Here is a 56,951-nt window from a genome sequence, read left to right as displayed (position 1 = left end):
AACTCGCGCCGCTCGTCGATTCGATCAACCAGTACATCGGCCGTACGCAGCGGATGCAGGTGGCGCGGCGCCGCTTCTTCGCCGATGCGGCTCATCAGTTGAAGACGCCGCTCGCGGCGGTGCAGGCGGGTGTCGAACTTGCGCTGCGGCCCGACGAGCAGCCGCGCGCGAACGTGCACCTGCGGCGCGCGAACGGCGCGGTGCGGCAGGCCGCGAAGATCGTCCAGCAATTGTTGTCGCTGTCGCGGCTCGATTCGGACAGCGGTCACGCGGTCGCGCACAAGCCGGTCGCGCTGCACCGGCTCGCACGCAGCGTGACGCTCGACTGGTCGCCCGTCGCGCGCGCGCGCGACATCGATCTCGGCTTCGAGCACGAGGCCGACGTCGACGTGCTCGGGCAGCCGGACTTGCTCGGGGAGATGATCGGCAACCTGATCGACAACGCGATCCGTTATGCGGGCGACCATGCGGTGATCACGGTGCGCGTGTCGCGCGACGGCGAGCAGGCGCGGCTCGACGTGATCGACAACGGGCCGGGCATTCCGGCCGACGAACGCGACGCGGTGTTCGAGCGTTTCCATCGCGGCAGCAGGACACAGACGGTCGAAGGCACCGGGCTCGGGCTGTCGATCGTGCGGGAGATTGCGCGGGTGCACCAGGGCAGCGTGACGCTCGCCGATGCGGCCGGCGGCGGCTTGATCGTGACGGTGGTGCTGCCGGCGGTGGCGCAGTAGCGGGGCCGCTTCGATCGGGCGCGGAAACTGCTCTGAACGGTGGTAGGGCGGCGACGCAAACGACGCGCCGCCCGCCGTCATGCTCAGTCGCCGAAGCCGATTTCCGCTTCGACGGACTGCCCGACCTCGAGCCACGCCCCCGCGCCTTCGACGACGATCGCGTTGATGCCGAACGTCAGCGCATTGTCGTAGTTCGGGTTCGCGCGATAGGTCTGCATCGTGTCGGTCGGCTCGTGCGGCCATTCGGGATTCGGCGCGCCGGTGGCCTGATCGATCGTCGGCACCGGACAGCGCGTGCACAGCTTCACGAGACGCAGCCGCACGGGCGTCGCGCCTTCGGCGTCGAGATGTTCGACGAAATCCTCTTCATACGCGTCCAGATCCGACACGACGATGTTCGGACGGAAGCGGTTCATCGGAATCGCCGGCGCGCCCTTCGCGGCGAGCCTCGCGTTCAGGTCGTCGAGCGACGCCTGGCCGATCACCAGCAGCGGGTAGCCATCCGCGAACTGCGTATGCGTATCGATGTCGCCGGTCCATTTGCGGTTGCAGCCGCGGCGCGCGTCGGCACCGAAGCGCACGAGCTTCAACGGCGTGCCGACGAATTCGGTGAGCCACGCGGCCGTCTCGGCGCCCGTGTCGATCGCGTCGACGGTGTCGCGCCACACGGTCGCGGCCATCTTCGGCGTGGCAGCGCTTGCGTCGCCGTCGAGCGGCGTGCGTATCTCCGGCATGCCCGGCGCGTTCAGCACGAGCGCATCGCTGTCGAGCGTGGGGCGGATCAGCGCGAGCCGCGGGTGCGTGCGCTGCGTGATCATCATCCCGTCCGGGGTCGTGATCAGCCAGTGGCGGTCGTACGCGAGGCCGGTTTCGAGCAGTTGCGCGCGCGACAGCGCGATGCCGGCGCAGGATTTGATCGGGTAGACGAAGAGTTCGGAGATGGCTGGCATGACGCTGGCTGACAAAGGCGGGATGATCGAATCGCGATTGTGCCAGATCACGCGAGCGCCGTTCGGGCGGTTGCGCGCCGCGGGCCGGCGCAGGCGTGCCGTGTGGCCGGCTGCGCGTCACGCGAGCGGAAAGCCCGGGTCGAACGTCGTGCGCACGTCGAGCGGCTGGCGCAGCAGGCCGGCCTTCAGGTAGAAGTCGGCCGTGCGCTGCTGCTGGGCGATCACCGTCGCGTCGATCGGCTGCCAGCGCGTGCCGCGTCGCTCGAACTGCAGCTTCGCGGCGGCCGGCGGAATGCCGATGATGCGCGCGAGCGCCGCCGAATACGCGTCGACGTGCCGGTACGACCAGACCTGCGCGCGCACGATGCGCCGCAGGAAATCGTGCAGCACGTCGCGCTTCGAGGCGATCGCCGCGTCGGTCGCCGCGAGATAGCTGAGGCCCGACCACAGTCCACGGCCGTTCACGAGCACGCGCGCGCGGCCGCTCGTTTCGGCGAGTGCGGTATAGGGCTCCCAGGTCGCCCACGCGTCGATCGAACCGGTGGCGAGCGCCAGCATCGTGTCGGCCGGCGGCAGGAAGCGGAACGACACGGCATCGGGCGGCAGGCCGGCCGCATCGAGGGCCTTCAGCGTGACGAAATGGCCGATCGAGCCGCGCGTGGTGCCGATGCGCTTGCCCTTCAGGTCGGCCGCGCCTTTCAGCGCGGCGTCGGGTTGCACGAGCACGGCCGTGCCGTACGGATCGGAACGGTTCGCGCCGATCACCTTGATGCGGGCGCCCGAGGCGAGCGCGAAGATCACCGGCGCGTCGCCGATCGGCCCGCAGTCGACGGCCGCCGCGTTCAGCGCTTCGGCGAGCGGCGCGGCGGCCGGGAATTCGGTCCACGCGATGTCGTACGGGAGGCCGTGCAGCTCGCCGGCCGCTTCGAGCAGCGCGCGCAGCCCGCCTTTCTGGTCGCCGGCGCGCAGCAGCGGGCGTGTGCCCGATTGCGCGCGCACGGCGGCCGGGGCGGCGGCGATCGTGGCAAGGGCGCTCGCCTGGGCGAGGAAGTGGCGTCGGGTCGGATTCATCGTGAAGTTCGGTCGAAGGAAGGATTCGTGGGTTCAATGCGGGAGCCCGGCCTGTACGTCGCGCACGGGTTCCTGGTCGACGCGCAGCAGCAGGGCGGTCAGTGCATCGCCGCGGGCGGCCGGCGTGGACGGCCGGACAGCCGCCGCATCCGAGCGGCACAGCAGGTCGGCATTCGACCAGCCGGCGCTGCCCGGCAACGCGCGCGCCCGCAGCCAGCCGCGCCGATCGGCGAGCAGTTGCGTGCCGCCGAGCGCATCGGGCGCGACGCCGGCAATCGTCGCGAACGCGCGCCACGCATCGGCGGTCGTCGCGACGCAGTTCGCACGCGTACCGGCCGACGGCGGCACCGGCGCGCCGCGTTCGGTGACGAGCAAGGTCTGCCAGCGCGCATCTTCCTGCGGTGGCGTCGCGCCCGGCGCAAGCGCGACGACGCGCACGCGCTGGCCTTCGCGCCAGCGCTCGAGCGCCTGGGGCGCGGCGTCACCGCAGCGCACGTCGAGCGCCGGCAGCGGGACGGGCACCGGCCACGCGCCTTCCGCCTGTGCGCCGCTACCGGCGGCGAGCGCCTTCAGGTAGTCGAGCATGGCCCATGTGTCCTGCGGGCCGAGCGTCGCGGCGAAGCCGGGCATCGTCGATGCGCCGTGCTCGTCGCGCGTGCCGTGACGCACGCGCCAGAACAGTTCGCCGTCGAGGCGACGCGCGAGCAATGCGCCGGCGAAGGTCGGCGGCCAGTGCGCGAGCGTGGCCGCGAGCGGGCCTTCGCCGCGGCCGTCCGCGCCGTGGCAGGCCGCGCAATGTTGCGTATAGAGGTGCGCGCCGCGCATCACGCTCGACACGGAAAACGGCGCGGGACCGCGCTGGAAGCTCGTCGGCACGGCGGGCGCGAGCCACAGCGAAGCGGGCGGCCACGGCGCGAACCACGCGACGGCCAGCGCGGCGATGGCCGTCGCGATACGCCGCTTGCGTGAAACCAGCGCGATGCAGGCGAGCACGACGGCCAGCGCCGTCACGCCACAGGCGAACGCGAGCTGCCGCGTGAGCCCGGCGTCGATGCGCAGCGTTTCGAGCGCGATGCGGTGTGCCCACGGCCACGCGGCCTGGCCGTCGGCGTCGCCGGTCAGACCGATCGCGTGCAGCCCGCGCGCCAGCGCGATTTGCGCGCCGTACAGCAGTTGCAGGAACGCGATGGCCCAGTCGGCGAACGGCGGCGCGTTCATCGCGCGCGTCTCCGGCGTACCGCAGTCAAACGTCGAACGGCACTCGGCATCTACCAGCTCGCATCGAGCCCGAGATGCCGCAGCGCATCGTGGCGCAATTCGGCGAGGCGCGGGTCGCCGCGATGGCGCGGGTAGGGCAGGTCGACGCGCAGTTCGGCGACGATCCGTGCCGGGCGCGGCCCGAACACGATCACGCGCTGCGCGAGAAACAGCGCTTCTTCCACGTCGTGCGTGACGAGCAGCGCGGAGAAACCGTCGCGTTGCCACAGCGCGGTCAACTCGGCCTGCATCGTGAGCCGCGTCAGCGAATCGAGCTTGCCGAGCGGCTCGTCGAGGATCAGCAGGCGCGGATCGTTGACGAGCGCTCGCGCGAGCGCGACGCGCTGCGCCATCCCGCCGGACAACTGGTGCGGAAACACGTTCGCGAATTCCTGCAGCCCGACGCGCGCGAGCGCATCGTCGACGCGATGCTGCGCGGTGCGCGCCACGCCGCGCGCTTCGAGGCCGAGCGCGACGTTCGCGCGCACGCGCCGCCACGGGTACAGCGTCGGATCCTGGAACACGACGATGCGCGACGGATCGGGGCGCTCGATCGGCACGCCGTCTTGCGCGATGGTGCCTTGCCGCGCGGCGTCGAGCCCCGCGACGAGCCGCAGCAGCGTCGATTTCCCGCAGCCGCTGGGGCCGAGCAGCGCGACGAATTCGCCGGCCGCGACCGACAGCGACACGTCGTCGAGCACCGGCAGCGCGCCGCCGGGGCTGTCGAATGCATGGCTCACGCGGCGGATGTCGATGCGCGCGCCGCGCGCCGGCGTGACAGCCGGCGCCGCGACAGTTGCGACGGACGATTCGAGTACGGCGGCGCTTACCATTTGACGGTTCCTTTCTGCCAGGCGAGCACACGGTCGCGCACCGTGAACAGCAGCGCGATCAACCCGGAAAACAGCAGCGCCATCACGATCAGCGCCGCATACATGTTCACGTACGACGCCCAGCCCTGCGCCCAGCTCAAATACCAGCCGAGCCCCGACTTGACGCCCATCATCTCGGCGACGACCAGCACCGTGAACGACGCGCTCAGCCCCATGAAGATGCCGACGAACACGTGCGGCAGCGCGGCCGGAATCGCGACGCGCAGCACGAGGAAGCGCGCATTCGCGCCGAGCGTGCGCGCGACGTCGTAGTACTGCTTGTTCACGCTCGCGACGCCCGACCACGTGAGCACCGCGACCGGGAACCCGGTGGCGAGCGCGATCAGGAATGCGGCCGCCGAATAGCTCGACGGAAAGAAGTAGAACGTGAGCGGCAGCAGCGCGGTGGCCGGCACGGGCCCCAGCACGCGCAGCACCGGATGGACCCAGTAGCCGATCCGGCGCGACCAGCCGATCGACACGCCGACCGCGAAGCCCACCGTGACGCCGTACGCGAAGCCGAGCGCGAGCAGCTTCAGCGTGTTGCCGGCGCTGCCGGCGAGGCGCGGCCAGTCGTCGACGTAGACCTCGATCAGCGCCTGCGGCGGCGCGAAGAACGGCGTCGGCAGCCAGCCGGTTTTCGCGGTGACGATTTCCCACGCGGCGAGCACGAGCGGCAGCGCGACGAGCCACGGGCCGGCCGGTCGCACGCGGGCGAGCCGCGTGCGGGTTGCGGGAACGCGATGGCCGAGCGTCGCGGCGACGAGCAGCAGCGCGGCGATCGTCCACGCGGCCGTGCCGAACGTGTCGGTGTACGCCCAGTCGCTGAAGCCGACGATCCGGTTCGGCCACAGCTGCGTGAGCGCGCCGAGCGCGGCCCATGCGAGCGCGGCGGTGATCCCGGTCGGCCAGGCGCGCGCGCGCGTGGCGTCGGCGGCCAGCGTGGCTTCGCAGGCCGTGCAGGCTGCGCGCGCGGTGGCGGTAGCGTGCGCGGCGTCGCCGGCCGGGGCCGATGCGGTGCGTGCGACGGAAGCGTGTTCGATCGTCGACATCGCGTTACCCCAGTACGTTCGCATAGACCTGCTGCGCGAAGCGCTGCGGGTCCGTGCTCTTCTTCAGCACGCTGATGCGGCGGAAATCGTCCGCATAGAACGCGATTTCCTGCTGCAGGTCGACGCTGGTCGGGTGATGCGTGTAGGTGAGCGTCGCGTACAGCTTGCGCAGATCCTCGGGGCTGATCTTCGGCGAATACTTCGCGAACACCTTCGCGGCTTCGTTCGGGTTGTCGTGCGTGTACTCGGTGGCCTGCACGATCGAGCGCGCGAGCGCGGCGGCCGACGGCCGGTCGTTGCGCACGAGGTCGCCGCGCGCGCCGATCACGCAGCACACCTTGCGCGCGTATTCGCCGGACAGGTTGGTCGCGAGTTCGGTGTACGCGCCGTTGCTGCGCTTTTCGAGCAGGTAGAGGTTCGGGTCGCCGTCGGCGATCGCGTGGATCTCGCCCTTGTCGACCGCGACGCCGAGCAGGTCGGCCGGATACTGCCGCCACGTGATGTCGCGCTCGGGATCGATGCCGTTTTTCGCGAGCAGGATCGAGAAGAAGTGCTTGCCGGGCGCGGCCAGATCGCTGACGCCGACCGTCTTGCCCTTCAGCGCCTGCAGCGTCGTGACGCCGGCCGCCTTCGCGCCCAGCAGGCGCACGCAGCCGCCGTGCGAGCTGCCGATGATCTTCACGTCGAAGCCGGCTTCGAGCGGCTTCAGCCAGCGGTGGATCATTCCGACTGCCGCATCGGCCTTGCCGGTCGCGATCGATTCGAGCAGTTGATCGGTCGAGCCGCTGTAGTTGATCAGCTCGACCTGCAGCCCGTTTTTCTCGAAGAAGCCGCGCTCCTGCGCGACGACGATCGGCGTCAGGCAGAACGCGTTCTGGTTCCACGCGAACGTGAGCTTCTTCAGCGGCGGCGCGGACCGCGCGTTGCGGCCGAGCGTGATCGCCGGCACGGCGAGCGCGGCGGCACCGGCCGCGCGCAGCAGCCGGCGGCGTTGGCCGTCGTGCGCGTCGGCGGGCGTGGGTGCGGTGGTTTGGGTCATGGTCCGGTCTCCGGTGTAGCGCTCAGTCGAGCAGATCGGGTTCGTCGGCGACGACGCGCGCGAACAGGCTGTCGAACGCATGCAGCGCGCCGTCGGGGCCGCCGATCTGGCCGTGCGTATGGCGCGCGGTCGCGCGATCGATCGGCTGCGGCGTGCCGGCCGCTTCGGCCAGCAACTGCGTGTGCGCGGCGTTGTCGAGCGCGATGTACCACCACGCGGCGGCCTCGACCGTCGGGCCGGCCGTCAGGATCCCGTGGTTCTTCAGGATCACGCCCTTGTGCGTGGTGCCGTCGGGCTTCGCGAGCGCATCGGCGATCCGCGCGCCTTCGCTGGTGTCGACGACCATCCCCGTGAAGTCGTCGAACAGCGCATGATCCTCGTAGAACACGCACGCGTCCTGCGTGAGCGGATCGAGCGGGCGGCCGAGCGTCGACCAGGCCTTGCCGTAGGTCGAATGCGTGTGCGCGGCGGCGACCACGTGCGGATGGGCTTCGTGGATCGCCGCATGGATCGCGAACGCGGCCTTGTTCAGCGGCCGCTGGCCGATCGCGGTTTCGCCGCGCGCGTTGACGAGCAGCAGGTCGGAGACCTTGATCTGCGAGAAATGCACGCCGAGCGGGTTCACCCAGAAATGGTCGGGCAGCTCCGGATCGCGTGCGGTGATGTGGCCGGCGAGGCCCGCCGCGAAGCCGAAGCGTGCGAACAGGCGGAACGCGGCCGCGAGCCGCTCCTGCCGGTGGCGGCGCTCGGCGGCGACGTCGATGCGCGGCGCGGGCGGATCGAACCAGAAGTGCTGGCGCGGCGTATCGGCGAGCACGAGGCCCGATGCGGTACGGTGGGGCGAGGACAGGACGGCGGACATGATCGCGTATGGCTCCAGTGGGCTCCGTTGACGCCGTCAGGCTCAGGCGGCGCGGCGTGCCGCGTCGCGGGCGGCGACGGCGCTGCGCACGCGCGGAATCAGTTCGCGGCCGTAGTCGATCGCGTCTTCGAGCGGGTCGAAGCCGCGGATCAGGAACGTCGTCACGCCGAGGTCGTAGTAGTCGAGCAGCGCGTCGGCGACCTGTTCGGGCGTGCCGACGAGCGCCGTCGAATTCGAGCGCGCGCCGGTGAGCTTCGCGATCTCGGTCCACAGCCGCTTGTCGACGCGCGAGCCGCGCTCGGCCGCGGCGAGCAGGCGGCGCGCGCCTTCGCTCTGCTGCGGGCCGCCGGCGCCGAGCCCGGCCGCTTCGCGCAGCCGGCGCGTTTCGTCGAGGATGCGGTGCGCACGCGCCCACGCTTCGCCCTCGGTCGCCGCGAGGATCGGGCGGAACGACACGGAGAAGCGCACCTGGCGGCCGTGCTCCGCGGCTTCGGCGCGCACGCGCGTCGTCAGGTCGCGCACCTGGTCGAGCGATTCGCCCCACAGCGCGTAGACGTCCGCGTGCTTGCCGGCCACCGCGAGCGCGGCTTCCGACGCACCGCCGAAGTAGATCGGCACGTGCGGCTGCTGGAACGGCTTCACTTCCGAGAAACCCTGCTTGAAGCGGTAATGCGCGCCGTCGTGATCGAACGGCTGCGCTTCGGTCCAGATGCGCCGCAGGATGCCGAGGTATTCGTCGGTGCGTGCATAGCGCGCGTCGTGATCGAGGAAATCGCCGTCGCGCTGCTGCTCGCTGTCCGAGCCGCCGGAGATGAAGTGCACGGCGAGCCGGCCGCGGCTGAACTGGTCGAGCGTCGCGATCTGGCGCGCGGCGAGCGTCGGCGCGGTGAAGCCCGGACGATGCGCGAGCATGAAATGGATGCGCTCGGTCGCGGCCGCCGCGAATGCGATCGTCAGCGTCGCCGACGGGCCGGTCGAGTGATGCGGTACGAGAATCCGGTCGAAACCGGCGGTTTCGTGGGCGCGGGCAAAGTCGCGGACATAGTCGGGATCGACCGCGGGGCCGGACGCCGGGTGGATTTCCGACTGCTTCTGGCTCTGGATCATGCCGATGAATTCGACGCTCATCTGGGTCTCCGGTGCAGGGATGTCCCGGCGCACGGCCGGGCAGGAATGGAGCGCAGGTTAACGCCGGGATCATGCGGAATGGAAATAATCAATCCCGATTTGAATATCAGATTTGCATGGTTTGGGGCCGTATGCGTTGCGCATACGCTGTGGGCTCGCGAATGATCGGGCGCGCGTTGGCGCCGTATTTGCCGCCGCTGACGCGTTCGCCGCCGTGTTCGAGCTACCCAGGGAATCCGTTTCGATGTCCGCCAGCCTTGCCGTTTCCTCGCCGCCACCGCCATCTTCGCTGCGCCTGCTGCCTGCGCACGCCGCTCAACCCGCCGACGCCGCCGACGAGACGGACGACGACGCGCGCCTTGCCGCGCTGCTCGAGCGTCTCGCGCCCGAACTCGCCGCCGATGCGGCCCGCAACGACGTCGACGGCCGCTTTCCGCACGAGCACTTCGCGCGGCTGCATCGTGCCGGGCTGATCGCGCAGGTCGTGCCGCGCGGGCATGGCGGCGCAGGGGCGACGCTGGCGCGGGCGAGCCGGATCGTCGCGGCCGTCGCGCGGGCCGATCCCGCGACGGCGCTCGTGTTGACGATGACGTATCTGCAGCACCGCGCGCTCGGCCGCGCGGACAACCGCTGGCCCGCGCAGGTGCGTCGCGCGGTGTTCGACAGCGCGGTCGCGCACGGCGCGCTGATCAACGCGCTGCGCGTCGAGCCGGCGCTCGGTTCGCCGTCGCGCGGCGGGCTGCCGGACACCATCGCGCGCCGCGATGGCGACGGCTGGCGGTTGTCGGGCCACAAGCTCTACAGCACCGGGATTCCGGCGTTGCGCTGGCTGGCCGTGTGGGCGCGCACCGACGAAGCGGCGCCCCGGGTCGGCGTGTTTCTCGTGCCGCGCGACCCCGAGGCGGACGGCGATCGCATCCGCGTGATCGAAAGCTGGAATCATCTCGGCCTGCGCGCATCGGGCAGCCACGAAGTCGTGTTCGACGAGGTGCCGCTGCCGGCCGAATATGCGGTCGACGTGCGCGCGCCGGACGCGTGGGCCGTATCGGCCGCCACGCATGCGGATGCCGACGCGCAGGCGGACCAACAGGCATGGATGGTCGTGCTGCTCGGCAGCCTGTACGACGCGGTGGCGCGAGCGTCGCGCGACTGGCTCGTCGAATTCGCGACGACGCGTGCGCCGAGCGGGCTTGGCGCGCCGCTCGCGACGCTGCCGCGCGTGCAGGAGGCGGTCGGCGAAATCGAGGGCTGGCTGCACGCGAACCGTGTGCTGCTCGACGATCACATCGCGCGTACCGACGCCGGCAATGCGCCGTCGCTGACGACCAGCGGCCTCGTCAAGCGCACCGTGACCGAGCAGGCGATCCGGACGGTCGAGCAGGCGCTGAAGCTGTCGGGCAATCACGGGCTGAGCCGCGGCAATCCGCTCGAACGCCATTATCGCGATGTGCTGTGCAGCCGCGTGCATACGCCGCAGGACGATGCGATCGCGGTGGCGGCGGGGCGCGCGGTGCTCGACGCGGCGACGCGCGGCCAGACGAGCGCGGGAGCGGACGCCACGTCACGTACCGGGATCGAACGCGATCGACACGATGCGTGAGCCGGGCCGGGTTGCCGCGCACGGCAACGGCGCGGCGCGACGCAGGCATCGCGCGACCGCCGCGGCCATCGAGGCAACGTCAAGCAGCCTTGTCGTGCGATTGCTCGGGCAGCGCGAACGCCGTGCGCGCATGCACGGCGACGGCCGCGAGCGGCGCGTCGAGGCGCGCCGTATCGTGCCGGCGCAGCAGCCACAGATCGATCTGCGGCTTGAAATCGGCGAGCGGCACGATGTCGAGTGCATCGCGCAGCGGGCTGCCTTCGACGAGCGGCAGCGGCATCAGCCCGAGGCCGAAGCCGTTGGCAACGCTTTGCAGTTGCAGGTCGCGGCCGTACGCATCGAGCGTGACCGGCATCGGCAGGCCCTGTGCGTCGAGCGCGCGCCGCAGGCCCGCCCGAAAGCCGCAGCCGTCCGGGTTCAGCACCCAGCCGCGAGCGTGGCAATCGGCGAGCCGGTAGCTGCGCCGCGGCCAGTCGCCCTTGCGGCCGACCGCGACGAGCCGCGTGGCCAGCAGCCGTTCGCCCTCGACCTGCGCCGGCAGCACCGTTTCGCGGGCGAGGAAGAGGAGCGCCGCATCGAGTTCGCGGCGGGCGATGCGTTCGACGAGCAGGCCGCCCCATGCGGTCGTGACCTGCGTCGCGAGCGCGGGCCACTGCGCGGAGAGGTCCGCGATGAGGCCCGGCAGCATCAGTTCGCCGAGCCCTTGCGTGAGACCGATCCGGAATTCGCCGGCGGGCGGCTGCTCGCCGGCCGTCAGTTCGCGCAGCGCGTCGACCTCGCGCAGGATCGCGCGACACTGCTCGAACACCTGCCGGCCGATGTCGGTCGGCCGTGGCGGCTTCGTGTTGCGGTCGAGCAGCGTCACGCCGAGCGCCTCCTCGAGATTCTGGACGCGCCGCGTGATCGCGGGCTGCGTCATCCCGAGCTCGGCCGCGGCCTGGCTCAGGGTCTGGCAGCGGACGACCGCTGCAAAAGCGTCGATATCGCTAATTTTCATGTTTGTTCTGCATGGTCTTTCGGGTGCATCATGACGATCCATCATATTCGGCATCATATTCGAGGAGACGGCCGATGAGTACGCTTTCGCTGCAACAGACGCCGCTACGTTTGGTCGTCGACGGTCTGGATGCGCTGCTCGCGTCCGGCGCGAACGAGGCGCGCATTCTCGACGAGGGCGGCGCGCTGCTCGCCGCGCTCGTCGAACACGACGACTGGTTGCCCGACGCGTTCGCGCAGCCCGATCCCGAGCGCTATCGGCAGTACTTGCTGCATCTCGACCCGGACGAGCGCTTCTCGATCGTCAGCTTCGTGTGGGGGCCCGGCCAGGCGACGCCGATCCACGACCACACGGTGTGGGGGCTGATCGGAATGCTGCGCGGCGGCGAGTTCTCGCAGCCGTACCGGTTCGATGGGGCCGGCAAGCCGGTGCCCGCGGGCGACGCCGTGCGGCTGCAGCCGGGCGAGATCGAGGCCGTGTCGCCGCGCATCGGCGACGTGCATCGCGTGACCAACGCGTTCGCCGACCAGGTATCGATCAGCATCCACGTGTACGGCGCGAACATCGGCAAGGTCGAGCGCGCGGTGTACCTGGACGACGGTACGGTGAAGCCGTTCGTGTCCGGCTATTCGAATGCCTGACGCAAAGCCCCCTTTCGCGGCCCGTTGCGGGTGTGTACGGGCAGGGCACGCTTGCTCCGTTCCGCTTTCTTCACCGACTTCAACGTATTCAACATAGAGCCATCGTGACGCAATCCGCCGATTCCACTTCTGCTCTCCGCTTCCCCGTCGCGTCATACCAGGACGTACGCGCACGCCTGCTTGCCCGCGACGAGATCGCGCTGATCGACGTACGCGAGGAAGATCCGTACGCACAGGGCCATCCGCTGTGGGCCGCCAACTTTCCTTTGTCGAAGCTCGAACTCGATGCGTGGACGCGGATTCCGCGCCGCGACACGCCGATCGTCGTGTTCGGCGAAGCAGGCGGCGAGGATCTCGCGCCGCGCGCGGCCGCGACGCTCGCGCGGCTGGGCTACACCGACGTGCGGCTGCTCGACGGCGGCCTCGCGGGCTGGGTCGCCGCGGGCGGCGAACTGTTCATCGACGTGAACGTGCCGAGCAAGTCGTTCGGCGAATGGGTCGAGGCCGAGCGCCATACGCCGTCGCTGTCCGCGCAGGAGGTGCAGGCGCTGATCGATGCGAAAGCCGATGTCGTGATCGTCGACGCGCGCCGCTTCGACGAATACCAGACGATGAACATCCCGACGTCGACCAGCGTGCCGGGCGCGGAGCTCGTGCTGCGCGTGCGGGCGCTCGCGCCGGATCCGAAGACGCAGGTGATCGTCAACTGCGCGGGCCGCACGCGCAGCATCATCGGCACGCAATCGCTCGTCAACGCGGGGCTGCCGAACCCGGTCGCCGCGCTGCGCAACGGCACGATCGGCTGGACGCTCGCCGGCCAGGCGCTCGAACGCGGCGCCGCACGGCGCTTTCCGGACGAGATCGACGCGACGCAACGCGCCGACGCGCGTCGGGCCGCCCGCGCGGTGGCCGAGCGCGCCGGGGTGCCGCGCATCGCGCTGGCCGACGTCGCCGCGCTCGACGAGCCGGGCCGCACGCTGTACCGCTTCGACGTGCGCACACCGGAGGAATACGAAGCCGGCCATCTGCCGGGCTTCCTGAGCACGCCGGGCGGCCAGCTCGTGCAGGAAACCGACCATCACGCGGCCGTGCGCGGGGCGCGGATCGTGCTGGCCGACGACGACGGCGTGCGCGCGGACATGACCGCATCGTGGCTCGCGCAGATGGGCTGGGACGTGCGCGTGGTCGAACCGGCCGGCGCCGCAGCGTTCGTCGAGCGCGGGCAGCCGCCGCGCGACGTGCCGGCGACGCCGCCCGCGACCGACGTGTCGCCCGCGACGCTCGCCGGCTGGCTGAAGGAAGCCGCGGCCGGCGAACTCGCGATCGTCGACGTGACGGCCAGCGCGAACTACGTGAAGCGTCATATTCCGGGCGCGTGGTTTGCCGTGCGCGCGCAGTTGCGCGGCGCGCTGGCGGCGATTCCGCCCGCGAAGCGCTACGTGTTCACGTGTGGATCGAGCCTGCTCGCGCGGTTCGCGGCGGACGACGCCCGCGCGCTGCTGCCGGCATCGGCCGACATCCGGGTGCTGACCGGCGGCACGGCCGCATGGATCGACGCCGGATTGCCGCTGGAGAGCGGCGAGACCCGTCTCGCGTCGCCGCGCATCGACCGTTATCGGCGCCCGTACGAAGGCACCGACAATGCGGCCGCCGCGATGCAGGCGTATCTCGACTGGGAATACGGTCTCGTCGACCAGTTGAAGCGTGACGGCACGCATCACTTCAACGTGATCTGACCGATGCGATGCAGTCGGGCGCGGCACGCCGTGCGCGGCGCCCGGTCGCGATGCGGGTCGGCGCTTCGTATCAGCGCTTGAACGTATCGACGGCCGTGCGGCCGACGGCCGGATCGTCGGTGAAGAAGCCGTCGATGCCCGCGCGCAGGTAAGCCTGGATCTCGCGCACCGAGCCGGCCGCGTTGCGTGTGGCCGGCGTGCCGCCGTCCTTCAGCGACGCGGGCAGGAAATTGTTCTCCGGGCGGAACGTGTACGGATGCACGACGAGGCCGGCCTCGTGCGCGTAGCGCACGTACGGTGTCGGCTGCTGCAGCGTGCCGTCCGCGGCGACCGCGACGATCGACGTCTTGTACGGGCCGACGCCGTTCGCATAGGTCGCGATCTCGCGCATCCCGTCGCGCGTCGACAGGTCGCCGTAGGTGCGCGTGTCGTTCGCCTTCACGAAGTCGTACGGGCGCTGGCCGGCTTCGTCCATCAGCTGCACGAGCTTCCAGTTCGGCTGGCTCGACTTGATCCGGTTTCGGATCGCCTTCAGGTTCGCGACCTCGAACGACTGGATGTAGACGGTCGCCGTGCGCGACGTGTACGCGTCCTTCAGCAGTGTGTCGACGAGGCGGTCCTCGAGCGGCAGGCCGATCGACTGGAAGTAGGTCGGATGCTTGGTTTCCGGATACAGGTGGATCGTGCGGCCGGTCTGCGCGGACATCTGCTTCGCGAGCGCGACGATCTCGTCGAACGTCGGAATCTCGAACTGGTCGTTGTACGCGGTGTTGGCGGGGCGCACCTGCGGAATGCGCTCGCGCGCCCGCAGCGTCTTCAGCTCGGCAAGCGTGAAATCCTCGGTGAACCAGCCGGTCAACTGCGTGCCGTCTATCGTCTTGGTCGCCTTGCGGTTCGCGAACTGCGGCAGCGTCGACACGTTCGTCGTGCCCGAGATCTCGTTCTCGTGGCGCGCGACGAGCATGCCGTCGCGGGTCGACACGAGGTCGGGCTCGATCACGTCGGCGCCGTCCTCGATCGCCTTGCGGTACGACGCGAGCGTGTGTTCCGGGCGCAGCGCGCTCGCGCCGCGATGGCCGACCACCTGGACCTTCGCGGAAATCGGCTGCGTGGGATCGCGCGTCAGATCGTCGCCGCCGCACGCGGCGAGCAGGAATGCGCCGGCGCAGGCGAACGGGACGTAACGCAGGGAGGTCGGGCGCTGGAGGAGCATGTCGATGAACCTTCGAAACGGAGTCGGAAAGGAGCCGGAAAAGGGCGCTCGCGCCGGCGGCCCGGCAGGGGCGCCGGCTATGGTGTCGAACGGTGCGCGATCGTCGCATCGAATAGTTACATATGTATTACGTTGGCCTTTCTGTTTCGTTTTGATGGGGCGACATACACGGCGGCGCGCGTGACGGCAGGCGGGCGCGCCTCGCATTCCGGCCGTCGCAGCGAACCCGCGCGCCGGATGCACTAAACTTGCGGGAATTTTGCATCGCCGCACCGGGGCCGCCGCCCGCCTGGCGCGACGATGCGGCGACTCGCGGGCCGGCGCGGGCGCCCGGCGCCCGTGTGCGTCCGGGGCCCGCGCCGGCCGATTTTTCCCGACCCATGACGACCCATACCGATCCCGCCTATCTGCTCGGCGAGCTGCTGAAGAACGTTTCCCGCTCCTTCTACCTGACGCTGCGCGTGCTGCCCGACGGCATGCGCGACCCGGTCGGCCTCGCGTATTTGCTTGCGCGCGCGGCCGACACGATCGCCGACACGGCGCTCGTCGCGGCCGACCGCCGCGCGGCGCTGCTGACCGACCTGCGCGACGACATCGAGCGGCTCGGCGACGGCGCGGCGCTGTCGCGTTCGCTCGACGACGTGACGCGGATGCAGACCGACTCGCACGAACACCTGCTGCTCGGTTCGATGGAGCCGATGCTCGCGTTGCTGCGCGCGCAGCCGGAGGCCGATCGCGCGTCGATCCGCAAGGTCGTCGCGACGCTCACGGCGGGGATGGAATTCGACTTGCGCACGTTTCCGGACGAGCAGTCGGGGCAGGTCGCGTCGCTGCCGACGCGCGACATGCTCGACCGCTACACGTACCTCGTCGCCGGCTGCGTAGGCGAGTTCTGGACCGACATGACGGGGATGCACACGCGCGCCGCGCGCGGCTGGGATCTGCCGGCCATGCGCGAGAAGGGCATCCGTTTCGGCAAGGCGCTGCAGATGACCAATATCCTGCGCGACTGCGCGAAGGACCTGCGCATCGGCCGCTGCTACCTGCCCGACGACGTGCTGGCCGCGCACGGGCTCGTCGTGGCCGACCTGCTCCAGCCCGAGGCTTCGGCACGCGCGCGGGGCGTGCTGGTCGACCTGCTGCGCGTCGCGCTCGACCAGTATCGCGACGCATGCCTGTATACGCTCGCGATCCCGCGCCGTTTCATGCGGCTGCGGCTCGCGTGCCTCTGGCCGATCATGATCGGGCTCGAAACGCTCGAGCTGCTGGCCGGCCACGCGGGGTGGCTCGATCCGGCGACGCCGGCCAAGGTGCCGAGAAAGCGCGTCTACCGGATCATGGCGGCGTCGCTCGCGCTGGTCGGTTCGAACACGGCGATCCGCGCGCGCCTGACCGCGCTCGCCGATGCGGTGTCCGCGCGGCTCGCGCGCCCCGCCACGCAATAGCGAAGATTGCCGGCGCGATACGCGCCGGCATCGCCTCCCGGTCCGCGTTCGCCGGACCGTATCCGTCCGGTTTCCGGCACGCCGACTAAAAACGTTTTCATGATTTCGTGTCTCGAAATGCGGGTGTCATGAACGTCGGCGATCCTGCGCGGCGGCGTGAATCGCAGCGTCAGCTTCGATCCCGCATTTGTAAGACATTTTGTCGCCGAAGGCGTCTGACGACATCGGGCGGTCGCGTTGCACCTGTAAAAATGTAAAGCTAGGGTTTTCACCGGCAAATGCCGGAGGCGCCCGCCGCACAAGCGTTTCGAGGTGTCATGTAACCGTTTGGTGAACCCGCGCGTTGCGTCGATCATACGATGACCGACCGCACATGTTGGGAAACAATCGGTAATCCGTCAGAATCGCGTCGGCATGTACTCGCACATGTGTCGGTCATAAAACCACACCAGAAAAGAAACATTCTTTGAGGACGGAGAATCAATGAAAAAGCGCGTCGCTTTTGCCATGACGGCAGTCGGTCTCGCAGCCGCTACCGCCGCCCACGCCCAGAGCAGCGTGACCCTGTACGGTATCGTCGACAACGGTATCGCCTGGCAGAACAACTCGTCGGCAGTCGGTGCGACCTCGGGTGGTCACTCGAAGGTGCAGATGTCCACCGGCGTGTGGGCAGGCAGCCGCTTCGGCCTGAAGGGCAGCGAAGATCTCGGCGGCGGCACGAAGGCGATTTTCCAGTTGGAAGCCGGCGTCAACACGGCTAACGGCTCGTCGCAGTGGACGGGCGGCATCTTCACGCGTCAGGCATGGGTCGGTATGACGAACCCGACGTACGGTACGCTGACGGCCGGCCGCCAGTACACCGCGTACTACACGCTGCTGTCGCCGTACAGCCCGACGACCTGGCTGACGGGTTACTACGGCGCGCACCCGGGCGATATCGATTCGCTGGATACCAGCTACCGCGCGAACAACTCGCTCGTCTACATGTCGCCGAAGTTCTACGGCTTCACGGTCGGCGGTTCGTACTCGTTCGGCGGCGTCGCAGGCGCGACGAACCGCGGTTCGACGTGGAGCGCGGCGATCCAGTACCTGAACGGCCCGGCAGGCATCGCGGTCGGCTATCAGCGTGTCAACAACTCGACGCTCGGCGGCGGTGTGTGGGGCGCGAACTCGACCGCGCAGAACGGTCTGGACACGAGCGGCAACGGTGCGGAACAGGCCGTCTCGTCGATCAACAACGGCTACAAGTCGGCACAGTCGCAACAACGCGTCGCGGTGACGGCTGGGTACCAGTTCACGCCGTCGTGGGACATTTCGGCGTCGTACTCGAACGTCCAGTACATCCCGGGCGTGGGCTCGTCGTTCCGCAACACGGCGATCTTCAACACGGCTGGCGCCGTGCTGCACTGGAAGGCATCGGCTCAGTGGGACTTCGCCGCAGGCTACTCGTACACGCGTGCGACCGAGTCGAACGGCATCTCGAGCTCGGCCAAGTACCACCAGGTCACGCTGTCGCAGTACTACAGCCTGTCGAAGCGCACGGGCCTGTACGCGGTTGAAGCGTACCAGCACGCGAGCGGCAACACGCTGAACGGCGCGGCGGTCATCGCTGCAACGACGTCCATCGGCGACGGCGTGGGCGCAGGTTCGAAGCAGAACCAGATCGGCGTCGGCGTCGGCCTGATCCACCGCTTCTGATGTCGCGCGGCGCGCGAGCGCCGCTCACGGCATGCGGTATGAAAAACCGGCCTTCGGGCCGGTTTTTTCGTTTACGTCGCGAGCCGATGCACGATGCGTCGCGTCGAATCACGGATCGATCGGCGACTTCAGCGGCTGATGCTCGCCCGTCAACCCGAACACGACGAGTTGCGCGGGTTCGGTCGCGCTCGCGTTGCGCGACACCTGATGGCGCGAGCCGGGCGGCTCGTACCAGCCTTCGCCGGCGCGATAGCGGCGCAGCGGGCCGCCGTTCACCTGCGACAGCACTTCGCCTTTCGACACGACGGCGAACACCGAACCGAGATGCCGATGCGCTTCGGACGCCTGACCGGGCGCATAGTCGACCGTCGCGACGACGACGCGCTTGGCCGGCGCTTCGGGCACGGCCTGCTGCATGATCGCGTGCACGCTGTCGCCGGCGTCGTGCGCGTGGGCGGCGGCCGGCAGCGCCGCGGCGAGCGCGAGCCCGACGCACAGCGCGACGCGATGGAGTGTGGAGCGGATCATCGTCGCCGCCTTACTCGGGCATCTTGCGGAACGCGATCGCGAGGCGGTTCCACGCGTTGATCGTCGCGATCAGCATCGACAGGTCGACCAGCTCCTCGTCGGTGAAGTGCGGCTTCACGGCTTCCCAGACGGCGTCGGGCACATGGTTGCTGGCCACCAGCGTCAACGCCTCGGTCCATTCCAGCGCCGCGCGTTCGCGCTCGGTGAAGAACGGCGTTTCGCGCCACGTGACGACCGTCGCGAGACGGCGGTCGGTTTCGCCGCCTTTGCGCGCGTCGGTCGTGTGCATGTCGACGCAGAACGCGCAGCCGTTGATTTGCGACGCGCGCAGGCGGACGAGTTCGGCGAGCGGCTTCTCGATCGAACTCTTCGCGAGGAATTCCTCGGCGTTGCGCATCACCTTGATCGCATTCGGGCTGGCGGCATAGAAGTTCAGGCGCGGTTGCATGGCGGGTCCTTTTCGGTTGGGTAGCGCCGGGGTGGCGCGACAGGACCCACTTTAAGCGTCGTAATGGCCTGCTTGAATAACCAATTTCATGGAAATTCAGGTAGCCAGTGGCGGCCCGCCCGCGATGCCGGCATCCAGCAAGCCGGCCAGCTTCGCGAGCGCGGTGTCGATGCGCAGCGCGTCGATCCCGCCATAGCCGAACAGCAGGCCCGCGCGCACCGGCACGCCCACGTGGAACGCGGAAATCCCGTACAGGCCGATGTCCCGCGCGTGCGCCGCGCGGACCAGCGCCGCTTCGTCGAGCCCCGGTTTCAGGTGCGCGGCCAGATGGATGCCGGCGCTCGGCACGATCGCGTCGAACCACGGCGCGAGTTCGCCGCGCAGGTGCGCGATCAGCATCTTGCGACGCGCGTCGTAGTGCTTCTGCACGCGCTTGAGGTGCCGCGCGAAATCGCCTTCGAGCATGAAGCGCGCGAGCGCCGCCTGCGTCAGCGTGCACGTGTGCCAGTCGACGATCTGCTTCGCCTTGGCCAGCGCGCCGCGCAGCGCGCGCGGCGCAATCGCGTAGCCGATCCGCAGCTCGGGAAAGATCGTCTTCGAGAACGTGCCGACGTACGCGACGAGGCCCGTGCGGTCGAGGCTCTTCAGTGATTCGACCGGCCGGCCCTCGAAGCGGAATTCGCCGTCGTAGTCGTCCTCGATGATCACCGCGCGGCGGCGCTGCGCCCATTCGAGCAGCGCGACGCGGCGATCGAGCGTCATCGGCATGCCGAGCGGGAACTGGTGCGACGGCGTCACGTAGACGAGCCGCACGTCGTCGGGCAGCCGTTCCGTGACGAGGCCCTGCGCGTCGACCGGCACGCCGATCACCGTCGCGCCGAGCGACGTGAATGCGGCGCGCGCGGGCGGATAGCCGGGATCCTCGACCGCGACGACGTCGCCCGGTCGGACGACGACGCGCGCGAGCAGGTCGAGCGCCTGTTGCGCGCCTTGCGTGACGAGCACGTCGTCCCAGCTGCATGCGACCGCACGGCTGAATCCGACGTAGCGCGCGATCGCGCCGCGCAATTGTGGATCGCCGGCCGGGTCGTGGTATTGGCCGGGGCCGCGCGCCTGCTGGCGCAGCGCGTGATGCAGGCAGCGCCGCCACGCGTCGAACGGGAACAGCGTCTTGTCGGTCACGCCGCCGCGAAAGTCGAAGCCGGGCGAGTCCTGCGGCGCGGGCATCGCGAGCGCGTCGGGCAGGTCGTTCCACACCGCACGCGCATCGACCGCGTCGATGCGCGGCATCTCGTCGACGATCGACGGCGCCGACGCGGCCGCGGCATGCGGCACGCGCGCCAGGCCGCCGGCGACGAACGTGCCGTCGCCCGCGCGCGTCGTCAGGTAGCCCTCGGCGACGAGGCGCTCGAACGCGTCGAGCGTCGTCTTGCGCGACACGCCGAGCTGTTTCGCGAGGTCGCGCGTCGACGGCAGCCGCGCGCCGCCTTCGAGACGCCCGTCGACGATCGCCGTGCGCAGTTGCCGGAAGATTTGCCCCGTCAGGTCGTGACGGCCTTCGATGCGGATCGCGATGTCCATCGCAGTGGTTACCTCGATTCCCTGGGATTTTGCGTCGATCAGCATACCGGAAGTCGACCGTGCCGGCGGCGGTTCGGGGCTCGCAGCCGCCATCACGCGATTGGACCGCTGTGCGCGGCTGCCTTACGATCCACGACAAACCTCACCGTGGAGCGACCTCATGCTGTCCGAAGACGAACTGGCGCTGCTCGACGCGATCCGCGCCACCGGCAGCCTGTCGCGTGCCGCCGCGCGGCTCGGCAAGGCGCCGTCGACGGTGTCGCACGCGGCGCGCCAGCTCGAAACGCGCTTCGACGCGTTGCTGTTCGACCGCCGCGGCTACCGGCTGCAGCTCACGCCGGCCGGGCAATTGCTGGCCGACGAGGCGGCGCGGCTGGCGCTCGACGTCGCCCGGCTGACGCAGCGCGTGCGGCAGGTCGCGAGCGGCTGGGAGGACCGGCTGTGGATCGTCAGCGACGAGGTGCTGGAGTTCGATACGCTCCTGCCGGTCGTCCGCGCGTTCGATGCGCTCGATTCGGGCGTATCGCTGCGCTTCACGCACGAGGTGCTCGGCGGGACCTGGGAAGCGTTGCGCGACGGCCGCGCGGATCTCGTCGTCGGCGCGACCAACGAGCCGCCGGCGATTCCGGGCCTCAAGTGGTTCGAACTCGGCGCGATGGAATGGGTGTTCGCGGTATCGCCGCGCCATCCGCTGGCGGCCGCGAGCGGGGCGCTGACGCGCGACGCGATCGGTGCGCACCGATCGGTCGTCGTCGCCGATTCGTCGCGGCGCGCGGCCGGTCGCGCGTATGGGCTGCTCGGCGGCCAGGCCGTGCTCGCGGTGCCGTCGATGCGCGCGAAGATCCTCGCGCAGCGCGATGCGCTCGGCGTCGGCTGGGTGCCGCGCCGGCGGGTCGCGTCGCTGCTGGCGCGCGGCGAACTGGTCGAGAAACCGACGGCCGACCCGCGCGAGCCGAATCTGCTGTACGTCGCGTGGCACGACGACCGAGACGGTCGCGCGCTGCAATGGTGGCTGGAGCAATTGCGCGAGCCGCGGCTCGCACGGCGGCTGCTCGACGGGATCGACGTGCTCGGCTGAACGCGCCCGCACCAACATGTTCGACGTTTTCGAACATGTTCGTCGCGTCGGTCGTATGGCAACGCCGCGCGCCGCGCGCATCCTGTGTTCACGGTCAACTCACCGGTTCACAGGAGAACATCATGCAACGCTTCGAAGGAAAGACGGTCCTCGTCACGGGCGGCAGCAGCGGCATCGGCCTGGCGGCCGCCCACGCATTCGCGGCCGAAGGCGCGCGGGTCATCATCACCGGCCGCGACGCCGAAACGCTGGAAGCCGCCCGTCAAACGCTCGGCGAAAGCGCGCTCGCGATTCGCAACGAAGCCGGCAGCGTCGCGTCGGCCCGCGCGCGGGCCGACGCGATCGCCGCAGCCGGCGCGCGGCTCGACGCCGTGTTCGTCAACGCGGGCGTCGCGAAACTCGCGCCGTTCGCCGACAGCGACGAAGCGATGTGGGATCTCGTGTTCAACACCAACGTGAAGGGCGCGTATTTCCAGATCCAGTCGCTCGTACCGCTGCTGAATCGCGGCGCATCGATCGTGATCAACGGCTCGATCAATGCGCACATCGGGATGCCCGGCTCGTCGGTGTACGCGGCGAGCAAGGCGGCCGTCAATTCGTTCGCGAAGACGCTGTCGACGGAACTGCTGCCGCACGGCGTGCGCGTGAACGTGGTGAGCCCGGGGCCCGTGCAGACGCCGCTGTACGGCAAGCTCGGGCTCGATGCGGCGACGTTCGACGAAACGGCCGACAAGATCAAGGGTCTCGTGCCGATCGGCCGGTTCGGCACGCCGGACGAAATCGCGTCGACGGTGCTGCACCTCAGTGCGCCGGAATCCGCGTTCATCGTCGGCGCGGAAATCATCGCGTCGGGCGGGATGGGGTTGCTCTACGGGGCGAGGCGGGCGGGGTGCGTAACCGGCCCGTGCGCTGCCGGGCGAGCGGCCCTCGTCACCCGCACCTACCGGGGCGTACACGCGCCACGCGTATCGTCGCCGGTTCCCAGCTGCGTCACGGTCAGTCCCGAAAACGTCGCACGGCCCTGCTCGGCAAACACGGCCACGCGATCGGCTTCGAGCGGCGGAAAGATCAGGTCCGTGAGCGCGACGCGGCCGCCGTTCGCGAACACTTCGACCGAGCCGCGATCGACGACGATTTCGAGCCGCAGTTTTCCCTGTTCGAGCGGCAGATCGACGATGTGTTCGCGGCTGAACGTGCCGGCGAAATTCGCGTCGCCGGATCGCGAGCGGTCGAGCGTCAGCGTGCGTTTCGCGGTGTCGTACACGATCCGGGTGCCGATCGACCCGTCGGCCGAACGCCGCACGATCAGCCCGGCGCGCGCGGCACGCCGCGGCGAGAGCGTCACTGTGATGCGCTGGACGATGCCGCGTGTGGCGGCCGACAGCGGGCGGGTAGCGGAATCCACCGTGACGTCGCCTTCATGCACGGCCGGCCGGCCGTCGGCCCAGGCGTCGAACGCGGCGGCGGGCGCGACGATGAGCGTCGGCTCGCCGTCGATCGCCTTCAGCGACAATTCGCGCGGCAGCGTGGTCGCGCCGCGCCACGGGGCGGTCGGCACCTTTGCCGCGTAATCCCAGTTGCTCATCCAGGCGATCGCGACCGGGCGGGCGCCGGGTGCATCGGAGAACGTGCCGGCCGCATAGAAGTCGGCACCGTGATCGACCCACCGGAATTGCGCGGGATCGGAGCCGGCGGGCGCGACGCGGTCGGGCGTAAACGTGCGGCCGTCGAAATCGCCGACGAAATACATCGCGCCGGAGCCGCCGGCGATCGACCACGGATTCACGTTGACGATCATGACCCACTTGATTCGCTTCGGATCGCCGTCGAGCGGCAGCGGTATGAGGTCCGGCATTTCCCACAGCGCGCCCGCATGCGGCACGTGGGGCAGCGTGAAGTCGCTCAGGAACGACCAGTGGATCAGGTCGTCGGAACGATAGAGCTTCACGACGTGCGCATCGGCGACGACCGTCGTCATCAACCAGTAGCCTCCCGCCGCATACCACGACACTTTCGGGTCGCGAAATTGCTTCGATTCCGGATCGAGCGTCAGCACCGGGTTGTGCGCATACGGCTGCCAGGTCGTGCCCTGATCGAGGCTGTACGCGAGCGACTGCGCCTGTACGCCGGGCGCGTGCCCCGAGCCGGGCTTGTAGACGCTCGTATAGAGCGCGACGAGCGGCGTGTGGCCCGGTGTGCCGAGGCCGGACGTATTCAGCGTATCGGCGACGATCGAGCCGGAGAAGATTTCCTCGGTGGCGTTCGCGCGCATCGCGACCGGCTGCTCGCGCCAGTGGACGAGATCGGTGCTGGTCGCATGGCCCCACGACATGTTGCCCCAGTCGTTGCCGAGCGGGTTGTATTGATAGAACAGGTGATAGCGGCCGTTCGCGTAGACGAGCCCGTTCGGATCGTTCATCCAGTTGCGCTGCGGCGTGTAATGGAGGGCCGGCCGCCATTGCGGCGTGCCGTGTTCGGCGGGCGTCGGGCAGGGCGCGGCGGCGGCCTGCGTGCAGGCCATGCAAACGAGCAGCAGCCGGACGATGCGGGCGGAAAAACGGAAAGACGTCGATTTCATGCGGTGCCGGAGGCGCTTCGTCGGACGAAGCGGGAAAGGAGGGCGCCGGCCGCCTGCAGCGACGGCATGCGCGCCGGTCGAAAGAAACGTCGAAAGAAAAAAGCGGAGGCGTGCACGCGGCACGCGCGATACGCGCCTCCTGAACCTCGTGCCTTTACCGACGATCGTTAGTGTTGGTTATTGCCCTGACCGTTGCCGTCGTTGTGGCCGGCCCCCGTCGCAGGCAGGTTCGCCGGGATGTCGCCGTAGCCGCCGAGGCCGCCGCGTCCATACGCGCGGTCGACCGTCGTCGACGTGCCGTTGATGTTCACCTTCACCGTCGGCGCGAGCGTGCCGCCGCGGCGCGGGCCGATCGCATCGATGAACGACTCGACGAGCCCGCCCGGCATCACGTAGTGCGAATACGACTGGAATTCGCGCGGGTTCTGGTTCGGGTCCTGCGCATACGGCGCGCCGGCCGGCGCGGAGAAGTCGGTCGGGTTGCCGAGCACGAGGCCGCTGCCGCCGTTCAGCGGCAGGTAATCGCTGCGGATGCCGTTGCCGACGAAGCCGTACACGCCGTCCGGGCCGTCGACGCCGGCCGCCATCGTCGTGCGGTGGCTGATCGTGAACAGGTAGTACTTGCCGTCCTTCAGGTAGATCTGCGGGCGCTCGGTCTGGTCGTCGACGCAGTTCGCCGACAGGATCGGCGGCAGGAACTTCCACGCGGTCAGTTGCGGGTTCGTTGCGACCGCCAAGCCGACGTTGGCCTTTTGATACACTGCGCCCGAATTCATCACCGCGTTGAGATCTTCGCGGTTCGGATCGTTCGGCGCATAGCCGAGATCGGCCTCGGTGCAGGTGCGTGCGCCGCGCGGGCCGCCGGTGTTGCCTTCGAACACCATGTAGGTCTTGCCCGGATGCGCGGGGTCGGTGAACACGAACGGATCGCGGAACGAGAAGTAGGTGTTCTGCTGGCCGGTCTGGTAGTAGTTGCCGTCCGGCTGCAGCAGCGCCTTGTGATCGTCGAAGCCGGTGAACCACACGTGCTTGTCGTCGGCGTGGATGTGGCCGTCGGCGCGCGTGATGATCGCCTGCGGCGGCGTGATGTCGGCGCCGCCCGGGGCCGAGCGGTTGAACGACGTCGCGGTGTAGTAGAGGCTGACGTTGCTGCCGTTCGTGAGGCGCGCGGAGCCCGACCATTCGGCGTTGTTGGTCATCGGCGCGGTGCCGAACACCCGGGCGCTCGCGCCGTCCGGGAACAGGTGGCCGCCCCAGGTCCAGCCGCCGTTCGCGGGGCGCTGCGACGCGGGGACGCCGGCGCGGCGATAGAAGAAGCCGATGCGGGCGTGAACGTGACGGTCGTCGAACGTGTAGCCCGCGTGCGGATCGGCGGTGAGCGAGAAGATCACCTCCCAGCCCTTGTAGCTGAGCTGGTTCGCGCGCAGGTCGGCCAGCGACCACGTGTCCCACACCCACACGTTCGAGTTGATCAGCGGGAAATCCTGCGGGATGTCCGGCATCGTCAGCGCTTGCGGCAGCGAGTTCTTGTCGGCGCCGGCGGTGTGCGATTGCGCGACGATCTGGCGGATGTCCGCGCGCGTCCAGCGCATCGTGAAGTTGCCTTCGGGGTCGTAGGCTTGCTGCGTATGAGGCGTGGGCACGGGCGCGCCCGTGCCGCCGGACTGCGCGTGCGCGACGGACGCGAAGGCGGCGAGTGCGCCGCCAGCGAGCAGCAGACGTTTGGTCGCGACCGGGCGGAAAAGGGGAAAGTATGTCATCTCGTCGTTGTTTCCTGGCAAGGTGAAAGTGAACGGCTGAGTGGGCATCGATGTCCAAACCGGTTTGGATGCTATTTCAAACCGGTTTGGAACGCAAAAGATATTTATTTGACGGTAATCGTTACCAACTGGAAACAATTACCCGGTCGGCGCGTCCCGGACGTCGGACGGCCGGGCGGATCGGCGAATGCGAGGAATGACGGTGAAGGTGAATCTGAAGGCGCTGTCGGATGCGCTGGGTCTGTCGCGGACGACGGTCAGCCGCGCGTTGAACGGTTACGACGACGTCAGCGAGGCGACGCGCGAGCGCGTGGCGAAGGCCGCGCGGGAAATGGGCTACGTGGCCGATCCGACCGCGCGCCGGCTGGCGACCGGCCGGGCCGACATGATCGGCATCGTCTATCCGTTCGGCGCCGGCGATCTCGGCGATCCGCGGTTCGGCGAGGTCGTCGCGGGCATCACCGAGCGGCTCGCCGAGCGCAATCTCGACTTCATCATCGCGTCGGCGCGACCGAACGCGGAACTGGACACCTATCGGCGGATCGTCGACGGCAAGCTCGTCGACGGGCTGATCGTCGCGCGCACGCAGGTCGACGATCCGCGTATCGCGTATCTTCATGCGAGCGCGTTTCCGTATGTCGCGTACGGTCGCACGCAGGCGGCCGGCTCGTATGCGTGGTTCGATTTCGACAACGAGGCGGGCGCGCGCGATGCTGTGCGCCGGCTGATCGGCTTCGGGCATCGGCGCATCGCGATGATCAGCGCGCCGCTGACGCTGACTTTCGCCGCGCAGCGGCGCGCCGGTTATCTGGAGGCATTGCGCGAAGCCGGTATCGAGGCCGATCCGGCGCTGCTCGTCGAATGTCCGTTTACGCACGACGGCGGCCAGCAGGCGGCGCGGGCGTTGCTCGCGCGGGCCGAGCCGCCGACCGCGCTGCTGGTCGACAACAACCTCGCGGGCGGCGGCGCGTTTCGCGCGCTGGTCGACAGCGGCCTGCGCCTGGGGGCCGATATGTCGTTGATCGTCTATGACGGTGTGCCGCCCGATATCGCGCACCCGTATCGTGTCACGGCGGTCGTGCAGCCGACCGGGCACGCATCGGGCCGCGTGCTGGCGGAACTGATGCTGCGTCTGCTCGACGACGGCGTGCGCGAGCACCGGCTCGAAGCGCCTGCAATCGACGCGGGTGACACGGACGGGCCGTTGCGCGGGTAGCGGGCGGTAGCCGGCGCGGCGGCGGAGGCACGCCGGCCGGCAAAGTGACGACGCCCGTTACCGAACTGTGCCTCCGTCGCAAAGGCCATGACACCGGCAAGGGCGAATACGCGTTCCTCTAGACGACCGGTCTAATCGAGGATATGATCCATCCTTCTGAATGCGGCGACGTCTCCGGCAGCTTCATGTAGCGGGACGCCGTCGTTTTATTTCGGCCGCTTCTAGACGACTGGTCTAATAGGCATATATCGCATGGGGATGAATGAATCGCACGTTGTCGCGCGTGGGCGGACTAACCGACAGGCGCGCCGCGTCGACGTGCGGCCCCGTTCCCCCGTTCATTTTCGAAGGAGTGTCCGATCATGAAGATTCTGGTTGTCCTGACCTCGCACGACACGCTCGGCGACACCGGCAAGAAAACCGGCTTCTGGCTCGAGGAACTGGCCGCGCCGTACTACACGTTCAAGGATGCGGGCATCGAGCTGACGCTCGCGTCGCCGAAGGGCGGCCAGCCGCCGCTCGACCCGAAGAGCAGTGACCCGACGGCCCAGACCGACGCGACGCGCCGCTTCGACGCGGATGCGGCGGCCAAGGCCGAACTCGCGTCGACGCGCAAGCTGGCCGACGTGTCGGCGGAGGACTACGACGCGGTGTTCTACCCGGGCGGCCACGGCCCGCTGTGGGATCTCGCCGAGGATCTGCATTCGATCGCCCTGATCGAGCGCACGCTGGCGGCCGGCAAGCCGGTCGCGGCGGTCTGTCACGCGCCGGGCGTGCTGCGCCACGTGAAGAACCCGCAGACCGGCGAGTCGGTCGTGCGCGGCAAGCGCGCGACGGGCTTCACCAACAGCGAGGAAGCGGCGGTCGAGTTGACCGAGGTCGTGCCGTTCCTCGTCGAGGACATGCTGAAGACCAACGGCGCCGAATTCGAGCGCAGCGCCGACTGGGCGCCGCATGTCGTCACCGACGGGCTGCTGATCACCGGGCAGAACCCCGCGTCGTCGGCGCCCGCGGCCGAGGCGCTGCTCGCGAAGCTCGGCCACCGCTGAACATGGCGCCGGCTGCGTCCGGCGCCTCGTCCTTGCCGTCGCCGGACGCAGCCGGCCCGCCGACGGCCCGCACCGTTGCGCCGTGCGCACCGCACGGCGCATTCCCCCGTTTTGCAGAACCCAGCAAAGGAGTCGTGGATGTCTGCCCTGTTCGAACCGTTCAAACTCAAGGATGTCACGCTGCGCAACCGTATCGCGGTGCCGCCGATGTGCCAGTACGTCGCCGAAGACGGCGTCGTCAACGACTGGCATCACGTGCATCTGGCCGGCATCGCGCGCGGCGGCGCGGGCCTCGTGATCGCGGAGGCGACGGCCGTGTCGCCGGAAGGCCGCATCACGCCGGGCTGCGCGGGGTTGTGGAACGACACGCAGGCCGAGGCGTTCGCGCCGTCGGTCGCGGCGATCAAGGCGGCCGGCGCGGTGCCCGGCATCCAGATCGCGCACGCGGGCCGCAAGGCGAGCGCGAACCGCCCGTGGGAAGGCGACGACCATATCGCCGAAGGCGATCCGCGCGGCTGGCAGACCATCGCGCCTTCGGCCGTGCCGTTCGGTGCGCACCTGCCGAAGGTGCCGCGCGAAATGACGCACGACGACATCGCGCGCGTGCAGGCCGACTTCGTCGCTTCCGCGCAGCGGGCGCGCGACCTCGGCTTCGAATGGCTGGAACTGCACTTCGCGCATGGCTATCTCGGCCAGAGCTTCTTCTCCGTGCATTCGAACCAGCGCACCGACGAATACGGCGGTTCGGCCGACAACCGCGGCCGCTTCCTCGTCGACACGCTCGCGGCCGTTCGCAAGGTCTGGCCCGAGCATCTGCCGCTGACCGCGCGCCTGGGCGTGATCGAATACGACGGCCGCGACGAAGAGACGCTCGCCGAGTCGATCGCGCTCACGCAGCGGATGAAGCGGGAAGGGCTCGACATGCTGAGCGTGTCGGTCGGCTTCTCGACGCCCGACGCGCAGATTCCGTGGGGCCCGGCGTTCCTCGCGCCGATCGCCGAGCGCGTGCGCCGCGAGGCCGGCTTGCCGGTGTCGTCCGCGTGGGGAATCGATACGCCGCAACTGGCGAACCGCGTGGTGGAGAAAGAGCAGCTCGATCTGGTGATGGTCGGCCGCGCGCACCTGGCCGACCCGCACTGGCCGTACTACGCGGCCAAGCAGCTCGGCGTCGAGCGTCCGTCGTGGACGCTGCCCGCGCCGTATGCGCACTGGCTCGAGCGCTATCGGATCGCCGACAAGGTGGCCTGAGCGGCGCGCGTCGACACGGCGCCGGGTGGCCCGCGCTTCGATCGCGCGAGCCGCCGATCCGGCGCCGATGGATAGAATGGCGGTTCGTCCAGGCCCGTTGCCTGGACGAACCGCCATTTTTTCATTTCGACAGAGGTGCCATGGGCGCACATGTCCCGTCGTCTTCCGATTCCGCCGCGCGGCCGCGCGCGCAGCAGGTCGCCCGCATCGCGCTGTATGCGGCGCTGCTGGTGCTCGCGCTGTGGGTGATCCGCGACTTCATTCCCGCCATCGCATGGGCGTGCGTGATCGCCATCGCGATGTGGCCGCTGCTGAAATGCTTCGAATCGCACCGGCTGTTCCGCAATCGGCCGACGCTGATCGCGACCGTCATCACGGCGGCGATCTCGCTGCTCGTCGTGCTGCCGGTGGCGGTCGCGACGACCCAGGCGTTCGCGCAGGCGCACGACCTGCGCGAGTGGCTGCACACGATCCAGGACAACGGCATCCCGTTGCCGGACGTGATCAACCGGTTGCCGTACGGCGCGGCGCAGATCACCGAATGGTGGCAGGCCAATCTCGGCCATCCGCTGCATGCGGCCACCGCGATGCACGGCGTCAACGGCGAGAAATTCATCGCGTTCGGCCGGCAATTCGGCACGAAGCTCGCGCATGTGCTGCTCGAATTCGGTTTCATGCTCGTCACGCTGTTCGTGATCCTGCGCGCGGGCCACAAGCTGTCGGGTGCGTTGCTGCAGGGCGCGCGGCGCGCGTTCGGGCGTAACGGCGCGGAATTGATCGAGCGCATGGTCGCGGCCGTGTACGGCACGGTGACGGGGCTCGTCGTCGTCGGGCTCGGCGAGGGCGCGCTGCTCGGTATCGCCTACGCGCTCGCGGGCGTGCCGCACGCGGCGCTGCTCGGGCTCGTCACGGCGGTCGCCGCGATGCTGCCGTTCTGCGCGCCGGTCGTGTTCTGCGGCGCGGCGCTCTGGTTGTTCGTGCAGGGGGCGACCATGTGGGCCGTCGTGGTCGCGGCGCTCGGGTTCATCGTCGTGTTCATCGCCGAGCATTTCGTGCGGCCGGTGCTGATCGGCGGTTCGACACGGTTGCCGTTCCTGCTCGTGTTGTTCGGCATCCTCGGCGGCGCCGAGACGTTCGGCCTGATCGGGCTGTTCGTCGGCCCCGCGCTGATGACGGTGCTGACGATGCTGTGGGCCGAATGGATCGCGTGACGGCGGAGGCCGTTGCATCGGTTCGACGCAACGGCACGGCAATGCGGTTGCGCGCGCAAGCATGGGCCGGCTGCAACGATCGCTGACGATTCGACCGGCGCGCACGCCCGCAAACGCGGGGATTCGGATAAAGATCTCTACATTTCTTTTCGATCCGGACCCAAAGGTCGAGTAGCATGGGGTTTTCGATCACGCCGGTATGGCGCAGCAGATTTCCCGAGCATGCGATTGATTCCGATGGCCCGTCCCGCAGCGACGCTGTCCCTGGCCGCCAGTTGCCTGATGTTGCACGGCTGTGCGTGGTTCGACTCGTGGTTGCCGTTCTCGTATTCGCGCACGCCGCTGGCACGGGCCGCGTCGCGGCACGGCGCGACGCGCGCCGACGTCGTCCGCGCCGCCGGCAACCCGCGCAGCGTCTGGATGGTCCGCAACGGCAGCGGCGTCTGCTACAACTACTTCATCGAGCACGGCAACGATCACCGGGCGTACTTCGTCGTGTTCGACAAGGCCGGCGTCGTCATGCAGTCCGGCTTCGATACCTGCATGGACGCCGATCGCAAGGGCACGCTTCAGCCTGGCAAGCGCGCGTCGCGATAGCGCGGCGGCCACGCGCCGCGCGGGCGGGTCATATGGCCGTCACGGCCGTCACGCTATCGTGTCGACCACGCCGCCGTCGACGCGCAACGCCGCACCGGTCGTGGCCGATGCCTGCGGCGAGCACACGTACACGACCATGTTCGCGACTTCCTCCGTCGTCGCCGGCCGCTGGATGATCGAACTCGCACGTTCGCTGCGCACGAACTCCACGGCGATGTCGTCGATGCTGCGGCCCGTTTCGTCGGCCTGCGCCTTCAGCATCTCGCGCACGCCTTCGGACATCGTCGGGCCCGGCAGCACCGAATTGACGGTCACGTGGGTGCCGGCCGCGAGCTTCGCGAGGCCGCGCGCGATCGACAACTGCGCGGTTTTCGTGAACCCGTAATGAATCATGTCGACGGGGATGTTCAGGCCCGATTCCGACGAAATGAACACGATGCGCCCGGCATTGCGTTCGATCATCCCTTTCAGGTAATGCCGCGCGAGCCGCACGCCGGACATCACGTTGATCTGGAAAAAATGCTCCCATTCGGCGTCGTCGATGTCGAAGAACGCCTTCAGGCCGTAAATGCCCGCGTTGTTGACGAGAATGTCGGCGTTCGGCGTGTGCTGCGTGACGCGCGCGACGCCGGCCGCGTCGGACAGGTCGGCGGCGACGCCGTCGAAGCTTGCACCGGGCACGGCGTCGCGCAATTTCCCGAGCGCGGACTGCACCGACGCATCGCTGCGGCCGTTGACGACGACGTGCGCGCCGGCGCGCGCGAGCCCTTCGGCGATCGCGAACCCGATGCCGGCGGTGGAAGCGGTAACGACCGCGGTCTTGCCTTTCAGATCGATCTGCATGAGCGTACCGGTTGGAAGAGGAAAGGGAACCCGCCGCGTTTGCCGCGGCGGCCGAATTCAAAGCTTAGGCGATCCAGCCGCCGGGCGTCGGCTCGCTGTTGCGCGGCGCCGCCCAGTCTTGTACGGTGAGCGTTCGCCGTTCGAACCTGGAGCCCGCCGCGTGACCCGTACCGCCAACCGATCCGCCGTACCGTCGCCGTTCTGGCGCGATGGCGCGCTGCCGTTCATCGAGGCGCGCACCGTCGACGACGGGCGCGCGATCTGCTACGCGAAGCATACGCACGACACGTTTTCGGTGGGCGCGATCGTCGGCGGGACGAGCACGTACGTGAACGGCGCGACGCACGCTCACGTCGGGCGCGGCGTGCTCGTGATCATCGATCCGGAGCAGGTGCACGCATGCAATCCGTACGGCCCCGATGCGTGGGCGTACCGGATGGTCTATGTCGACGTGCCTTGGCTCGCGCGGCTGCAGCATTCGCTGGGCCGCGATCCGAACCGCGATTTTCACGGGTTTTCGCCGAAGTTGACCGAGCGCGGCGATCTGTTCGCGCAATTTGGTAGCTTCTACCGCACGCTCGTGTCGCCCGGCCTCGATGCGCTCGGCAAGGAGAGCGCGGCGGTCGAATTCTTCACAGCGCTGCACGGCGCGCTCGATCGCGAACCGCTCGCCCCGCGGCCGGGCGACGACAACGCGAAGCTCGCGCGCGCGGCCGACTACATCGCCGCCCATTGCCGCGAGGCCGTCACGCTCGATGCGATCTGCGCGGCGGCCGACCTGTCGCCGTCGTACCTGATCCGCGCGTTCAATGCGCGTTACGGGATGACGCCGCATGCGTTCCTGATCGATCGGCGCGTGCAATACGGCCGCACCGAGTTGCGCCGCGGCCGGCCGATCGCCGAAGTCGCGCTCGACGCCGGCTTTGCGGACCAGGCGCATTTCCAGCGCGCGTTCCGGCGAATCGCAGCCGCGACGCCGGGGCAGTACCGCAGCGCGATGCGCTGAACGCGACGGCGGCTACACGTCGAGCAGAAACAGCGCGCTGCCCGCGAGCAGCAGCGCCATCAACCGGTTGAACACGCGCATGCGCCGCGCGTTCGCGAGCCGGTGCCGCAGCGATGCGCCCGCATAGCCCCAGCAGGCGATCGACGCGAAGCAGATCACCAGATACAGCGCGGCGAACTGCCAGACCTGCGCGCGGTCGCCGTCGGATGCATACGCGCCCATCGCGGCCACGCACGCGAGCCACGCCTTCGGATTGAGCCACTGCATCGCCGCGCCGGCCGCCGCCGACGGGCCGGCCACGTCCGGATCGGCCGACAGCCGGCCGTCGTCGAGCGCGAGCCGCAGCGCCATGTAGAGCAGGAACGCGATCCCCGACCACTGCGTGGCCGTCGTCAGCACGGGCCAGCGGGCGAGCGCCGCGTGCAGGCCGAGGCCGATCAGCAGGAACAGCGCGACGAAGCCGAGCGTCGCGCCGGCCGCGTAGCGCAGGCTCGCGCCGAGGCCGTGGCGCGCGCCCGCGCTGAGCGCGACGATGTTGACGGGGCCGGGGGTGATCGACGAGGCCAGCGCGAACGCGGCCATCGAAACCAGCATGCTCATCAGGTGTCTCCATGCGACATGTTGAAAGTCGCATCGAGACTACGGGCGTTGCGTCGGCCCGTATTGAAGAAAACTGCCCTTGGCGGCGCGGCCGCGATTCACGTCACGCTGAACCGGGCGCAACGCTCGCGGGTCGACCGAAAGCGACAGGGCGCAGGCGTGGCGGCCGAAGCCATCGAGTGTCGCTTCACGAACGGGCGGGCGTCGCAAGTGCGTCGAACGCGTCGGCTTCCGGAAGCTGGCGCCACGACTCCGGCCCTGCGTCGATTTCTTCGACCGTCAGCAGGCATGCATCGAGTTCGCGACGCAACCGGCCGTGATCGATCGACTGCCCGATGAACACGATCTCCTGTCGGCAATCGCCTGCCGGCTCTTCCCATTGTTTCAGCACGCCCTCGCGACGGTAGTCGTCTTGCGGCCACTCCGACGGCGGCGTAAACCGCCACCATCGGCCAACGTAGCCCCACTGGAACGTGTCGCCGGCCTGCACGAGCAGGGCGGTTTCGGCGTATCGGTGCGCGGCCCACACATATCCCTTGCAGCGCAGCAGTCGGCCGTTGGTCCAGGGGCGGCGCAGCCACGCGAGCAGGCGCGCCGGATGAAACGGCGCACGTTCGCGATAGACCCACGACGCGATCCCGTACGCATCCGATTCCGACGGGCGTTCGTCGGCCTGCATGCGTTGCATCCATCCCGGCGATTCGACGAGCGCCGGAAGATCGAAGCGCCGCGTATCGAGGACGTCCGACGGATCGACCTTGCCGTGCTGCATTGGCAGGATTCGCGCCGATGGATTCAGTGACGCCAGAATTGCGCGCAGCCGCTCGAAACCCGCGTGGCCGATCCGGTCGAGTCGGCTCACGAGAATCACGTTCGCATATTCGACTTGTTCGATCAGCAGGTCTGACAGCTTGCGCGGCGGATCGGGATCGCTGCCATTCGCGAGCGGGGCGTCGCGCGTGACCGGTTCGGCCGACGCGATCATGTCCTCGAACGTCTCGCCGTTGACCACCGTGACGAGCGTGTCCAGCCGCGCGAGCTCGCTGAGGCTGAAACCATCCCGGTCGAGAAACGCGAACGTCTCCGCGACCGGCATCGGCTCCGAGATACCCGTCGACTCGATCAGCAGATAATCGAAGCGATGCTGCCGCGCAAGCGTGCTGATCTGCTCGAGCAGATCGGCGCGCAGCGTGCAGCAGATGCAACCGTTGGTCATTTCGACCAGTTCGTCCTCGCCTCGATGCAGCTCGACGTTGCGTCGCACATCGTCGGCGTCGACGTTGACTTCGCTCATGTCGTTGACGATCACGGCGACCTTCAGGCCGGCGCGATTGCGCAGGATATGGTTCAGCAACGTCGTCTTCCCGGCGCCGAGGAAGCCGGACAGCACGGTGACCGGAATCCTCGGCGGCGGAGCGGCCGGCACGTGTCGAATGGCCGGCGTCGTCATGCGCTCTGCCCGGACGCGCGATCCAGGTAGCCTTCGAACAGGTCGACCACGACATAGCCGTCGTCGGCGGCGTCGCCCCACAGATCCTTCACGCGGAACTCGACGTGATAGGTCGGCTGATGCGCGGCGCCGGTGTCGCCGTGGCCGATCGCGTCCGGGAATGGCCACGATTCGGTCGTCCGGTGCAGCACGACGCCTGTCTTGCCGCGAACGTAGCCCGGCGCGCGGATGTGTCCGCTGACGTATTCGTCGCGAACGACGACGCGATCGCCGACCTCGAACCGCGTCGAGTCGAGCGGGGCCGCCCGGCCGCCGGATCGCGGCGGGTTCGCGAGCCGGAAAGGCGCACCGAGCGCGCGGTCGAGTTCGTCCTGCGTGAGCACGCCGGTTTCGACGAGCAGTGTCGCGGTCGCGATCACGTAGCGCTCGTAGTAGCGCGTGCCGACGTGCTGGCGCACGTCGATGCGTTCGACCGCGTGACGCACCTCGTCGACGCTGAATTTTTTCAGTTGATCCACCCCGACGAACATCAGGCTGTACGCGAGATGCTCCCAGTCTTCCTTGAAGACCGGTTTGTAGCCGAGGCTGTTGATCGTATGCGGCACCGGGCCGAAACCCTGGAATCCGCCGAGGTCGTGAAAGCCGTCCATATGTGATCTCCGAGAGGAAGGTCGAAAGCGAAACGTGGGGACGCGTCAGTGCGCGCGCGGCAGCGCGACGCCGATCAGCACGTCCTTCGTGACGAGCGTGCGCAGTTGTTCCTCGGTCATGTGCTCGGTGCCGGCCGGCCGCACGGGCAGCACGAGATAGCGGCTTTCGGCGGTGGTGTCCCAAACCTTCACGACGACGTCGTCGGGCAGGTCGGTGCCGAGCTCGCGCAGCACCGTGCGCCCTTCGCGGACGAGCCGCGCACGATATTCGAAGCCCTTGTACCACTCGGGCGGCAACCCGAGCACCGGCCAGTTCGTGCATGAGCACAGGCTGCAGACGATCACGTTCTTCAGCGTCGGCGTGTCTTCGAGCGCGACGATGTATTCGCCCTGCGGGCCGGTGTAGCCGAATTGCGCGCATGCGGCCGTGCCGTCCTTCAGCAGAAGTTCGCGAAACGCGGGGTCGACCCACGCACGCGCGACGATGCGCGCGCCGTTGGCCGGATCCCAGGTCGTGGACATCAGCTCGGTCAGATTGTCGATATAGCCGTCGGGAATCAGGTTCTTCTCTTTCATCACGCGAAACAGCGCCCAGGCGCGTTCGCCGGGCGTCGAGGCGGTTTTCTCGGAAGGCGTCGTATTCATCGTGGGGCTCCTTGTCGTGGTTCGGGGCGACCGCCGCCACGGCGTGGCGGCTGCCGTGGCGGGGGATGGCGCGTCGTGTCGGTCACGCTCGACGAGCAGGGTAAGAAGAGAAAAAACGCGGTTCTTTGCCGGCACGGATCGGAAACTATGCCGAGACGGCCCCATTGCACGGCAGGCGCCGACGCGCACCGGATGCGCGGCGATTCGCGGCATCGGCAGGGCGTCCGGCATGAAACGGCGGCAGCCCGCGCCCGTCTTGCGACCGCTGCCGGGCACTGGCCGCGGAGGTCCGCCACAGCCAATTTCTTGTTCCGCCGGAAAACAGAAATGCGGATTTTGCCTTTCTATTCTCATCCTCAAGCGACGGCCGTTCGATGTCGCGAATCGTCGGCGCTCCCTCGAGTACCGGCGGAATAACAGTCAGCCAGCACCCCGCGATTCCACCGTCCGGCAACGATCCCCGTTCGTCGTGCGTCGAGCGTGGCGGTGTCTGCGCATCCAGGTGAGGAGCATGATGGACAACGTCAACAGAATGAAACTGAAGCGCGTCGCGCGGTGGATCGGCCTGTCGCTGATGGTCGTCGCATCGCATTACGCTGGCGCGGTCGAGGTCGATCCCGGCGACTACGAGCAGTATCCGGTGGGCGCGACGATCGGCGTGCTGTACTACAACTATTCGGCGACGAACGCGTACTACGCGAATGGCCACCGGACGTCGGATTTCGACCTGCAGTCCAATGTCGGCATCGCCCGCCTGCTGCACGTGTTCCAGCTCACCGACAGGCTCACGATCGATCCGCAGGTGCTGCTGCCGTTCGGTCACATCAGCAGTTTCGGCAACGCAGGCACGCTTGGCAGTACGAACGGCGTCGGCGACGTGATCCTGACCGCGCCGTTGAAATTCCGCCTGAACGAAGCGAAGGACGTCGTCGCCGCGACGGTCTACGTTTATGCGCCGACCGGGAGTTACGACCGGAACCGCGGCCTCAATCTCGGCGCCAACCGCTGGTCGCTCGATTTCCAGGCAGCCTACGTCAAGCACTTTTCGCCGCAATGGGCCCTCGATCTCGTCGGCGACGCGATCTGGTACGGCAACAACACGTCGTACGGCGCGAGCGGTGCGACGCTGCATCAGCGGATGAGCTACAGCGCCCAGGCGATGGTGCGTTACATGCCCGATCCGGGCACGTCGCTCGGGGTCGGCATCACCCAGCTCTGGGGCGGAGAAACGCGCGTCGACGGCGCGGACAACAACGACGCGTTGCGCACGACGCGCCTGCGGCTCACCGCGGCGAAGTTCGTGACGAAGGCCGACCAGGTGCAAATCCAGCTCGGCACCGACCTGAGCGTGCGCAACGGCCCGAAGAACAGCGTGCTCGCCGGCCTGCGTTACGCGCACATCTTCTGACGACACGCATGCGCCGGGCTATGGCCGGTGCATGTCGCTCCGTGTCCCTCACGTCGAACCCTCGACATCCGATTCCCTTTCCAGAGAGATCACGCATGGAATCCGCCATCGACAAACACCTGATGTGCCCGCGGACGCTGTCGCGCCGCGTCGCCGACGATTACCAGCCGCCGTTCCCGATGTACGTCGCCCGGGCCGCCGAAGACCTGAGCCAGGTCGTGATGGGCTATTTCGGCGTCCAGTATCGCGGCGCCGACAAGCGCGCGGCGGCACTGGCCGCGTTGCGCCGGATCGTCGCCGATTTCGGTGCGCAGGACGGCCCGAACAATTTCGACCTGACGCAACACACCGACGACCAGGGCTACGAGAACCTGATTGCCGTCGGCTACTGGCGCGATCCGGCCGCGTATGCGCGCTGGATCGCGTCGCCGGCGCTCGTCGAATGGTGGGCCTCCGACGCACGCCTCGCGGACGGGATCGGCTACTTCCGGGAAATCGTCGCGCCGCGCGCCGAGCAGTTCGAGACGCTTTACGCATTTACGAGCGATTTCCCCGGCGTCGGCGCGATCATGGACGGCGTCAGCGGCGAGATCGAGGAGCACGGCTACTGGGGATCGATGCGCGACCGGTTCCCGATCTCGCAGACGGACTGGATGGCCGCGGACGGCGAGTTGCGCATCGTCGACGGCGATCCGGCTCGCGGCGGCCGTGTCGTCGTACTGGCGCACGACAACATCGCGCTGATTCGCTCCGGTCAGGACTGGCGCGCGGCGGAGAGCGACGAGCGCCGGCTGTATCTCGAGGAGATCGAGCCGACGCTGCGCAGCGGAATGGAGTTCCTGCGCGACAACGGCAAGGACGTCGGCTGCTACAGCAATCGCTACGTGCGCTCGATCGATCTGGACGGCAACGAGCTCGACGAGAGCTACAACATCGGCCACTGGCGCTCGCTCGACCGCCTCGAGCGGTGGGCCGAATCCCATCCGACGCACCTGCGGATCTTCGTCACGTTCTTCCGCGTCGTCACCGGGCTGTCGAAACTGCGGCTGTATCACGAGGTTTCCGTCTTCGACGCAAAGCATCAGGTCTACGAATACGTGAACTGCCATCCGCGCACCGGGCTGATGCGCGACGCCGTCGCCGTCGCGCGATGAATCCGGCCGGCGCCGCCCAGGCTGGCGCCGCCGCTTACCGAACTGGAGAACGTCGATGGCCATCAAACGCCCGACCCGCGAACAACTGTCCGACATTGCAGCCGGTTTCGGCTTTCATGTCGATGCCCGCCAGCTCGCCGACTACGACGATGCGCTGCAGGCCAACTTCGACGCGTACGACATGATCGACGCGCTGCCCGACCCTCTGCCCGTCGTCGCGTATCCGCGCACGCCCGGCTATCGCCCGGAAGGCGACGAGAACCGTTACGGCGCATGGGCGCGCAAGAGCACGATCCACGGCGCCGCCGACGGCAAGCTGCGCGGCAAGACGGTGGCCGTGAAAGACAACATCTGCGTCGCCGGTGTGCCGATGCGCAATGGCGCGAGCACGTTCGAGGGCTACGTGCCCGATATCGATGCGACCGTCGTCACGCGGGTGCTCGACGCCGGCGCGACGATCGCCGGCAAGGCGACCTGCGAGTACTACTGCTTTTCCGGCGGCTCGCACACGAGCGCGTCGGGGCCGGTGCACAATCCGCGCAAGGCCGGATATTCGTCGGGCGGCTCGTCGTCCGGTAGCGGCGCGCTGGTCGCGAGCGGCGAGGTCGACATGGCGCTCGGCGGCGATCAGGGCGGCTCGGTGAGAATCCCGTCCGCCTATTGCGGCATCTACGGGATGAAGCCGACGCACGGGCTCGTGCCGTACACCGGCGCGATGCCGATCGAGGCGACCGTCGATCATCTCGGGCCGATGACGGGCAGCGTGCTCGACAACGCGCTGCTGCTCGACGTCATCGCGGGCGACGACGGGCTCGATCCGCGTCAACGGATGTTGCCGCCGCGCGCCGATTATCTCGGCGCGATTCGCGACGGCATCGCGGGCCTGCGGATCGGCGTGCTGCGCGAGGCGTTCGGGCTCGCGAATTCGGAGAAAGTGGTCGACGAGGCCGTGCGGGTCGCCGCGCTCCGGTTGCGCAAGCTGGGCGCGAGCGTCGACGAAGTGTCGGTGCCGCTGCATGCGGCCGGCACCGCGATCTGGCTGCCGATCGCGGCCGAGGGGGCGACGCAGCAGATGATGAAGGGCAACAGCCACGGCTTCAACTGGGGCGGCCTGTACGTGACCGGCATGATCGATCATCACGCGGGCTGGCGCGAGCGCGCCGACGAGTTGCCGGATACCGTGAAGGTGACGATGCTGCTCGGCGAATATTTCACGAGCCGGTATCGCGGGCGCTATTACGCGAAGTGCCAGAACCTCGCGCGACGCTTGCGATCGGCGTATGACACGGCGCTGCAATCGTATGACGTATTGCTGATGCCGACCGTCCCGATACGCGCGTCGGAACTGCCGAAGCCCGGCTGTGCGATGTCCGAATCGCTGACGCGTGCTTTCGAGATGCTCGCGAATACCGCGCCGTTCGACGTGTCCGGGCATCCGGCCATGTCGCTGCCGTGCGGGGTCGCCGACGACCTGCCGATCGGGCTGCAACTGGTCGGGCGCCGCTTCGACGAGGCGACGATCTACCGCTGCGCCTATGCGTATGAACAGTCTTCCGACTGGCGTCAGGCGACGTTCGCATGACATGCCCGGCGCGGCCGCGTATCGCCGCCGCGCCACCTGTGGGTCCGACCGGCGACGCGGCTCGCACGGTTGCCGATTGGACAAGGCGCTTTTGAACGGGCACGCTACCGGCTGCGTGTTGGCTAACCGATGTGGGGCACGACCATGACGATGCGTCCTTTCCCGCGCGCCGCAAGCGGCGACGCGTCCGGCCCGGCGGCCGACGACAGCCCGCCGGACGAATGGACGAATTCGGCGATCGAGGTGGCGACCGACGGCTCGGTCAGCCAGCGTATCGAGTTTTGGCGCGAGACGATTCTGCGTTTGTTCGCGGACGTGCAGATCGCGGCCGTGCAGAAGGCCGATTTCTTCGGCCAGGTGCGGCAGCGCAAATGCGAAAAGATGCGGATCTCGGAAATCTACGCCAGCGAGCAGGCCGTGATTCGGCGCTATCGCCAGGCGCGAAGCGAGTATGAGGACAAGTATTTCGGCGTATTGATGCTCGAGGGCAGCCAATCGGTCGAGCAGGACGGCAAGATCGTCACGCTGCACCCCGGGGATTTCGCGGTCTACGACGCGACCCGGCCTCACCACCTGCAGTTCGGCCAGTCGTGGCGCGAGATCGTCGTCAGCATTCCCCGCGCGACCCTGAACCAGCTCGTCGTCGGCATGGAGCACCGCACGGCCTGCCCGACGCACACCGGGCAGGGCGTAGGCAGCGTCATGCGTGCGTTTCTCGAGCAGATGTCGGCGCAGATCCGCAGCGTGACCGAGGACGAGATGCGGCAGTTGTCGGATACCGCGATCTCGCTGATCGCGATGACGCTCGGGGGCATGCAGCGCAACGATCTCGCGCAATCGAGGATGAAGGCGTTGACGCTGACGCGGGTGAAGCGGCATCTGCTCGAACACCTGCACGATCCGGAGCTGAGCCCGATGATGATCGAGCGGTCGATCGGGATTTCGTCGCGGTACATCAACAAGCTGTTCGAGGCGGAAAACACGTCGCTGATGCGCTACGTATTGAACCTGCGGCTCGAACGGTGCGCGCAGGATCTCGCGAATGCGCAATGCGCGGTGCTGCGGGTGTCCGACATCGCGTTGCGCTGGGGATTCAACGACATGTCGCATTTCAGTCGCGTGTTTCGCGAGCGGTTTGCGATGTCGCCGCGGGCGTGGCGCGAGCAGGGCGGCAAGCCGCGCGCGTAACGCGTCGTTCCGGGCCGCGTTCGCGGCCGGCCAGCGCCGATCGGAAGCGGCTGGACGTCGACAGGCGCGACGCCGTCAGTGCATTGCGCGCGGCACGGGCGCCGCGCGAGCGCCGCGCGGATCGGCCGGATTGGCCGCATCGCTGGAATCGGCGGCGTCGGCCGGACGCAGCGGCCCGCCCGACCACGGCTGCGTCGACACCGAGAAGCCGAACGTGTTGACACCCCCGGAGCAGGCGACGAACACGCCGCCGCCGTGCATCTCGGCCACGGCCTTGACGATCGACAGCCCGAGCCCGTGGTTTTCCTTGCTGTTCGCGCGCGCTTCCTCGAGCCGGTAGAAGCGCTCGAACACGTGCGAGCGCTGCACCGGATCGATCGGCTCGCCGGGATTCGACACGGCCATCTCGACGAGCGTGTCGCGGCGAGTGATCGTCACGTTCAGCGTCGCGCCCGGCGCCGAATGCTGGATCGCGTTGATCAGCAGGTTCGTCATCGCGCGGCGGAACAGCGACGGATCGACGGCCGCGCGCGCGTCGCCGTGCAGCTCGGCGCGCAACCGCGCCTCGTCGAGCGGGATTTCGAGAAAGTCGAGCATGCGCCGCACCTCGTCGGCGAGCGACACGTCCTTCAGGTCGGTCGCGCGTTCGCCGCGGTCGCTGCGCGACAGGAACAGCATGTCGTTGATGATCACGCGCAGCCGCTCGAATTCCTCGAGGTTCGACTGCAGCGTCTGGCGCATCCGGTCGACAGAGCGGTCGCGGCTCGTCAACGCGACCTGGGTTTGCCCGATCAGGATGCTGATCGGCGTGCGCAACTCGTGCGCGACGTCCGCGTTGAACGCTTCGAGCCGTGCGTAGGTTTGCTGGATGCGTTCGAGCGCGCCGTTGAACGACGTCGCGAGATCGCGCAGCTCGGTCGGCAGCGCGTCGGTGTGCAGCCGCTGGCGGCGGTTCGTCGCGCTCACGCTCGCCGCGTCCTGCGACAGCCGGTCGAGCGGCGCGAGCCCGAAGCGCGCGACCGCGCGGCTCAACAGCAGCGTGATGACGGTGGCCGTCGCGATCAGCGCGGCCAGCGTCCAGACGAAACGACGCAGCATCCGCTGCGTGCGCTCGCACGACGACGCGACGATCAGCTTCACGTCCGGGCGCTCGCCGCTGCCGGCGATCGCGACGGTCTTCGTCATCACGTTGTAGCTGCTGTTGTTGAGCGCGTACTGCTGGAACGCGCCGAACGGCTTGCCGTCGGGCACCCCGTCGACGGGACGGCCGAAGCGGAAATCGGCGTCGGGGCTGTCGACCTGATAGCGCGTCGACCCGTCGGGCGGTTCGAGGTCGGCGAGCTTTTCCTGCATCAGGCGGCCGCGCGCGGCCGTGGTCGCATGCGACACGATCATCTGCGCGACCTTCGCGCGCGTGTCGATCGTCGCGCGCAGCTCGGCGAGCAACTGGCGCTCCATCATCACGAACAGCCCGCAGCCGACCAGCGTGAAAACGAGCAGCGACACGATGCCGAACATCGCCGACAGGCGCAGGGTGATCGAGCGTTTCATGCGTGCTTCTCCGCGTCGCCGTCCTCGCGCGCCTCGAGCACGTAGCCCATCCCGCGGATCGTGTGCAGCAGCTTGTCCGCGAACGGGCCGTCGAGTTTCGCGCGCAGGCGCTTGATCGCCGTCTCGACGACGTTCGCGTTGCTGTCGAAGTTCACGTCCCACACGAGTTCCGCGATGGTCGTCTTCGACAGCACCTCGCCGCTGCGCCGCGCGAGCACGCCGAGCAGCTGGAATTCCTGCGCGGTCAGGTCGAGCCGCGCGCCGTCGCGGGTCGCGCGGCGGCCGATCAGGTCGACGCGCAGGTCGCCGATCGAGATCAGCGTCGATTCCTGCACGCGGGCGCGGCGCGTCAGCGCGCGCAGCCGTTCGATCAGCTCGAGGAACGAGAAGGGCTTGGTCAGGTAGTCGTCGGCACCGCCGCGCAGGCCCCGCACGCGGTCGTCGACCCGATCGCGCGCGGTCAGCATGATCACGGGCGTCTGCTTCTGCGCGCGCAACGCACGCAGCACGCCGAAGCCGTCGAGCTTCGGCAGCATCACGTCGAGCACGACCACGTCGTAGTCGAATTCGACGGCTTTCCACGCACCGTCCTCGCCGTCGAGCGCGGTGTCGACGACCCAGCCTTCCTCGGTCAGGCCGCTCTTCAGGTATTCGACGACTTTCGGTTCGTCTTCGACGATCAGCACTTTCATGTTCGTATTCCGCGTAACCGGGTTAAGGGCCGACGCCCGCGCCGTGCTGCGGGGCCGCCGACGCGACGTCGGACGGCGCGGGGCCGTTCGACGCATCGCCGTCCCAGCCGCCGCCGAGCGCCTTCGCGAGAAACACGACGAGCGCCGCGCGCTGGCCCTGGATCTGCACGGCCTGGCGCTCGCTCGTCAGCAACTGCTGTTGGGCCGTCAGCACGTCAATGAACGGCGTCAGGCCGCCCGCGTAGCGGTCCTGCGCGAGCGACACGAGCTTGCGCGCGTCGTCGACGGCCGCCGATGCCTGCTCGGCCGCCTGCGCGAGCACCGACAGGCCGGTCACCGCATTTTGCACCTCCTGGAACGCGGTGAGCACGGTCTGCCGGTAGCTGGCCTGCGCGGCGACGTAGCCGGCCTGCGCGAAATCGACGCCGGCCTTCAGCTTGCCGCCCTCGAACAGCGGCTGGCCGAGCGAGCCACCGACCGACCACAGCAGCGCCGGCACGGTGAACAGGCCCGCGAAGCGGGTCGCGTCCCAGCCGATGTCCGGCGACAGCGCGATGCGCGGGAAATACGCGGCGCGCGCGACGCCGATCTGCGCGTTCGCGGCGGCCATCGCGCGCTCGGCCGACGCGACGTCGGGGCGCCGCTGCAGCAGATCGCTCGGCATGCCGGTCGGCAGCGCGGGCGCGTTGATCGGCACCACGCGCGGCGGCAGCGAGAACGCGGGGGCCGGCGTGCCGACCAGCGTCGCGATCGCGGTTTCGACCTGCGCGCGCTGCTGGATCAGCAATTGCGCCTGCGTGCGCGTCGCATCGAGCTGCGCGCGCTGCTGCAACAGGTCGAGACCGGACACCGCGCCGAGGTCGTGGCGCGCGCTCACGTAATCGAGCGCCTTCTGCTGCAGTTCGATCGAGCGCTTGACGACGTCGATCTCGGTGTCGAGTTCGCGCAGCGCGAAGTAGTTCGATGCCAGATCGGCGCTCAGCACGAGGCGCGCATTCGCGAAATCGTCGCGCGCCTGCTCGGAGCTGGCCTGCGCGGCTTCGACGTTGCGCCGCACGCGGCCGAACAGGTCGAGTTCGTAGCTGACCGCCGCGCCGACCTGGATCTCGTTCTGCACGGTGGACGTGCTTTTCGTCGCGTAGTTGGTCTGCGGCCGGTCGGCGGAGATCTTGAAGCGCTGGCCGCTCGCGTTCAGCCCGACGGCCGGATACTGCGCGGATGCGACCGACGCGAGCGTCGCCTTCGCCTGGTCGTAGCGCGCGGCCACCGCTTTCAGGTTCTGGTTGTTGCGCAGCGCATCGGCTTCCAGCGCGTCGAGCTGGGCGTCGCCGAATGCGGTCCACCAGGCCGGATCGAGCGGCGCGCGGGCCGGCGCGGCCGGGTGCCAGTATGCGTCGGCCGGGTCGAGCCGCCACTCGGCCGGCGTGTCGACGGCCGGGCGCCGGTAATCCGGGCCGACCGTGCAGCCGGCGAGCACCGCAGCCGCGACGATCGCGACGGCGCCGATCGCGGCCGGGTGCATGCGGGTGCGTATCGCACTCACGACTTCGCTCCCGCGGCGGCCGAGGCCGGCTGCGCCGCCGGCGCCTGCACGACGACCGCGTCGCCGGTCGCGAGCGCGTCGCTCGGGTTCGCGACGAGGCGATCGTTCGGCGTGATCGGCCCGTCGACTTCGAGCGTCTGCCCGATCGTGCGCACGACCGTGACCTGCTTCAGCCGGACCTTGCCGTTCGCATCGACGGTCGCGACCGTCGGGCCTTCGGCGCGGAACAGCAGCGTATTGGCCGGCACCTGCAGGCGGCCGACCGGCGTCATCGGCAGCGTCGCCTGTACGTACGCGCCGGGCAGCAGCCGCCCGTCCGGGTTCGGCAGCGTGATCTCGATCTGCAGCGAGCGCGTGGCGACGTCGATCGCCTGCGACGTGCGCGTGATCGTGCCGTCGAAGGTCCGCCCCGTCAGTTCGGCCTGCGCGACGCTCACGTGCTGGCCAACCTTCACCTGCTGCGCATACGCCTGCGGCACCTGCACGTACAGGCGCAGCCGGTCGGCCTGCACGACCGTGAACAGCGAGCGGCCCGCGTTGCCGGAATTGACGAGATCGCCGACGTCGACGTTGCGCTGCGTGACGATCCCGTCGATCGGCGCGACGATCCGCTGGAAGCCCTTCAATTCGGTGAGACGGCGCACGTTCGCGTCGGCCGCCGCGAGATTCGCGGTGCCCTGGTTGAACGCGCCTTGCCGGTCGTCGAGTTCCTGTTGCGACACGGCATCGCGCTGGCGCAACTGCTGCGCGCGGTCGAACGACGTCTTCGCGAGCGCGAGCGACGCTTGCGCCTGCTGACGCTGCGCGGTGGCCTGCGCGAGTTCCTGGTTCAACTCCGGCGTGTCGAGTTCGGCGAGCGTTTGCCCCTGCTTCACGTGCGCGCCGATGTCGGCCTGCCAGCGCAGCACGTAGCCGCTGGCGCGCGCATAGATCGGCGCCTCGACGAAGCCGCGCAGCGTGCCGGGCAGCGTCAGCTTGCCGCCGGTGGCCGCGTCGACCGGATGCACGACGCTCACGTACTGGCGCGTGTTCTGCTCGGCGACCGCGTCGAGGTGACGCTGGTTCAGTACGTTGACGACGATGGTGCGCGCGGCGCCGGCGGCCAGCAGCACGCCGATCACGATCACGACGATCCGTGCGCGCCGCGACACCGACGCGCGCGCCGGCAGGTGCATGCCGTGTTCGTCCACCTGGATGCCGACGGCGCTGTGATGTTTCTCTTCCATGAATTCAACCAATTCAACCGGGTAGTAGGTGAAAAGCAGGGCGAAAGTCAGTGACCGGCCTGGCGCGCGCGCCGCCGGGCCAGCCGTGAATGCACGCCGCCGAACACGAGCGGCACGAACAGCAACGTCGAAACGGTCGCGAACAGCAGCCCGCCGATCACCGCGCGGCCCAGCGGCGCGTTCTGCTCGGCGCCTTCGCCGAGACCGAGCGCCATCGGCACCATCCCGATGATCATCGCGAGCGCCGTCATCAGCACCGGGCGGATGCGTGTCGCGCCGGCTTCGAGCGCGGCCGTGAGCGGCGGCGCGCCGGCCGCGAGGCGTTGCCGCGCGAACGAGACGACGAGAATGCTGTTCGCGGTCGCGACGCCGACCGTCATGATCGCGCCCGTCAGCGCGGGCACGCTCAGGTGCGTGCCGGTGACGAACAGCATCCACGCGATGCCGGCGAGCGCGGCCGGCATCGCGCTGATGATGATCAGCGGGTCGAGCCACGACTGGAAATTGACGACGATCAGCAGGTAGACGAGCACGATCGCCATCGCGACGCCCGCGCCGAGACCGACGTACGACGTGCGCATCGTCTCGATCTGGCCGCGCATCGCGAGGCCGGTGCCGCGCGGTAGCGACGCGCGCGCGTCGGACACGATGCGGTCGATCTCGCCCGCGACCGCGCCGAGATCGCGGCCTTCGACGCTCACGTACACGTCGATCGCCGGGCGGATGTTGTAGTGCGTGATCACGGCGGGGTTCGCGGTACTGCGCACCTGCACCAGGTTGCCGAGTAACTGCGGCGGCGTGCCGGTGCGGCCGCTGGCGGAGATCGGCGTGCCGAGCAGGTCGTCGACCGACGCGATGTCGTATTGCGGGGTCTGGATCTGCAGCGGGTACTGCACGCCGGTGCGCGGGTTGATCCAGAACGAGGGCGTGGTCTGCGAACTCCCCGACAGCGAGATCAGCATGTTCTGCGCGACGTTCTGCGCGGAGAGATTGAGCTGCTGCATGCGCGTACGGTCCATGTCGGCCAGCAGGGTCGGCTCGTCGTTGCGTTGCAGCACGTGCACGTCGACGGCGCCGGGGATTTGCCTGATCTTCTTCATCAGGCTGCTCGCAATGGTCATGTTACTCGCGAGATCGTTGCCGAGCACCTGCACGTCGATCGCGGCCGGCTGCCCGAAGTTGAGGATCTGCGTGATGATGTCCGACGGCTGGAAGAAGAACTCGACGCCCGGGAAGCGCTGCGGCAGCAGCGTGCGCAGCGTCTGCACGTAGTGCGCGGTCGCGCGGTGGCCGGGCTTCAGCGCGATCAGCAGCTCGCCGTCGAGCGTGCCGATCGTGCCGGCGTTGCTGTACGACAGGTTGATGCCGCTCACCGGCAGCCCGAGGTTGTCGACGATCGCGCCGAGTTCGTCGGGCGGCACGGTTTCGCGGATCACGCCCTCGACCTGATCGGCGAGCCGCGCGGTTTCCTCGATCCGGTAGCCGGTCGGCGCACGCATGTGCAGCCGGAGGTTGCCGGAATCGGCGTTCGGGAAGAAGTCGCGGCCGAGCACGAACACGAGGCCGGTCGACAGCACGCAGAAACCGAGGAAGCACAACGCGTAGAAGCGGCGGCGCACGAGCAGGATGCTGAGCAGCACGATGTACCACGCGCGCAGCCGTTCGAACGCGTGGTTGAACGCGTGATGGATGCGCGCGAAGCGCGACGTCGAATGATCGGGGCCGGTGCTTGCCTGCTGCGGGCGGAACAGCAGCATCGCGAGCGTCGGCACCAGCGTGCGCGACAGCACGTACGACGCGAGCATCGCGAACACCACGGCTTCCGCGAGCGGCACGAACAGGAAGCGCGCGACGCCGGTCAGGAAGAACATCGGCACGAACACGATGCAGATGCACAGCGTCGACACGAGCGCGGGCACCGCGATCTCGCCCGCGCCTTCGAGAATCGCGTCGTGCAGGTTCGTCCCGAGATGGAGGTGCCGCTCGATGTTCTCGATCGTGACCGTTGCGTCGTCGACGAGAATGCCGACCGCCAGCGCGAGCCCGCCGAGCGTCATGATGTTGATGGTTTCGCCGAGCGCGGACAGCGCGATCAGCGACGTGAAGATCGACAGCGGGATCGAGATTGCGATGATCAGCGTGCTGCGCCAGTTGCCGAGGAACAGCAGGATCATCATCGCGGTCAGCACGGCGGCGATCAGCGCCTCGTGGATCACGCCCTGGACGGCCGCGTTGACGAACACCGACTGGTCGAACAGCGGCGTGATCGTGAGCCCCTCGGGCAGCGTCGGGATCACCTTCGGCAGCAGCGCCTTCAGGTCCGACACGACCTTGAGCGTCGACGCGTCGCCGCTTTTGAGGATCGAGATCAGCACGCCGCGCTGGCCGTTCTGGCGCACGACGTTCGTCTGCGGCGCGAAGCCGTCGCGCACCGACGCCACCTCGCGCAGGTAGGTCGTCGCGCCGTTGACGGTCTGGATCGGCAGGTTGCTGATGTCGGTGATCGTATCGGCCGACGCGTTCGTGTCGACCCGGTATTCGGTCTGGCCCATCTTCGCGGTGCCGGTCGGCAGCACGAGGTTCTGCGCGTTGACCGCGTTGACGATGTCGGCCGGCGTGAGGCCCTTCGCTTGCAGCGCCTGCGGATCGAGATCGATCGCGACCACGCGCGTGCGGCCGCCGTACGGAAACGGAATCTGCACGCCGGGCACCGTGATCAGTTGCGGGCGCAGGAAGTTGAGCGCGATGTCGGCGAGCGACTGCTCGCTGAGCGTCTTGCTCGACAGCCCGAGCTGGATCACCGGAATGCTCGACGCGGAATAGGTGATCACGAGCGGCGGCGTCGCGCCCTGCGGCATCTGCCGCACGATCGCCTGCGCGGACGACACCGTCTGCGCGATCGCCGTCTGCACGTTCGCGCCCGGTTGCAGAAACACCTTCACGACCGCGATGCCGGGCAGCGACGTCGATTCGACGTGCTGGATGTTGTTGACGGTCGTCGTCAGGATCCGTTCATGGACGGACGTGATGCGGTTCGTCATCTCCGTCGCGGAGAAGCCGCTGTAATTCCAGATCACGCTGATCACGGGGATGTTGATCGCGGGCAGCACGTCGACCGGTGTGCGCATCAGCGCAAGCGGGGTGGCCAGCACGATCATGATGGCCATGACGATGAACGTGTAGGGGCGCCTGAGCGCGAGATTGACGATCCACATGAAGGCGGCGGGGCAGGCGGTGATCAGGCGTCGGTGAAGGGAACCCGAATGATAGGCGTCGGCCCGCGACGGGTTACTGTCGCGAAACTGGCGGAATTGTCAGGTTGGGGCGCGCCGGTCGCCGGCCGATTCCGCAGATGGAATGCGTGGTCGCGACGGCGACGGTCTCGCGCCTCGGGCGGCGCTCACAGCTGCTCCATGCCGAAGCGCGCGAGCGCGTCGAGATCGACGACCTCGATCTGGTTGTACGCGAGCCGCAGCACGCCGAGCTTCTCGAGGTGCTGCAGCGCCTGGTTGATCCGCTGGCGCGACACGCCGACGAGCATCCCCAGTTCCTCCTGCGAGATCGACAGCGACGGGCCGGTATCCGGATACAGCGCCGGGTTGAAGAGCTGCGCGAGCGCCTGCGCGACGCGCGCGTCGACGTCGAGCAGCCGGCTGTTCTGGATCGACGCGATGAATTCGCCCATCCGGTTGTTCAGCTGATGAATCACGAAGCGCGTGAACGGCAGGCTCGTGTCGAGCAGCGCGTGGAACGTGTCGACCGGCACGAACAGCACGGTCGAGCGCTGGATCGCGACGACCTCGTACTTGCGCAGCTCGCGCTTGATCACGCTGCCTTCGCCGAACCAGCCGCCCGACGGCACGCCGGAAAACGTGCAGCCGCGTCCCGACACGTTGAAGATCGCGAGCTTCAGCAGCCCCCGATGGACGCCGATCCAGTATGCGGACGGCGCGAGCCGGTGCGCGATCACGTCGCCGGCTTCGCACTGCTCGACGTGCGACTGGGCGAGCACGAGCGCCTGGTGTTCGGGCGCCAGCGTGCGGAACCACGCGCACTGGCCGAACAGCGTCGCGAGCGGCGGCAGCGGGGCCGGTTCGGGGAGCGTGTCGGCCGGCCGGGCGGTCGCGTCGGAGTGGTCGTGCATGGGTGCGGGTTTGCGAGGATAGGGATAACGCGCAGCGTTCGAGCGGCACTCTGTCGTTTCGATGACAGACGGCTCACAATAACGCCCGTTAGGCTGTCGGCAATTGAACCACATCAAAACGATCCGGGGTGCACGCATCCCGGTCGACAGAACACGGGAGACAGGATCATGACGCAGATGTTCGAGGCCGGGCTCGGCCGCCGCGATGCCAATTACGTGCCGCTCACGCCGATCGATTTCCTGATCCGCGCGGCCGAAGTCTACGGCGAGCGCCTCGCGATCGTGCACGGCGACGTGCGGCGCACGTGGGGCGAGACCTGCACGCGCGCGAAGCAACTGGCGAGCGCGCTCGCGCAGGCCGGCGTGGAGCGCGGCGACACGGTCGCGGCGCTGCTGCCGAACATCCCGGCGATGGTCGAGGCGCACTTCGGCGTGCCGATGGCCGGCGCCGTGCTGAACACGATCAACACGCGGCTCGACGTGTCGTCGGTGCTGTTCATGCTGCGTCACGGCGAGGCGAAGGTGCTGATCGTCGACACCGAATACGCGGAGCTCGCGCATCGCGCGGCGCTCGAGGTGCCCGGCCTGAAGATCGTCAGCGTGGCCGACGCGATGCCGGCCGACCCCGACCGCTTCGCGGGCGCGACCGACTACGAGGCGTTCGTGGCCGGCGGCGACCCCGACTACGCCTGGACGCCGCCCGCCGACGAATGGGACGCGATCGCGCTGAACTACACGTCGGGCACGACCGGCGACCCGAAGGGCGTCGTCTACCACCATCGCGGCGCGTATCTCGCGGCGATCAGCAACATCCTCGAATGGGACATGCCGAAGCACGCGGTGTATCTGTGGACGCTGCCGATGTTCCATTGCAACGGCTGGTGTTTTCCGTGGGCCGTCGCGGCGCGCGGCGGCGTGAACGTGTGCCTGCGCAAGTTCGACGCGAAGACCGTGTTCGACCTGATCCGCCGCGAGCGCGTCACGCATTACTGCGGCGCGCCGATCGTGCAGAGCGCGATCGCGAACGCGCCGGCCGAATTGCGCACGGGGATCGACCATACGGTGCACGCGATGGTCGCGGGCGCGGCGCCCGCGCCGGCCGTGATCGCGAAGATGAAGGAGATCGGCTTCGACCTGCTGCACGTGTACGGGCTGACCGAGGTCTACGGCCCGGCGACCGTCTGCGCGAAGCAGGCGCACTGGGACGAAGTGTCCGACGAGGAACGCGCGCGGCTGAATGCGCGCCAGGGCGTGCGCTACCACCTCGAAGCAGGCGCGACGGTGCTCGATCCCGACACGATGACGCCGGTGCCGGCCGACGGCGAGACGCTCGGCGAGATCATGTTCCGCGGCAACATCTGCATGAAGGGCTACCTGAAGAACCCGAAGGCGACCGACGAGGCGTTCCACGGCGGCTGGTTCCATACGGGCGATCTCGCGGTGCTGATGCCGGACGGCTATATCCGGATCAAGGATCGCAAGAAGGACATCATCATCTCCGGCGGCGAGAACATCTCGAGCATCGAGGTCGAGGACGCGCTGTACCGGCATCCGGCCGTCGAGGTGGCCGCGGTCGTCGCGATGCCCGACCCGAAATGGGGCGAGGTGCCGTGCGCGTTCGTCGAACTGCGTAACGGCATGAGTGCGACCGAGGCGGAGATCGTCGCGCACTGCCGGCAATTGCTCGCGGGCTTCAAGGTGCCGAAGGTCGTGCGCTTCGGCGAGCTGCCGAAGACGTCGACCGGCAAGATCCAGAAGTTCCAGTTGCGCAATGCGGTCGGCTCGAACACGGCGATCGACCTGGCGGGCGACAAGAAGTAGGCGAGCCGCCCGGCCCGGCTCGATCGCCGGCGGTCCGTCACGCGCTGCGTTCGAGCCGGAACACGCTGACGGCGTCCGACAGGTGCGCGGCCTGGTCGCGCAACGCGACGGCCGCGCGCTCGGCGTCCGAGATCAGCGTCGCATTCTGCTGCGTCGCTTCGCCGATCTGCGTGACGGCCAGGTTCACCTGCTCGATCCCGGTCGATTGTTCGCGCGACGCGGCGCTGATCTCGCCGATCAGCGTGCGGACCTGGTCGACCCGCGCGACGATGTCGCGCATCGTGCCGCGCGCGGCGTCCGCGATCCGGTAACCCTGTTCGACGGTCGTCGACGATTCGGCGCTCAGCGCGTCGATTTCCTTGACGGCGGCCGCGCTGCGCTGCGCCAGCGCGCGCACCTCGGCCGCGACCACCGCGAAGCCCTTGCCGTGTTCGCCCGCGCGGGCGGCCTCGACGGCCGCGTTCAGCGCGAGGATGTTGGTCTGGAACGCGATGCCTTCGATCGCGCCGGTGATCTCCGCGATCCGGCGCGTCGCGCGGCCGATGTCGTCCATCGTCGCGACCACGCGCTGCACCGCGGCGTCGCCGTTCGTCGCGGCGGCCGATGCGTCCGCAACCAGCGCGTTGGCTTGCGCCGCATGCTCGGCGCTCTGCTGCACGGCGGCGGTGATCTGCTCCATGCTCGCGGCCGTCTGTTCGACGCTGCTCGCCTGCGTCGCGATGCGCGCGGCGATGTCGCCGCTGCCGGCCGCGATGCCGACCGTGCCGTGCGCGATGTCGGCGGCGCTGTTGCGCACCTGCGCGACGATGCGCGCGAGGCCGTCGCCGATCCCGTCGACCGCCTGCACGAGCCGGCCGATCTCGTCGTTGCCCGCGCTGTCGGGCACGTTCGCGCCGTCGCGGATCCGCACGCTGAGATCGCCCGCCGCATAGCGCTCGGACGCGCGGGCGGCGGCGTCCAGCGGCCGGCTCACGACGCGACGCACGACGATGACGAACAGCGTCGCGAACGCCGCGACGAGCACGGCGCCGATCATCAGGAAGCGGTTGCGGGTGGCGCGCATCGTGGCGAGCAGTTCGTCGTCGAGCGCGATGCCGCCGACGAGCCATTGCCATTGAGGAATCGTCGTGAAGGACACGACTTTCGCGGTCGGTCCGCGGTCGCGCGCGGCCGGGTCGGTCGACGTGTACGCGAGCCGGCCCTGGCCGGCCGCGAGCATCTGCGCGTAGGGCGCGCGCGTGTTGTCGGCCGGTTGGCCCGCCGCGTCGGGATGCACGACGAAGGCGCCGCGCGACGGGCCTTGCGATGCATCGAGCACGAAGTAGTAGCCGTTGTCGCCGATCTTCAGCGAGCGGATGCCGTCCTCGACCAGCTTGAGCTCGGCGCCGATGTCGAGGCCGACGAACAGCGCGCCGATCACGCGGCCGGTCGCATCGGTCACCGGCTTGTACTGCGTGATGTACGACCGGCCGAACAGCTTCGCGAGGCCCGTGTAGCTGCGCCCCGCGACCAGCGGCCCATACGCGGGGCCGGCGCGGTCGAGCTTGGTGCCGACGGCGCGCGCGCCGTCCTGCTTCTTCAGCGACGTCGTGATGCGCACGAAATCGTCGCCGTCGCGCGCGAAGATGGTCGCGATCGCGCCGCTTTTCTTCAGGAACTGATCGGGAATCGAGTAATCGAGATCGAGCGGCTGGCCGCCCGCGAGGAGGGTCGGCGCGGCGACGCCGCCGATATCGACCGTGCGTGCCGGGTCGAGCGAGAAATCGGCCGGCAGGAAGCTCGCGAACAGCGACATCGAGCGGTTGGCTTCGGCGGTCAGCGCCTTGTCGAACAGGTCGACCATCGCGCGGATCGACTGCTCCCTGTCGTCGATCCGCTTATGTGCTTCATCGGCGAGTTGCTGGCCGGCGAAATGGGCGAGTGTCCACGCGAACACGGTAAACAGCAGGGCGACGAGCGCGCACGCGAGCGCGGCCAGACGCGCGCCGACGCTCACCCGGCCCAGTTGGGTCAGTCTCATGGAACATCCTGAGTGGGAGTGAGAGGGGGCGGAACGCACGCGTCACCGCTCGTGGACCCGTTAATACGGCAACTTTCTCGAAATCTTTAGCGGCGGTCGCGAATCGCGGACCGGCGGGCGCGGGAAGGGACAGCGCAGATCAGTGCGTGACGAGCCACGCGACGGCCAGATAGCGGCCGACTTTCGCGATCGTCACGATGACGAGAAAGGTCGGCAGCGGCTCGCGCAGCACGCCGGCGATCATCGTCAGCGGATCGCCGATCACCGGCGCCCAGCTCAGCAGCAGCGACCAGCGGCCGTAGCGCGCATACCAGCGCTCGGCGCGCGCGAGCGCGGACGGCTTGACCGGAAACCAGCGGCGTTCGCGAAAGTGCTCGATGCCGCGCCCGAGCACCCAGTTGATCGCGGAGCCGGCGACGTTGCCGACGCTCGCGACGAGCATCAGCGCCCACACGGGTTCGCGCCCGGCAAGCAGCAGGCCGGCGAGCACGGCTTCGGACTGGAGCGGGAACAGGGTCGCGGCGACCATCGACACGGCGAACAGGCCGCCGTAAGTGAGCAATTCGGACATCGCGCGATTGTACTGGCGGTGTCGCCGCCGGGTACGGCGCGCATGGTCGCGCGGAAAGGCACGCGTCGGCGTTCTCAGTTCCAGCCGACCATGATCGCGCCCATCCCGACGAGCAGCCCGCCCGTCACGCGGTTCACCGCACGCATGCGCGCCGGCCGCTGCAACGCGCGGCTCAGCCGGTGCGAGAACAGCGCCATCGATGCGACGCCGCCCGCGAACAGCAGCGCGAACGTCGCGGCGAGCAGCAGATATTGGCCGTTCAGGCTCCAGTCGGCAGTCGGGCTGATGAATTGCGGAAAGAACGACGGAAAGAACAGCAGCGTCTTCGGATTCAGCCCGGAAGTCGCGACGCCGCGCCAGAACAGCGCGCGCCCGGTGTCGGTGTCCGGCGCGGCGCTTGCCGTTCCGGTGTCGGCGCCGGTGTCGGCCGGTGCCGCGGCTGCGCCGGCCGGCGCGCGATTCAGCCAGTGCCTGGCGCCGAGCCAGACGAGATACGCGGCGCCGGCCCACCGCAGCACGGTCAGCGCGTGTTCGTCGAGGTGGACCAGCGAATTCAGGCACAGCGCGGTCAGCGCGAGTTGCAGCAGCACGGCGAGCGTGCCGCCCCAGACGCACGGCAGCGCGCGGCGCCAGCCCGTGCGCAGCGCCTGGTTCATCGTGAGCAGGTTGACGGGACCGGGCGCGTAGATGAGGACGACGGAAGCAGCGAGGAACGACAGATAAAGCTTGGACGACATGACGGGCGGGCAGGAACGGAGAAGCAGGCACCGGCCCCGCACGCGGTCGGATAGGCGTGCGGGCGGCGGGGAATCGCATGCCTGCCGGCCGGCACCGCAACTCGTGATTGCGGTCGTGCAGTCCCGCTGCGAGGGGTGGTCGCGGGGAGCGTGCCGGGCAGCAGGCATGGAGAAAATGTATCAAGCGGCCCGGTTAAAAGGCTTCCTGTTTTCCAGCAAAACGGACCTGAAACCGGAATGTCGTTCAGATAGAATGCCGATTTTCAGTAGAAGATTCTTCTTGCCATGGCTACCCGCGAACGCACGCCGAAAACGCTCGACAATCAGGACCGCAAGATCCTCGGGGCATTGCAGAAAAATGCGCGTCTGTCGAACGCCGAACTGGCCGAACAGATCGGCATGTCGACCACCGCCTGCTGGAACCGCACGCGGCAACTCGAACTCGACGGCTACATCGACGGCTATGTCGCGCTGGTCAACCAGCGCAAGCTCGGTTATGCGGACATCGTGATTCTCGAAGTCACGCTCGAT

48 protein-coding genes and 1 pseudogene (2 of these 49 cut by a window edge) are annotated in these 56,951 nt (G+C 68.7%); 20 read left to right on the top strand and 29 right to left on the bottom strand.

Going from position 1 to position 56,951, the window contains the following annotated elements; all coding sequences use genetic code 11:
* Window positions 1-734, top strand: partial view of a sensor histidine kinase gene (locus AC3IFE_RS09070; protein WP_489190296.1) — the 3' portion only. Its footprint begins 667 nt before the window's first position; only the last 734 of its 1,401 coding nucleotides appear in the window; its start codon lies beyond the left edge, outside the window; it ends in the stop codon at window positions 732-734.
* A gap of 83 nt (window positions 735-817) precedes the next feature.
* Here AC3IFE_RS09070 and AC3IFE_RS09065 read toward each other — a convergent pair whose 3' ends face one another.
* The 8 genes from AC3IFE_RS09065 to AC3IFE_RS09030 form a co-directional block, all read right to left on the bottom strand.
* Entirely contained in the window at window positions 818-1,684 is an 867-nt protein-coding gene (locus AC3IFE_RS09065) for an MOSC domain-containing protein (RefSeq protein ID WP_301737895.1), read from the bottom strand.
* Window positions 1,685-1,801: 117 nt separating this feature from the next.
* Entirely contained in the window at window positions 1,802-2,755 is a 954-nt protein-coding gene (locus AC3IFE_RS09060) for an ABC transporter substrate-binding protein (RefSeq protein ID WP_489190295.1), read from the bottom strand.
* Window positions 2,756-2,788: 33 nt separating this feature from the next.
* Window positions 2,789-3,973: a c-type cytochrome gene (locus tag AC3IFE_RS09055; RefSeq protein WP_489190293.1), complete on the bottom strand. Its 1,185-nt coding sequence runs from the start codon at window positions 3,971-3,973 to the stop codon at window positions 2,789-2,791.
* Between the two features lie 50 nt (window positions 3,974-4,023).
* On the bottom strand, window positions 4,024-4,845 hold the full coding sequence (locus AC3IFE_RS09050) for an ABC transporter ATP-binding protein (RefSeq protein WP_489190292.1): 822 nt from the start codon (window positions 4,843-4,845) through the stop codon (window positions 4,024-4,026).
* The gene (locus AC3IFE_RS09045) at window positions 4,839-5,936 is read right to left on the bottom strand and encodes an ABC transporter permease (protein ID WP_489190291.1); all 1,098 of its coding nucleotides are present in this window, start codon (window positions 5,934-5,936) and stop codon (window positions 4,839-4,841) included. The genes AC3IFE_RS09050 and AC3IFE_RS09045 overlap by 7 nt, the downstream gene beginning before the upstream one ends.
* A gap of 4 nt (window positions 5,937-5,940) precedes the next feature.
* On the bottom strand, window positions 5,941-6,975 hold the full coding sequence (locus AC3IFE_RS09040; RefSeq protein WP_089469688.1) for an ABC transporter substrate-binding protein: 1,035 nt from the start codon (window positions 6,973-6,975) through the stop codon (window positions 5,941-5,943).
* Window positions 6,976-6,997: 22 nt separating this feature from the next.
* Window positions 6,998-7,837, bottom strand: coding sequence for a class II aldolase/adducin family protein (locus AC3IFE_RS09035; protein ID WP_089469689.1), 840 nt, complete (start codon window positions 7,835-7,837; stop codon window positions 6,998-7,000).
* Between the two features lie 42 nt (window positions 7,838-7,879).
* On the bottom strand, window positions 7,880-8,965 hold the full coding sequence (locus AC3IFE_RS09030) for an LLM class flavin-dependent oxidoreductase (RefSeq protein ID WP_489190290.1): 1,086 nt from the start codon (window positions 8,963-8,965) through the stop codon (window positions 7,880-7,882).
* A 244-nt stretch (window positions 8,966-9,209) separates the two neighbouring features.
* Here AC3IFE_RS09030 and AC3IFE_RS09025 point away from each other — a divergent pair, with 244 nt between their 5' ends.
* On the top strand, window positions 9,210-10,565 hold the full coding sequence (locus tag AC3IFE_RS09025; protein WP_489190289.1) for an acyl-CoA dehydrogenase family protein: 1,356 nt from the start codon (window positions 9,210-9,212) through the stop codon (window positions 10,563-10,565).
* Window positions 10,566-10,644: 79 nt separating this feature from the next.
* Here AC3IFE_RS09025 and AC3IFE_RS09020 read toward each other — a convergent pair whose 3' ends face one another.
* Window positions 10,645-11,619: a LysR family transcriptional regulator gene (locus AC3IFE_RS09020; protein WP_489190288.1), complete on the bottom strand. Its 975-nt coding sequence runs from the start codon at window positions 11,617-11,619 to the stop codon at window positions 10,645-10,647.
* A 17-nt stretch (window positions 11,620-11,636) separates the two neighbouring features.
* Here AC3IFE_RS09020 and AC3IFE_RS09015 point away from each other — a divergent pair, with 17 nt between their 5' ends.
* Both AC3IFE_RS09015 and AC3IFE_RS09010 read left to right on the top strand, forming a co-directional pair.
* The gene (locus AC3IFE_RS09015; RefSeq protein WP_489190287.1) at window positions 11,637-12,203 is read left to right on the top strand and encodes a cysteine dioxygenase family protein; all 567 of its coding nucleotides are present in this window, start codon (window positions 11,637-11,639) and stop codon (window positions 12,201-12,203) included.
* A 104-nt stretch (window positions 12,204-12,307) separates the two neighbouring features.
* Window positions 12,308-13,939, top strand: coding sequence for a rhodanese-related sulfurtransferase (locus AC3IFE_RS09010; RefSeq protein ID WP_489190286.1), 1,632 nt, complete (start codon window positions 12,308-12,310; stop codon window positions 13,937-13,939).
* Between the two features lie 70 nt (window positions 13,940-14,009).
* Here the strand turns inward: AC3IFE_RS09010 and AC3IFE_RS09005 are convergent, their stop codons facing one another.
* Window positions 14,010-15,152 (bottom strand): glycerophosphodiester phosphodiesterase, encoded by a 1,143-nt coding sequence (locus AC3IFE_RS09005; RefSeq protein WP_489190285.1) that lies wholly within the window; start codon window positions 15,150-15,152, stop codon window positions 14,010-14,012.
* 380 nt (window positions 15,153-15,532) lie between these two features.
* Between AC3IFE_RS09005 and AC3IFE_RS09000 the strand changes: the two genes are divergently transcribed.
* Together AC3IFE_RS09000 and AC3IFE_RS08995 are read left to right on the top strand one after the other, a co-directional pair.
* On the top strand, window positions 15,533-16,597 hold the full coding sequence (locus tag AC3IFE_RS09000) for a squalene/phytoene synthase family protein (RefSeq protein WP_489190284.1): 1,065 nt from the start codon (window positions 15,533-15,535) through the stop codon (window positions 16,595-16,597).
* A gap of 483 nt (window positions 16,598-17,080) precedes the next feature.
* On the top strand, window positions 17,081-18,295 hold the full coding sequence (locus tag AC3IFE_RS08995; RefSeq protein ID WP_089469697.1) for a porin: 1,215 nt from the start codon (window positions 17,081-17,083) through the stop codon (window positions 18,293-18,295).
* Between the two features lie 108 nt (window positions 18,296-18,403).
* On the opposite strand, the gene AC3IFE_RS08990 is transcribed toward AC3IFE_RS08995, so the two are convergent.
* The 3 genes from AC3IFE_RS08990 to pdxR form a co-directional block, all read right to left on the bottom strand.
* Window positions 18,404-18,823 (bottom strand): cupin domain-containing protein, encoded by a 420-nt coding sequence (locus AC3IFE_RS08990; RefSeq protein ID WP_489190283.1) that lies wholly within the window; start codon window positions 18,821-18,823, stop codon window positions 18,404-18,406.
* A 10-nt stretch (window positions 18,824-18,833) separates the two neighbouring features.
* A complete protein-coding gene (locus AC3IFE_RS08985; RefSeq protein WP_089469699.1) occupies window positions 18,834-19,271 on the bottom strand; it encodes a carboxymuconolactone decarboxylase family protein in 438 nt (145 codons plus the stop codon).
* A gap of 96 nt (window positions 19,272-19,367) precedes the next feature.
* Window positions 19,368-20,852, bottom strand: a complete 1,485-nt coding sequence (pdxR, locus tag AC3IFE_RS08980; protein ID WP_489190360.1) for a MocR-like pyridoxine biosynthesis transcription factor PdxR — start codon at window positions 20,850-20,852, stop codon at window positions 19,368-19,370.
* A 160-nt stretch (window positions 20,853-21,012) separates the two neighbouring features.
* Between pdxR and AC3IFE_RS08975 the strand changes: the two genes are divergently transcribed.
* Window positions 21,013-21,930 carry a LysR family transcriptional regulator gene (locus tag AC3IFE_RS08975; RefSeq protein ID WP_489190282.1) on the top strand — a complete coding sequence of 306 codons (918 nt, stop codon included), beginning with the start codon at window positions 21,013-21,015 and terminating at the stop codon, window positions 21,928-21,930.
* A gap of 122 nt (window positions 21,931-22,052) precedes the next feature.
* Window positions 22,053-22,799 (top strand): annotated as a pseudogene (locus AC3IFE_RS08970) (SDR family oxidoreductase); the annotation flags it as partial.
* A gap of 71 nt (window positions 22,800-22,870) precedes the next feature.
* Here the strand turns inward: AC3IFE_RS08970 and AC3IFE_RS08965 are convergent.
* Both AC3IFE_RS08965 and AC3IFE_RS08960 read right to left on the bottom strand, forming a co-directional pair.
* On the bottom strand, window positions 22,871-24,508 hold the full coding sequence (locus tag AC3IFE_RS08965) for a glycoside hydrolase family 32 protein (protein WP_489190281.1): 1,638 nt from the start codon (window positions 24,506-24,508) through the stop codon (window positions 22,871-22,873).
* Between the two features lie 167 nt (window positions 24,509-24,675).
* Window positions 24,676-26,268, bottom strand: coding sequence for a glycoside hydrolase family 68 protein (locus AC3IFE_RS08960; protein WP_489190280.1), 1,593 nt, complete (start codon window positions 26,266-26,268; stop codon window positions 24,676-24,678).
* Between the two features lie 187 nt (window positions 26,269-26,455).
* Here AC3IFE_RS08960 and AC3IFE_RS08955 point away from each other — a divergent pair, with 187 nt between their 5' ends.
* From AC3IFE_RS08955 to AC3IFE_RS08935, 5 genes are all read left to right on the top strand, one after another.
* On the top strand, window positions 26,456-27,484 hold the full coding sequence (locus AC3IFE_RS08955) for a substrate-binding domain-containing protein (protein WP_489190279.1): 1,029 nt from the start codon (window positions 26,456-26,458) through the stop codon (window positions 27,482-27,484).
* A 362-nt stretch (window positions 27,485-27,846) separates the two neighbouring features.
* On the top strand, window positions 27,847-28,533 hold the full coding sequence (locus AC3IFE_RS08950) for a type 1 glutamine amidotransferase domain-containing protein (protein WP_489190277.1): 687 nt from the start codon (window positions 27,847-27,849) through the stop codon (window positions 28,531-28,533).
* A 138-nt stretch (window positions 28,534-28,671) separates the two neighbouring features.
* Complete coding sequence (locus AC3IFE_RS08945) at window positions 28,672-29,781, top strand: NADH:flavin oxidoreductase/NADH oxidase (protein ID WP_489190275.1); 1,110 nt, start codon at window positions 28,672-28,674, stop codon at window positions 29,779-29,781.
* Window positions 29,782-29,921: 140 nt separating this feature from the next.
* Window positions 29,922-30,992 (top strand): AI-2E family transporter, encoded by a 1,071-nt coding sequence (locus AC3IFE_RS08940; RefSeq protein WP_089469707.1) that lies wholly within the window; start codon window positions 29,922-29,924, stop codon window positions 30,990-30,992.
* 222 nt (window positions 30,993-31,214) lie between these two features.
* Window positions 31,215-31,589 (top strand): hypothetical protein, encoded by a 375-nt coding sequence (locus AC3IFE_RS08935; RefSeq protein ID WP_489190274.1) that lies wholly within the window; start codon window positions 31,215-31,217, stop codon window positions 31,587-31,589.
* A 48-nt stretch (window positions 31,590-31,637) separates the two neighbouring features.
* On the opposite strand, the gene AC3IFE_RS08930 is transcribed toward AC3IFE_RS08935, so the two are convergent.
* Window positions 31,638-32,432: an SDR family NAD(P)-dependent oxidoreductase gene (locus tag AC3IFE_RS08930; RefSeq protein ID WP_089469709.1), complete on the bottom strand. Its 795-nt coding sequence runs from the start codon at window positions 32,430-32,432 to the stop codon at window positions 31,638-31,640.
* 160 nt (window positions 32,433-32,592) lie between these two features.
* Between AC3IFE_RS08930 and AC3IFE_RS08925 the strand changes: the two genes are divergently transcribed.
* A complete protein-coding gene (locus AC3IFE_RS08925) occupies window positions 32,593-33,438 on the top strand; it encodes a helix-turn-helix domain-containing protein (RefSeq protein ID WP_301737872.1) in 846 nt (281 codons plus the stop codon).
* 12 nt (window positions 33,439-33,450) lie between these two features.
* Here the strand turns inward: AC3IFE_RS08925 and AC3IFE_RS08920 are convergent, their stop codons facing one another.
* The 4 genes from AC3IFE_RS08920 to nthA form a co-directional block, all read right to left on the bottom strand.
* Entirely contained in the window at window positions 33,451-34,038 is a 588-nt protein-coding gene (locus AC3IFE_RS08920) for a LysE family translocator (RefSeq protein WP_126366428.1), read from the bottom strand.
* 187 nt (window positions 34,039-34,225) lie between these two features.
* Window positions 34,226-35,488 (bottom strand): GTP-binding protein, encoded by a 1,263-nt coding sequence (locus AC3IFE_RS08915; RefSeq protein ID WP_489190272.1) that lies wholly within the window; start codon window positions 35,486-35,488, stop codon window positions 34,226-34,228.
* Complete coding sequence (gene nthB, locus AC3IFE_RS08910; RefSeq protein WP_089469713.1) at window positions 35,485-36,138, bottom strand: nitrile hydratase subunit beta; 654 nt, start codon at window positions 36,136-36,138, stop codon at window positions 35,485-35,487. Before nthB ends, AC3IFE_RS08915 begins: the two co-directional genes overlap by 4 nt.
* Window positions 36,139-36,183: 45 nt before the next feature.
* Complete coding sequence (gene nthA, locus AC3IFE_RS08905) at window positions 36,184-36,783, bottom strand: nitrile hydratase subunit alpha (RefSeq protein ID WP_089469714.1); 600 nt, start codon at window positions 36,781-36,783, stop codon at window positions 36,184-36,186.
* A gap of 511 nt (window positions 36,784-37,294) precedes the next feature.
* On the opposite strand from nthA, the gene AC3IFE_RS08900 reads away from it, so the two are divergent.
* The 4 genes from AC3IFE_RS08900 to AC3IFE_RS08885 all read left to right on the top strand — a co-directional run bounded on the left by AC3IFE_RS08900 (window position 37,295) and on the right by AC3IFE_RS08885 (window position 42,115).
* A complete protein-coding gene (locus tag AC3IFE_RS08900; RefSeq protein WP_489190271.1) occupies window positions 37,295-38,191 on the top strand; it encodes a transporter in 897 nt (298 codons plus the stop codon).
* A gap of 95 nt (window positions 38,192-38,286) precedes the next feature.
* Window positions 38,287-39,345: an aliphatic aldoxime dehydratase gene (oxdA, locus tag AC3IFE_RS08895; RefSeq protein WP_089469716.1), complete on the top strand. Its 1,059-nt coding sequence runs from the start codon at window positions 38,287-38,289 to the stop codon at window positions 39,343-39,345.
* Between the two features lie 55 nt (window positions 39,346-39,400).
* Window positions 39,401-40,927 (top strand): amidase, encoded by a 1,527-nt coding sequence (locus tag AC3IFE_RS08890; protein ID WP_089469717.1) that lies wholly within the window; start codon window positions 39,401-39,403, stop codon window positions 40,925-40,927.
* 144 nt (window positions 40,928-41,071) lie between these two features.
* Window positions 41,072-42,115, top strand: a complete 1,044-nt coding sequence (locus tag AC3IFE_RS08885; protein ID WP_489190270.1) for an AraC-like ligand-binding domain-containing protein — start codon at window positions 41,072-41,074, stop codon at window positions 42,113-42,115.
* Window positions 42,116-42,190: 75 nt separating this feature from the next.
* Here the strand turns inward: AC3IFE_RS08885 and AC3IFE_RS08880 are convergent, their stop codons facing one another.
* From AC3IFE_RS08880 to AC3IFE_RS08855, 6 genes are all read right to left on the bottom strand, one after another.
* Complete coding sequence (locus AC3IFE_RS08880) at window positions 42,191-43,666, bottom strand: heavy metal sensor histidine kinase (protein ID WP_489190269.1); 1,476 nt, start codon at window positions 43,664-43,666, stop codon at window positions 42,191-42,193.
* Window positions 43,663-44,358 (bottom strand): heavy metal response regulator transcription factor, encoded by a 696-nt coding sequence (locus AC3IFE_RS08875; protein WP_059505120.1) that lies wholly within the window; start codon window positions 44,356-44,358, stop codon window positions 43,663-43,665. Before AC3IFE_RS08875 ends, AC3IFE_RS08880 begins: the two co-directional genes overlap by 4 nt.
* Before the next feature lie 22 nt (window positions 44,359-44,380).
* Window positions 44,381-45,880 carry an efflux transporter outer membrane subunit gene (locus tag AC3IFE_RS08870; RefSeq protein WP_489190359.1) on the bottom strand — a complete coding sequence of 500 codons (1,500 nt, stop codon included), beginning with the start codon at window positions 45,878-45,880 and terminating at the stop codon, window positions 44,381-44,383.
* A 17-nt stretch (window positions 45,881-45,897) separates the two neighbouring features.
* Window positions 45,898-47,127 (bottom strand): efflux RND transporter periplasmic adaptor subunit, encoded by a 1,230-nt coding sequence (locus tag AC3IFE_RS08865; RefSeq protein WP_489190268.1) that lies wholly within the window; start codon window positions 47,125-47,127, stop codon window positions 45,898-45,900.
* Between the two features lie 47 nt (window positions 47,128-47,174).
* Window positions 47,175-50,342: an efflux RND transporter permease subunit gene (locus AC3IFE_RS08860; RefSeq protein ID WP_489190267.1), complete on the bottom strand. Its 3,168-nt coding sequence runs from the start codon at window positions 50,340-50,342 to the stop codon at window positions 47,175-47,177.
* Between the two features lie 185 nt (window positions 50,343-50,527).
* A complete protein-coding gene (locus AC3IFE_RS08855) occupies window positions 50,528-51,271 on the bottom strand; it encodes a Crp/Fnr family transcriptional regulator (RefSeq protein WP_489190266.1) in 744 nt (247 codons plus the stop codon).
* Between the two features lie 168 nt (window positions 51,272-51,439).
* On the opposite strand from AC3IFE_RS08855, the gene AC3IFE_RS08850 reads away from it, so the two are divergent.
* On the top strand, window positions 51,440-53,092 hold the full coding sequence (locus AC3IFE_RS08850; protein WP_489190265.1) for an acyl-CoA synthetase: 1,653 nt from the start codon (window positions 51,440-51,442) through the stop codon (window positions 53,090-53,092).
* Between the two features lie 37 nt (window positions 53,093-53,129).
* Here the strand turns inward: AC3IFE_RS08850 and AC3IFE_RS08845 are convergent, their stop codons facing one another.
* The 3 genes from AC3IFE_RS08845 to AC3IFE_RS08835 all read right to left on the bottom strand — a co-directional run bounded on the left by AC3IFE_RS08845 (window position 53,130) and on the right by AC3IFE_RS08835 (window position 56,420).
* Complete coding sequence (locus AC3IFE_RS08845) at window positions 53,130-55,112, bottom strand: methyl-accepting chemotaxis protein (RefSeq protein ID WP_489190264.1); 1,983 nt, start codon at window positions 55,110-55,112, stop codon at window positions 53,130-53,132.
* 139 nt (window positions 55,113-55,251) lie between these two features.
* The gene (locus AC3IFE_RS08840; RefSeq protein ID WP_489190263.1) at window positions 55,252-55,683 is read right to left on the bottom strand and encodes a YqaA family protein; all 432 of its coding nucleotides are present in this window, start codon (window positions 55,681-55,683) and stop codon (window positions 55,252-55,254) included.
* Between the two features lie 74 nt (window positions 55,684-55,757).
* Complete coding sequence (locus AC3IFE_RS08835; protein ID WP_489190262.1) at window positions 55,758-56,420, bottom strand: LysE family translocator; 663 nt, start codon at window positions 56,418-56,420, stop codon at window positions 55,758-55,760.
* Window positions 56,421-56,705: 285 nt separating this feature from the next.
* Here AC3IFE_RS08835 and AC3IFE_RS08830 point away from each other — a divergent pair, with 285 nt between their 5' ends.
* Window positions 56,706-56,951, top strand: partial view of an Lrp/AsnC family transcriptional regulator gene (locus tag AC3IFE_RS08830; protein WP_006479115.1) — the 5' portion only. The gene runs 237 nt beyond the window's last position; 246 of the gene's 483 nt are visible here — the first part of the coding sequence; its start codon is at window positions 56,706-56,708; its stop codon lies beyond the right edge, outside the window.

The sequence above is a fragment of the Burkholderia sp. APQ4-4ca genome (assembly GCF_057837105.1).
This window is presented reverse-complemented; position numbering and strand designations above follow the sequence as displayed.

Bases quoted from the DNA above. Each gene is read 5' to 3' on its own strand.
- AC3IFE_RS09015 (WP_489190287.1), top strand. From the start codon at position 11,637: ATGAGTACGCTTTCGCTGCAACAGACGCCGCTACGTTTGGTCGTCGAC.
- AC3IFE_RS08935 (WP_489190274.1), top strand. From the start codon at position 31,215: ATGCGATTGATTCCGATGGCCCGTCCCGCAGCGACGCTGTCCCTGGCC.
- AC3IFE_RS08930 (WP_089469709.1), bottom strand. From the start codon at position 32,432: ATGCAGATCGATCTGAAAGGCAAGACCGCGGTCGTTACCGCTTCCACC.
- AC3IFE_RS08960 (WP_489190280.1), bottom strand. From the start codon at position 26,268: ATGACATACTTTCCCCTTTTCCGCCCGGTCGCGACCAAACGTCTGCTG.
- AC3IFE_RS08950 (WP_489190277.1), top strand. From the start codon at position 27,847: ATGAAGATTCTGGTTGTCCTGACCTCGCACGACACGCTCGGCGACACC.
- AC3IFE_RS08900 (WP_489190271.1), top strand. From the start codon at position 37,295: ATGATGGACAACGTCAACAGAATGAAACTGAAGCGCGTCGCGCGGTGG.
- AC3IFE_RS09055 (WP_489190293.1), bottom strand. From the start codon at position 3,973: ATGAACGCGCCGCCGTTCGCCGACTGGGCCATCGCGTTCCTGCAACTG.
- AC3IFE_RS09045 (WP_489190291.1), bottom strand. From the start codon at position 5,936: ATGTCGACGATCGAACACGCTTCCGTCGCACGCACCGCATCGGCCCCG.
- AC3IFE_RS09065 (WP_301737895.1), bottom strand. From the start codon at position 1,684: ATGCCAGCCATCTCCGAACTCTTCGTCTACCCGATCAAATCCTGCGCC.
- AC3IFE_RS08835 (WP_489190262.1), bottom strand. From the start codon at position 56,420: ATGTCGTCCAAGCTTTATCTGTCGTTCCTCGCTGCTTCCGTCGTCCTC.
- AC3IFE_RS08940 (WP_089469707.1), top strand. From the start codon at position 29,922: ATGGGCGCACATGTCCCGTCGTCTTCCGATTCCGCCGCGCGGCCGCGC.
- AC3IFE_RS08845 (WP_489190264.1), bottom strand. From the start codon at position 55,112: ATGAGACTGACCCAACTGGGCCGGGTGAGCGTCGGCGCGCGTCTGGCC.
- AC3IFE_RS08920 (WP_126366428.1), bottom strand. From the start codon at position 34,038: ATGAGCATGCTGGTTTCGATGGCCGCGTTCGCGCTGGCCTCGTCGATC.
- AC3IFE_RS08985 (WP_089469699.1), bottom strand. From the start codon at position 19,271: ATGCAACCGCGCCTGAACTTCTATGCCGCCAGCCCGAATGCGATCAAG.
- AC3IFE_RS09040 (WP_089469688.1), bottom strand. From the start codon at position 6,975: ATGACCCAAACCACCGCACCCACGCCCGCCGACGCGCACGACGGCCAA.
- AC3IFE_RS08945 (WP_489190275.1), top strand. From the start codon at position 28,672: ATGTCTGCCCTGTTCGAACCGTTCAAACTCAAGGATGTCACGCTGCGC.
- AC3IFE_RS09035 (WP_089469689.1), bottom strand. From the start codon at position 7,837: ATGTCCGCCGTCCTGTCCTCGCCCCACCGTACCGCATCGGGCCTCGTG.
- nthA (WP_089469714.1), bottom strand. From the start codon at position 36,783: ATGAATACGACGCCTTCCGAGAAAACCGCCTCGACGCCCGGCGAACGC.
- AC3IFE_RS08990 (WP_489190283.1), bottom strand. From the start codon at position 18,823: ATGATCCGCTCCACACTCCATCGCGTCGCGCTGTGCGTCGGGCTCGCG.
- AC3IFE_RS08880 (WP_489190269.1), bottom strand. From the start codon at position 43,666: ATGAAACGCTCGATCACCCTGCGCCTGTCGGCGATGTTCGGCATCGTG.
- AC3IFE_RS08965 (WP_489190281.1), bottom strand. From the start codon at position 24,508: ATGAAATCGACGTCTTTCCGTTTTTCCGCCCGCATCGTCCGGCTGCTG.
- AC3IFE_RS09020 (WP_489190288.1), bottom strand. From the start codon at position 11,619: ATGATGCCGAATATGATGGATCGTCATGATGCACCCGAAAGACCATGC.
- AC3IFE_RS08870 (WP_489190359.1), bottom strand. From the start codon at position 45,880: ATGCACCCGGCCGCGATCGGCGCCGTCGCGATCGTCGCGGCTGCGGTG.
- pdxR (WP_489190360.1), bottom strand. From the start codon at position 20,852: ATGGACATCGCGATCCGCATCGAAGGCCGTCACGACCTGACGGGGCAA.
- nthB (WP_089469713.1), bottom strand. From the start codon at position 36,138: ATGGACGGCTTTCACGACCTCGGCGGATTCCAGGGTTTCGGCCCGGTG.
- AC3IFE_RS08915 (WP_489190272.1), bottom strand. From the start codon at position 35,488: ATGACGACGCCGGCCATTCGACACGTGCCGGCCGCTCCGCCGCCGAGG.
- AC3IFE_RS09025 (WP_489190289.1), top strand. From the start codon at position 9,210: ATGTCCGCCAGCCTTGCCGTTTCCTCGCCGCCACCGCCATCTTCGCTG.
- AC3IFE_RS08975 (WP_489190282.1), top strand. From the start codon at position 21,013: ATGCTGTCCGAAGACGAACTGGCGCTGCTCGACGCGATCCGCGCCACC.
- AC3IFE_RS08875 (WP_059505120.1), bottom strand. From the start codon at position 44,358: ATGAAAGTGCTGATCGTCGAAGACGAACCGAAAGTCGTCGAATACCTG.
- AC3IFE_RS09000 (WP_489190284.1), top strand. From the start codon at position 15,533: ATGACGACCCATACCGATCCCGCCTATCTGCTCGGCGAGCTGCTGAAG.
- AC3IFE_RS08840 (WP_489190263.1), bottom strand. From the start codon at position 55,683: ATGTCCGAATTGCTCACTTACGGCGGCCTGTTCGCCGTGTCGATGGTC.
- AC3IFE_RS09060 (WP_489190295.1), bottom strand. From the start codon at position 2,755: ATGAATCCGACCCGACGCCACTTCCTCGCCCAGGCGAGCGCCCTTGCC.
- AC3IFE_RS09030 (WP_489190290.1), bottom strand. From the start codon at position 8,965: ATGAGCGTCGAATTCATCGGCATGATCCAGAGCCAGAAGCAGTCGGAA.
- AC3IFE_RS09005 (WP_489190285.1), bottom strand. From the start codon at position 15,152: ATGCTCCTCCAGCGCCCGACCTCCCTGCGTTACGTCCCGTTCGCCTGC.
- AC3IFE_RS08865 (WP_489190268.1), bottom strand. From the start codon at position 47,127: ATGGAAGAGAAACATCACAGCGCCGTCGGCATCCAGGTGGACGAACAC.
- AC3IFE_RS08860 (WP_489190267.1), bottom strand. From the start codon at position 50,342: ATGTGGATCGTCAATCTCGCGCTCAGGCGCCCCTACACGTTCATCGTC.
- AC3IFE_RS09050 (WP_489190292.1), bottom strand. From the start codon at position 4,845: ATGGTAAGCGCCGCCGTACTCGAATCGTCCGTCGCAACTGTCGCGGCG.
- AC3IFE_RS08995 (WP_089469697.1), top strand. From the start codon at position 17,081: ATGAAAAAGCGCGTCGCTTTTGCCATGACGGCAGTCGGTCTCGCAGCC.
- AC3IFE_RS08955 (WP_489190279.1), top strand. From the start codon at position 26,456: ATGCGAGGAATGACGGTGAAGGTGAATCTGAAGGCGCTGTCGGATGCG.
- AC3IFE_RS08885 (WP_489190270.1), top strand. From the start codon at position 41,072: ATGACGATGCGTCCTTTCCCGCGCGCCGCAAGCGGCGACGCGTCCGGC.
- oxdA (WP_089469716.1), top strand. From the start codon at position 38,287: ATGGAATCCGCCATCGACAAACACCTGATGTGCCCGCGGACGCTGTCG.
- AC3IFE_RS08850 (WP_489190265.1), top strand. From the start codon at position 51,440: ATGACGCAGATGTTCGAGGCCGGGCTCGGCCGCCGCGATGCCAATTAC.
- AC3IFE_RS08855 (WP_489190266.1), bottom strand. From the start codon at position 51,271: ATGCACGACCACTCCGACGCGACCGCCCGGCCGGCCGACACGCTCCCC.
- AC3IFE_RS08890 (WP_089469717.1), top strand. From the start codon at position 39,401: ATGGCCATCAAACGCCCGACCCGCGAACAACTGTCCGACATTGCAGCC.